At 62.2% G+C, this 57,671-nt stretch carries 58 protein-coding genes, 1 tRNA gene and 1 pseudogene (2 of these 60 cut by a window edge); 38 read left to right on the forward strand and 22 right to left on the reverse strand.

Annotated elements, in window-relative coordinates:
* Positions 1-707 carry the 3' portion of a hypothetical protein gene (locus tag KY459_04040; GenBank protein MBW3563877.1) on the forward strand. It extends 439 nt beyond the left edge of the window, so only the last 707 of its 1,146 coding nucleotides appear in the window; its start codon lies beyond the left edge, outside the window; the stop codon is at positions 705-707.
* The gene (locus tag KY459_04045) at positions 707-2,404 is read left to right on the forward strand and encodes a tetratricopeptide repeat protein (GenBank protein ID MBW3563878.1); all 1,698 of its coding nucleotides are present in this window, start codon (positions 707-709) and stop codon (positions 2,402-2,404) included. The genes KY459_04040 and KY459_04045 overlap by 1 nt, the downstream gene beginning before the upstream one ends.
* Before the next feature lie 60 nt (positions 2,405-2,464).
* On the opposite strand, the gene KY459_04050 is transcribed toward KY459_04045, so the two are convergent.
* A complete protein-coding gene (locus KY459_04050) occupies positions 2,465-3,496 on the reverse strand; it encodes a hypothetical protein (GenBank protein MBW3563879.1) in 1,032 nt (343 codons plus the stop codon).
* Positions 3,497-3,789: 293 nt separating this feature from the next.
* Between KY459_04050 and KY459_04055 the strand changes: the two genes are divergently transcribed.
* Together KY459_04055 and KY459_04060 are read left to right on the forward strand one after the other, a co-directional pair.
* The gene (locus KY459_04055) at positions 3,790-3,993 is read left to right on the forward strand and encodes a hypothetical protein (protein ID MBW3563880.1); all 204 of its coding nucleotides are present in this window, start codon (positions 3,790-3,792) and stop codon (positions 3,991-3,993) included.
* An 8-nt stretch (positions 3,994-4,001) separates the two neighbouring features.
* Positions 4,002-4,628 (forward strand): hypothetical protein, encoded by a 627-nt coding sequence (locus KY459_04060; protein MBW3563881.1) that lies wholly within the window; start codon positions 4,002-4,004, stop codon positions 4,626-4,628.
* Between the two features lie 304 nt (positions 4,629-4,932).
* Here KY459_04060 and KY459_04065 read toward each other — a convergent pair whose 3' ends face one another.
* From KY459_04065 to argF, 7 genes are all read right to left on the reverse strand, one after another.
* Positions 4,933-5,463 (reverse strand): hypothetical protein, encoded by a 531-nt coding sequence (locus KY459_04065; GenBank protein ID MBW3563882.1) that lies wholly within the window; start codon positions 5,461-5,463, stop codon positions 4,933-4,935.
* Between the two features lie 178 nt (positions 5,464-5,641).
* Complete coding sequence (gene malQ, locus KY459_04070; protein MBW3563883.1) at positions 5,642-7,126, reverse strand: 4-alpha-glucanotransferase; 1,485 nt, start codon at positions 7,124-7,126, stop codon at positions 5,642-5,644.
* 2 nt (positions 7,127-7,128) lie between these two features.
* Positions 7,129-7,503, reverse strand: coding sequence for a response regulator (locus KY459_04075; protein ID MBW3563884.1), 375 nt, complete (start codon positions 7,501-7,503; stop codon positions 7,129-7,131).
* 20 nt (positions 7,504-7,523) lie between these two features.
* On the reverse strand, positions 7,524-7,892 hold the full coding sequence (locus tag KY459_04080) for a MerR family transcriptional regulator (protein ID MBW3563885.1): 369 nt from the start codon (positions 7,890-7,892) through the stop codon (positions 7,524-7,526).
* Between the two features lie 30 nt (positions 7,893-7,922).
* Positions 7,923-10,460, reverse strand: coding sequence for a hypothetical protein (locus KY459_04085; protein MBW3563886.1), 2,538 nt, complete (start codon positions 10,458-10,460; stop codon positions 7,923-7,925).
* 30 nt (positions 10,461-10,490) lie between these two features.
* On the reverse strand, positions 10,491-11,561 hold the full coding sequence (locus KY459_04090) for a TonB family protein (protein MBW3563887.1): 1,071 nt from the start codon (positions 11,559-11,561) through the stop codon (positions 10,491-10,493).
* Complete coding sequence (argF, locus tag KY459_04095; protein ID MBW3563888.1) at positions 11,558-12,496, reverse strand: ornithine carbamoyltransferase; 939 nt, start codon at positions 12,494-12,496, stop codon at positions 11,558-11,560. The genes KY459_04090 and argF overlap by 4 nt, the downstream gene beginning before the upstream one ends.
* Positions 12,497-12,586: 90 nt before the next feature.
* Between argF and KY459_04100 the strand changes: the two genes are divergently transcribed.
* Both KY459_04100 and KY459_04105 read left to right on the forward strand, forming a co-directional pair.
* Positions 12,587-13,447 (forward strand): pirin family protein, encoded by an 861-nt coding sequence (locus KY459_04100; protein MBW3563889.1) that lies wholly within the window; start codon positions 12,587-12,589, stop codon positions 13,445-13,447.
* Between the two features lie 27 nt (positions 13,448-13,474).
* The gene (locus tag KY459_04105) at positions 13,475-14,836 is read left to right on the forward strand and encodes an NAD-dependent succinate-semialdehyde dehydrogenase (protein MBW3563890.1); all 1,362 of its coding nucleotides are present in this window, start codon (positions 13,475-13,477) and stop codon (positions 14,834-14,836) included.
* Positions 14,837-14,900: 64 nt separating this feature from the next.
* On the opposite strand, the gene KY459_04110 is transcribed toward KY459_04105, so the two are convergent.
* Positions 14,901-14,975: transfer RNA gene (locus tag KY459_04110), tRNA-Asn, on the reverse strand.
* 99 nt (positions 14,976-15,074) lie between these two features.
* Here KY459_04110 and KY459_04115 point away from each other — a divergent pair.
* Positions 15,075-16,568, forward strand: a complete 1,494-nt coding sequence (locus KY459_04115) for an Rne/Rng family ribonuclease (protein MBW3563891.1) — start codon at positions 15,075-15,077, stop codon at positions 16,566-16,568.
* A gap of 53 nt (positions 16,569-16,621) precedes the next feature.
* On the forward strand, positions 16,622-16,966 hold the full coding sequence (locus tag KY459_04120) for a hypothetical protein (GenBank protein MBW3563892.1): 345 nt from the start codon (positions 16,622-16,624) through the stop codon (positions 16,964-16,966).
* Here KY459_04120 and gyrA read toward each other — a convergent pair.
* From gyrA to dnaA, 5 genes are all read right to left on the reverse strand, one after another.
* Positions 16,963-19,482, reverse strand: a complete 2,520-nt coding sequence (gyrA, locus tag KY459_04125) for a DNA gyrase subunit A (GenBank protein MBW3563893.1) — start codon at positions 19,480-19,482, stop codon at positions 16,963-16,965. The two genes, KY459_04120 and gyrA, sit on opposite strands and share 4 nt — an antisense overlap.
* A gap of 5 nt (positions 19,483-19,487) precedes the next feature.
* Positions 19,488-21,881 (reverse strand): DNA topoisomerase (ATP-hydrolyzing) subunit B, encoded by a 2,394-nt coding sequence (gene gyrB, locus KY459_04130; protein MBW3563894.1) that lies wholly within the window; start codon positions 21,879-21,881, stop codon positions 19,488-19,490.
* A gap of 191 nt (positions 21,882-22,072) precedes the next feature.
* Complete coding sequence (gene recF, locus KY459_04135) at positions 22,073-23,179, reverse strand: DNA replication and repair protein RecF (protein MBW3563895.1); 1,107 nt, start codon at positions 23,177-23,179, stop codon at positions 22,073-22,075.
* Between the two features lie 2 nt (positions 23,180-23,181).
* Positions 23,182-24,306 carry a DNA polymerase III subunit beta gene (gene dnaN, locus KY459_04140; GenBank protein MBW3563896.1) on the reverse strand — a complete coding sequence of 375 codons (1,125 nt, stop codon included), beginning with the start codon at positions 24,304-24,306 and terminating at the stop codon, positions 23,182-23,184.
* A 285-nt stretch (positions 24,307-24,591) separates the two neighbouring features.
* Positions 24,592-25,917: a chromosomal replication initiator protein DnaA gene (gene dnaA / locus KY459_04145; protein ID MBW3563897.1), complete on the reverse strand. Its 1,326-nt coding sequence runs from the start codon at positions 25,915-25,917 to the stop codon at positions 24,592-24,594.
* 260 nt (positions 25,918-26,177) lie between these two features.
* Here dnaA and rpmH point away from each other — a divergent pair, with 260 nt between their 5' ends.
* From rpmH to KY459_04255, 22 genes are all read left to right on the forward strand, one after another.
* The gene (rpmH, locus tag KY459_04150; GenBank protein MBW3563898.1) at positions 26,178-26,312 is read left to right on the forward strand and encodes a 50S ribosomal protein L34; all 135 of its coding nucleotides are present in this window, start codon (positions 26,178-26,180) and stop codon (positions 26,310-26,312) included.
* Positions 26,309-26,710 (forward strand): ribonuclease P protein component, encoded by a 402-nt coding sequence (gene rnpA, locus KY459_04155; GenBank protein MBW3563899.1) that lies wholly within the window; start codon positions 26,309-26,311, stop codon positions 26,708-26,710. Before rpmH ends, rnpA begins: the two co-directional genes overlap by 4 nt.
* Entirely contained in the window at positions 26,710-26,949 is a 240-nt protein-coding gene (gene yidD / locus KY459_04160) for a membrane protein insertion efficiency factor YidD (protein MBW3563900.1), read from the forward strand. The genes rnpA and yidD overlap by 1 nt, the downstream gene beginning before the upstream one ends.
* Complete coding sequence (yidC, locus tag KY459_04165) at positions 26,931-28,634, forward strand: membrane protein insertase YidC (protein MBW3563901.1); 1,704 nt, start codon at positions 26,931-26,933, stop codon at positions 28,632-28,634. Before yidD ends, yidC begins: the two co-directional genes overlap by 19 nt.
* Positions 28,631-29,656 carry a Jag N-terminal domain-containing protein gene (locus KY459_04170; GenBank protein ID MBW3563902.1) on the forward strand — a complete coding sequence of 342 codons (1,026 nt, stop codon included), beginning with the start codon at positions 28,631-28,633 and terminating at the stop codon, positions 29,654-29,656. Before yidC ends, KY459_04170 begins: the two co-directional genes overlap by 4 nt.
* A complete protein-coding gene (gene mnmE / locus KY459_04175) occupies positions 29,653-30,972 on the forward strand; it encodes a tRNA uridine-5-carboxymethylaminomethyl(34) synthesis GTPase MnmE (GenBank protein ID MBW3563903.1) in 1,320 nt (439 codons plus the stop codon). Before KY459_04170 ends, mnmE begins: the two co-directional genes overlap by 4 nt.
* A 241-nt stretch (positions 30,973-31,213) precedes the next feature.
* A complete protein-coding gene (gene mnmG / locus KY459_04180) occupies positions 31,214-33,112 on the forward strand; it encodes a tRNA uridine-5-carboxymethylaminomethyl(34) synthesis enzyme MnmG (GenBank protein ID MBW3563904.1) in 1,899 nt (632 codons plus the stop codon).
* Positions 33,081-33,644, forward strand: a complete 564-nt coding sequence (locus KY459_04185; protein ID MBW3563905.1) for a class I SAM-dependent methyltransferase — start codon at positions 33,081-33,083, stop codon at positions 33,642-33,644. The genes mnmG and KY459_04185 overlap by 32 nt, the downstream gene beginning before the upstream one ends.
* Positions 33,641-34,405, forward strand: coding sequence for an AAA family ATPase (locus tag KY459_04190; protein ID MBW3563906.1), 765 nt, complete (start codon positions 33,641-33,643; stop codon positions 34,403-34,405). The genes KY459_04185 and KY459_04190 overlap by 4 nt, the downstream gene beginning before the upstream one ends.
* A complete protein-coding gene (locus KY459_04195; GenBank protein ID MBW3563907.1) occupies positions 34,402-35,346 on the forward strand; it encodes a ParB/RepB/Spo0J family partition protein in 945 nt (314 codons plus the stop codon). The genes KY459_04190 and KY459_04195 overlap by 4 nt, the downstream gene beginning before the upstream one ends.
* On the forward strand, positions 35,343-35,723 hold the full coding sequence (locus tag KY459_04200; GenBank protein MBW3563908.1) for a polymer-forming cytoskeletal protein: 381 nt from the start codon (positions 35,343-35,345) through the stop codon (positions 35,721-35,723). Before KY459_04195 ends, KY459_04200 begins: the two co-directional genes overlap by 4 nt.
* A gap of 141 nt (positions 35,724-35,864) precedes the next feature.
* Positions 35,865-36,293, forward strand: a complete 429-nt coding sequence (locus tag KY459_04205) for an ATP synthase F0 subunit B (protein MBW3563909.1) — start codon at positions 35,865-35,867, stop codon at positions 36,291-36,293.
* Positions 36,290-36,976, forward strand: coding sequence for an ATP synthase F0 subunit B (locus KY459_04210; protein ID MBW3563910.1), 687 nt, complete (start codon positions 36,290-36,292; stop codon positions 36,974-36,976). Before KY459_04205 ends, KY459_04210 begins: the two co-directional genes overlap by 4 nt.
* The gene (gene atpH, locus KY459_04215) at positions 36,973-37,506 is read left to right on the forward strand and encodes an ATP synthase F1 subunit delta (protein MBW3563911.1); all 534 of its coding nucleotides are present in this window, start codon (positions 36,973-36,975) and stop codon (positions 37,504-37,506) included. Before KY459_04210 ends, atpH begins: the two co-directional genes overlap by 4 nt.
* A 25-nt stretch (positions 37,507-37,531) precedes the next feature.
* A complete protein-coding gene (atpA, locus tag KY459_04220) occupies positions 37,532-39,076 on the forward strand; it encodes a F0F1 ATP synthase subunit alpha (GenBank protein ID MBW3563912.1) in 1,545 nt (514 codons plus the stop codon).
* On the forward strand, positions 39,069-39,920 hold the full coding sequence (gene atpG / locus KY459_04225) for an ATP synthase F1 subunit gamma (protein ID MBW3563913.1): 852 nt from the start codon (positions 39,069-39,071) through the stop codon (positions 39,918-39,920). Before atpA ends, atpG begins: the two co-directional genes overlap by 8 nt.
* Before the next feature lie 39 nt (positions 39,921-39,959).
* Complete coding sequence (atpD, locus tag KY459_04230; protein MBW3563914.1) at positions 39,960-41,435, forward strand: F0F1 ATP synthase subunit beta; 1,476 nt, start codon at positions 39,960-39,962, stop codon at positions 41,433-41,435.
* 4 nt (positions 41,436-41,439) lie between these two features.
* Positions 41,440-41,856: an ATP synthase F1 subunit epsilon gene (atpC, locus tag KY459_04235; GenBank protein MBW3563915.1), complete on the forward strand. Its 417-nt coding sequence runs from the start codon at positions 41,440-41,442 to the stop codon at positions 41,854-41,856.
* Positions 41,857-41,866: 10 nt separating this feature from the next.
* A complete protein-coding gene (locus tag KY459_04240) occupies positions 41,867-42,520 on the forward strand; it encodes a hypothetical protein (GenBank protein ID MBW3563916.1) in 654 nt (217 codons plus the stop codon).
* Positions 42,517-44,019 carry a sigma-54 dependent transcriptional regulator gene (locus KY459_04245; GenBank protein ID MBW3563917.1) on the forward strand — a complete coding sequence of 501 codons (1,503 nt, stop codon included), beginning with the start codon at positions 42,517-42,519 and terminating at the stop codon, positions 44,017-44,019. Before KY459_04240 ends, KY459_04245 begins: the two co-directional genes overlap by 4 nt.
* A gap of 139 nt (positions 44,020-44,158) precedes the next feature.
* Positions 44,159-46,585 (forward strand): type I DNA topoisomerase, encoded by a 2,427-nt coding sequence (gene topA, locus KY459_04250; protein MBW3563918.1) that lies wholly within the window; start codon positions 44,159-44,161, stop codon positions 46,583-46,585.
* Between the two features lie 70 nt (positions 46,586-46,655).
* Entirely contained in the window at positions 46,656-47,039 is a 384-nt protein-coding gene (locus tag KY459_04255; GenBank protein MBW3563919.1) for a hypothetical protein, read from the forward strand.
* A gap of 21 nt (positions 47,040-47,060) precedes the next feature.
* On the opposite strand, the gene KY459_04260 is transcribed toward KY459_04255, so the two are convergent.
* A complete protein-coding gene (locus tag KY459_04260) occupies positions 47,061-47,456 on the reverse strand; it encodes a PIN domain-containing protein (protein MBW3563920.1) in 396 nt (131 codons plus the stop codon).
* Entirely contained in the window at positions 47,453-47,677 is a 225-nt protein-coding gene (locus tag KY459_04265; GenBank protein MBW3563921.1) for a type II toxin-antitoxin system VapB family antitoxin, read from the reverse strand. Before KY459_04265 ends, KY459_04260 begins: the two co-directional genes overlap by 4 nt.
* 167 nt (positions 47,678-47,844) lie before the next feature.
* On the opposite strand from KY459_04265, the gene KY459_04270 reads away from it, so the two are divergent.
* Together KY459_04270 and KY459_04275 are read left to right on the forward strand one after the other, a co-directional pair.
* Entirely contained in the window at positions 47,845-48,009 is a 165-nt protein-coding gene (locus KY459_04270; protein ID MBW3563922.1) for a hypothetical protein, read from the forward strand.
* On the forward strand, positions 48,006-48,509 hold the full coding sequence (locus KY459_04275) for a hypothetical protein (protein MBW3563923.1): 504 nt from the start codon (positions 48,006-48,008) through the stop codon (positions 48,507-48,509). The genes KY459_04270 and KY459_04275 overlap by 4 nt, the downstream gene beginning before the upstream one ends.
* A 41-nt stretch (positions 48,510-48,550) precedes the next feature.
* On the opposite strand, the gene KY459_04280 is transcribed toward KY459_04275, so the two are convergent.
* Genes KY459_04280 through KY459_04295 form a run of 4 tightly spaced genes read right to left on the reverse strand, consistent with a single transcriptional unit; the run spans position 48,551 to position 50,681 of the window.
* Positions 48,551-49,306 carry an MBL fold metallo-hydrolase gene (locus tag KY459_04280; GenBank protein MBW3563924.1) on the reverse strand — a complete coding sequence of 252 codons (756 nt, stop codon included), beginning with the start codon at positions 49,304-49,306 and terminating at the stop codon, positions 48,551-48,553.
* On the reverse strand, positions 49,303-50,013 hold the full coding sequence (locus KY459_04285; protein MBW3563925.1) for an NUDIX hydrolase: 711 nt from the start codon (positions 50,011-50,013) through the stop codon (positions 49,303-49,305). Before KY459_04285 ends, KY459_04280 begins: the two co-directional genes overlap by 4 nt.
* Positions 50,006-50,437 carry a molybdenum cofactor biosynthesis protein MoaE gene (locus KY459_04290; protein ID MBW3563926.1) on the reverse strand — a complete coding sequence of 144 codons (432 nt, stop codon included), beginning with the start codon at positions 50,435-50,437 and terminating at the stop codon, positions 50,006-50,008. The genes KY459_04285 and KY459_04290 overlap by 8 nt, the downstream gene beginning before the upstream one ends.
* Before the next feature lies 1 nt (position 50,438).
* Complete coding sequence (locus KY459_04295; GenBank protein ID MBW3563927.1) at positions 50,439-50,681, reverse strand: MoaD/ThiS family protein; 243 nt, start codon at positions 50,679-50,681, stop codon at positions 50,439-50,441.
* A gap of 242 nt (positions 50,682-50,923) precedes the next feature.
* Between KY459_04295 and KY459_04300 the strand changes: the two are divergent.
* A pseudogene (locus tag KY459_04300) lies at positions 50,924-53,151 on the forward strand (MoaD/ThiS family protein).
* Between the two features lie 23 nt (positions 53,152-53,174).
* Here the strand turns inward: KY459_04300 and KY459_04305 are convergent.
* Positions 53,175-53,588 (reverse strand): copper-binding protein, encoded by a 414-nt coding sequence (locus tag KY459_04305; GenBank protein ID MBW3563928.1) that lies wholly within the window; start codon positions 53,586-53,588, stop codon positions 53,175-53,177.
* A 37-nt stretch (positions 53,589-53,625) separates the two neighbouring features.
* Between KY459_04305 and KY459_04310 the strand changes: the two genes are divergently transcribed.
* From KY459_04310 to KY459_04330, 5 genes are all read left to right on the forward strand, one after another.
* Positions 53,626-54,453, forward strand: coding sequence for an SDR family oxidoreductase (locus tag KY459_04310; protein MBW3563929.1), 828 nt, complete (start codon positions 53,626-53,628; stop codon positions 54,451-54,453).
* Positions 54,454-54,733: 280 nt separating this feature from the next.
* Positions 54,734-55,243: a peptidylprolyl isomerase gene (locus KY459_04315; protein ID MBW3563930.1), complete on the forward strand. Its 510-nt coding sequence runs from the start codon at positions 54,734-54,736 to the stop codon at positions 55,241-55,243.
* 92 nt (positions 55,244-55,335) lie between these two features.
* Positions 55,336-56,214: a phosphotransferase gene (locus tag KY459_04320; protein ID MBW3563931.1), complete on the forward strand. Its 879-nt coding sequence runs from the start codon at positions 55,336-55,338 to the stop codon at positions 56,212-56,214.
* Positions 56,215-56,247: 33 nt separating this feature from the next.
* Entirely contained in the window at positions 56,248-57,249 is a 1,002-nt protein-coding gene (locus tag KY459_04325) for an isocitrate/isopropylmalate dehydrogenase family protein (protein MBW3563932.1), read from the forward strand.
* Positions 57,246-57,596, forward strand: a complete 351-nt coding sequence (locus tag KY459_04330) for a DUF309 domain-containing protein (protein ID MBW3563933.1) — start codon at positions 57,246-57,248, stop codon at positions 57,594-57,596. Before KY459_04325 ends, KY459_04330 begins: the two co-directional genes overlap by 4 nt.
* Here the strand turns inward: KY459_04330 and KY459_04335 are convergent.
* A protein-coding gene (locus tag KY459_04335) for a hypothetical protein (protein ID MBW3563934.1) crosses the window boundary here: on the reverse strand, positions 57,577-57,671 show its 3' portion. Its footprint extends 226 nt past the window's final position; the window shows 95 of its 321 coding nt (coding positions 227-321); the start codon falls outside the window, past its right edge — the gene reads right to left on this strand; its stop codon occupies positions 57,577-57,579. The genes KY459_04330 and KY459_04335 overlap by 20 nt on opposite strands.

Genomic DNA, 57,671 nt, shown 5'->3' on the forward strand with positions numbered 1-57,671 from the left:
AGTTCCACGCGACTCGCCGCGACTCGCTTCCCTCCGGGGCGTGGCCGCTCGTGGTCGCCGTTCCCGAAGAGTCGGAGGAACGCCTGCTCAACCCGACGGCCACTCGTCTCAAGCCGACGTCCGTTCAGGTCACCGCGGCCACAGGGCCGGTTCTGGATCACCTGCAACTGGTGGAAGTCGACTTCGGAGATCTCGACCAGCCCTACACGATCGAAACGATCGACGGAACCGAACGAACATCCATCGCTTTCATCGAGCGACAGATCGAACGGGTTCAGTCGCTGCTTCCTCGGACTTTCGAGATCACCGACGAAGCCGTCCGGGACGAGCTGATCGAGGTGTTTCAGCAGCGGCTCCAGCTGCTCTCGAACCTCGATCGGATCATCGGATCCGCACCGTCTTCCAGCGCGCTCGTTCTCGAGGCGACCTCGGCAGCCTCCCCCGCGGACGACGAGGCTCTCATACGATCATTTTTCGGACCGGAAGTCAGCGAGCACTGGACTCCTCCGAATCTCGAAGATGCACTCGTCGAATTGCCGACGCGCGTTGCAGATGATCCGCTGGCGGTGCTCAGAAGCACCGATACGGTCGATCCGAGCATACGAGGTCTCGCCCTGTACGCCTATCTGATGCGAACTCCGTCGCTGACGGAGAACGAGGAGATCTGGATGGCATCGCTCCTCGACGCAACCGTGAGGGAAAACTGATGATTCGTCAGACCGCCTTCGCCCTTTCTTTTCTTCTCTTCTCCTTCGCCGCGGCCTCTCAGGAGGTGGAACCGGATCGCGCAGAGATCGCCGTCGAGCTCGAAGGGACGAATTTGCCAGCGGGAATCACGCCCGCGGTTCGTGAGGAGTTCGTGCGGGCCGCGCGCTTTGCGAGCCGCTACTACGATCTCGGCGACCTGAACTCCGCTTTTCAGCAGCTGCAACAGGCCAATGCCGCGTTTCCCGACCACCCTGCGATTCTCCACAATCTCGCCGTCGTTCTGACGCGCCTCGGTCGCTACGCGGAAGCGCAGGAGCAGGTCGACGCCTATCTCCGCCTCTATCCCAATGGCCCCGAAGCCGATCGGATCCGATCGCTCCAGATCGACCTCGATTTTCAGCGGGACCTTCAACAGCGAGCACAGCAAACGCAGAATTATGTCGAGCTTTTCAACCGGGCATCGTTCGCATTCGAACAGGGAAACTTCCAGGAAGCTCTCGAGCAATTTCGACAGGCCGAACAGCGAAACCCCACCGATGCAGCTGCCGTTTACAATCAGGCCATCGCGCTCGAGGCGCTCGGCGACTATGCCGGTGCGACCGAGAGGTTGCGGCGCTATCTCGCCCTGGAAAACGACCCGAACGTCAAGGCCGAGGCCGATCGGCGCATCTTCGATCTCGAACGGGAAATCACTGACCGTCGGACCGCGCTCGTCTGCGCTTTCTGCGGCTGGAAGCTCGGGGCCGGCCAGTACTGGTGCCCCCATTGCTGGCGCGGGCCCTACCTCGCGGATTCGCCGAGAATGAACACGCGGCCCTGCGGATCCGGCGCGAGCGCCACACGCTCGAGCTTTTATGCCGATGGCCGCGTTGCTCTCAACGAGGAGCTCTCCTGCCTGTTCGACGGCGCCAACTATCACGAAGCCCTCCGCTATTCACGCACGAAGCAGCTCGCGATCCAGAATGAACGGAAAAAAGAGGGGTGGACGTACGACGGCGACGTCATCGCATCGTATGAGAAACGCGGCGACACGATCGATCTCGTTCAGGGCGACTATCTCCGTGCGCTCCGCTCGCCGTCGACAGGCGCCGTGCTCCACTTCGATGCCGAGCGCGTCGATCAGGTGTGGCTTCTCAAAGAAGAAGACCTCCTGATCGAAGACGACATCTACCGAAAGCGCTACACCTACGATGACCGGGGAAGAATCGCGACCGAGAGCGTCTCATACCGCGCCACCGGAGAGTGCGGCCACATCATCCACGCGCAGGCGACCTATCAATACGAAGGGGATCTTCTGGTTTCCATCTCCTTTTCCGGCGGCAATGACGGGTTCAACTTCGAAGGGCTACCGAAAACCACCTGGACCGCAAGCCTCATCTTCAGGCGCGACGACAAGGGAAGAATAACGAGCGAAGTGTTCGACGTGGACAAATACGAAAAGGTCGTCACACAGAAGCCGGAGCGACAGATCGACATGGTGTTCGATCGGAGCTATCCCGGATGGCGACGGAACCGACCGATCGATCTCCGCTCACGCGGCGACTACTGCGGAATCATCGGCTCGAAACTCATCGGCAACCTGATCGATCTTCGGCCGTTCTACTCGGTGTCTCCTTCGATTGCCACCCAGCTCGGCTTCGGTGTGACCCGGATCGAAACGAGCTACACCTACCCCTCCAGCTTCGAGCTCCCGTAAAGAGGATCTTCGGCCGCGGCCCCGCCTTCGCTCCGCGCGCCCTCACCCTGCGCTCCAGGCTCAATCCCCGCCGCTCGTACCTCGCCGGCGCACGGCGCGCCGCCGCTTCGGCTCGGCTGCCGGTGCCTCCCAACCCAGCTCGATCACTTCGAAATCGGACGCGGTGAGCGACCGGAACGCCGGGTTGAGCAGATCGTTGTTCCATCGCGTGTCGTAGGTTCCGGTCACGAAGAGATCCGATCCATTGTCCGCAACGATGAGCCCGTAGGTCTTCATCGCCTGAAAGATCTTCCGCAGCGGCTCCGGATAGCCGGTGATATCGACGCCGGCCTTCAACCGAAGCCGGGCGCCCATCGGCAGCGCGCCTGAAGTCGAGCCGGCGGTGTGGGATGCCGGAAAGACGTGGCCGTTGGTCTGGCGGACGGTGACGCGAAAGGCGTGACGGAGCTCGTCCGGCCCGTAGACTTCGTCGTAGCGCACGAGACCGGGGAGGATCGCGAGTCCTGCAGCGTCGGCACTCGTCCACCCCTCGGGGCGCCGCGCGTTGCTGTCGAGCGGAAAGATCGCGCCCGAACCGGCGCTCCACCGCTGTGTCCCCCCATCCCAGTCGACGTCGAAGAGCTCGAAGAGAATCCGGTTGTCGCGATCGACGATCAGCATGTGCCGGTCGCCCCCGGCGGCGGGGTCGTTGCCGGGCCGGCCTCCCTCGATCCAACGCGTTCCCGTTCGGGCCTCCTCCGGAATGGGATAGCCGGAAGGCCGGCCCGGCGCCGCGAAGTCGCTTTCGCCGGCGTAGAAGAAGGTCACCTGTTCGAGCGGCTCGTCCCCGCCGACGACGATGTACGGGATCCCGTAGATCAGCGGATCGCTCTCGCCGGAGTCGCCGCCGAAGTCGGGGTGCATGCCGCGGTCGGGGCCGATGAACGCGATGAAGCTCGCGCTCGCCGGGTCCACCGGCGCATCCGAGATGTCGACGTTCCACCAGTTGTCGGACGGAAAGAGCGGCAGCGGTCCGGGCAGCTCTCCGTTACGGACCGGCTGCGCCGAGGCGGTTCCCGCGAGAATCGCGATGATCAATGTGAATAGACGCACCGGAAGAGAATACAGCGCTTCGTGCGAAACTCCTGCTCGCCGCACTCCAGGGTCGAGGCGGCCGCGGTTCCGGCCCCTTTGCGCCTCATTCCTGCCCATCTGATCGAAAACCTCTCGATCGACCGAAGCGACTTCGAGCGGATGGCGGTCTTCAGCCGATATAGTGGGTGGAGCGCCGCGGATCGCACATTCTGTAGCAAACCTGTAATCTCCTGTCCGATTTGAACAAGGCGGTCGCCGCCCTGAGGCAGGCGAATTGCAGCGAGCGGCCTGTTACACTGGAGAACGAGACGATGAGTAAGAAGGCGACCAAAACAACAGGAAAAGCCTCGAGCTCGCGCTCCGCGATGGCGGGTCGCTTCGTGGTTCAGAAAAAATCCTCCGGCGTCTTCATCAACGGGAACAAAGTCCTTGTTCCCGCTGGAAAGAGCTCAGTAAGCCGGAAGAAGATTGGTCAGGCCGTCGAGAAAGTCGTTTCCCGAAGGAAGTCGGCCTGAGGGCCGGAGTGGCTGGCTCGAAAACCGCCCACTACTCCCGTAACGTTTTCATCAACTGCCCTTTCGACGACGAGTACGTCCCGATCTTCGAGTCGATCGTCTTCACGGTGATGGCCTGTGGATTTCGTCCTCTCTCGGCCAGGCAGCGCCTTGACTCCGCCGAGGTGAGGATCGACAAGATCGTTTCCCTGATCGGCAATGCTCGTTACTCGATCCATGATCTCTCACGGACGGAGATCGATGCGACCACCAGCCTGCCGCGATTCAACATGCCGCTGGAGCTCGGGGTCGACATCGGATGTCGCCGGTTCAGCAAAAGGCATGGAGACAAGACAGCTCTCATCCTTATTGGTCGGCCCTTCCAGCACCAGAAGTTCATCTCTGACATCGCTGGTCAGGATCCTGTCGCACACCGAGATGATCCGCTGATGGCTATCCGTAAGGTACGGGACTGGCTCAGAGCAGAGTCGGCTCAAGGGAGCATGCCGGGCCCGAAGATGATCGAACGAAAATACGAGAAGTTTCGGCTCGATCTGCCTGCCATCTGTGATGAGCTCGGGCTCGAGGTGGCGGACATGACGTTCGTCGATCTCACGTTCACAATCGAGCGATGGTTCGAAGAGATCGGCACCTGATCGACGCCCGTCAAACTCCTCGACAATCTCCGATCAACATAGACATCCACTCCATCCCCGCGGCTTGCATCCCCCGGGGGAAATTGTTCGTCCATGTGGGGATACCGAAGACCTTCGGTCCGAGCCCGGCTATCGCGTGCGCCCACTCATACGATCGACTTGCCGTATCCGTCAAAGTGCTCGGTCCTTCGCGCGCTCGTGGAAGCACGCTTGACTAAGACTGTGACGAACCGCGGATCACCTGAACGGCTGCCGGATCCTCAGGGCTTCATAATTCAGGGAAACCTACGTTCTCTCCCGCCCCTCATTCCGCTGCAGAGACGTCGCTGAAGGAATTCAGCACGGCCTCGAAGTCGGCTACGTGCTCATCGAATCGCGACGGCAGGCTCCAGAGAAGCACCTGGTGAAAATGATCCCCGGAGTCGATCGAGACGTGCCAGTACTTTACTCGGATCCGGTCGATCGTTCCGTTCAGCACGTACCGAAGCGCCGGCTCGCCGTTCACGGTCATCCTCTCGGGTCCCTCCTCGGAACCGTTCTCGAGCGACTCCATCATCAGCTCGCGCGTCATGTCGCTGTACTCGGCGAGCGTCAGGTCCTCGGCGAAATCGCCCTTCGGCTCGCTCAGAACCATGCCGTACGCCTCGGTGCGCGGATTTCCCATTTCGAGATCAGCTTCCTCGTTGAGTCCGGGAATCAGCCTCCAGTCCGCGGGCTTCGTCACCGAGAATCGGCCATCGAGAAACTCGACGGTCTCAGAGGTTGCTTCCGTCGTACAGGAACCGAGGGCGAGCAGGAGAACCGGGACAGCGAGGCGAAGTGTCGAGTAATCCATGATGATCAAAATAGCGCTCCCCGAGAATGGCTACAAGCGAGAATTTTGATGTACGGAAGCTCGCCCCCGGGAACCCTCCCCCGACGAGAAAGCACGCGGCATCGGTGGGGACCTGGTCCGGTGTGACCATGAAATGTCGTTTTTTCCATATTAAATGGGTGGTTTTGCCGATAGATTGTCAAGCGCGCCTCGTGTTCTCTATGATCGAGCGGAGCTTGGCCGCCGCGGAAGGGCCCGCCCAGTTCGACGGCGCGCGCCAGCGCCAGTTGCCCTCGACCGTTCCCGGGGTGTTCAGCCGCGCCGAGGAACCGAGGCTCAGGACGTCCTGTATCGGGAAGATTGCGAGCCCCGCGCGGGAGCGGCACACCGCTTCGATCGCGCGCCACGACACCTCGACAGGATCGCGCGTACCGAGATACGACGTCGCGTGCTCCCGCTGGTCGGACGGCGCCGATTCGAACCAGCCGCGCGTCGTGTCGTTGTCGTGCGTCGCCGTGTACCCGATGACGTCCGCCGCATACATGTGCGGCAGATGTTCGTTGTCGGGTTCGCCGAAGCCGAACTGGATGACCTTCATTCCGGGGATTCCGAGCCTGCGGCGAAGCGCGTGGACGTCGGGCGTGATCAGGCCGAGATCCTCTGCGACGAGCGGCACGCGTCCGAGCTTCGCGAAGATAGCGTCGAAGAGCGCCATTCCGGGGCCATCCCGCCAGCGGCCGTTGACCGCGGTCGGTTCCGACGCCTGGATTTCCCAGTAGCCGGCGAACGCGCGAAAGTGATCGAGCCGGAGCACATCGACCATTCGGAGGTTCGCCGCGATCCGCTCGGCCCACCACCGGTATCCGCTCCGGTGATGCGCCGGCCAGTCGTAGAGGGGATTTCCCCAGCGCTGACCGTGCTTCGCGAAGTAGTCAGGGGGCACTCCCGAGACGACGACCGGGCGCCGCTCCGCGTTCAGCTGGAAGAGCTCGGGGTGCGCCCAGACGTCAGCGCTGTCGAGCGAGACATAGATCGGAGCGTCGCCGAGAATTCTGATCCCGCGGGCCGACGCCGCGTCTCTCACGCGCGACCACTGCCTGAAGAAGAGAAACTGTCCCCACCGATGCACCGCGCGTTCGTCAGCGAGCTCCGAGGAGAGCTTCTCGAGCGCATTCGTATCCCGCATCCGGATCGGGCGCTCCCACTCCTGCCAGGTCGCGTCGCCGAAGTGGTCCTTGAGTGCGCGGAAGAGAGTCCAGTCCTCGAGCCATGGGCGCTGCTCATCATCGCGCGACCACCGGGCCGCCTCCGCGACGAGCGTCGATTTGTCGCGGTTCGCTCGTCGCCACGATTCGGCGAGCATCGCCATGCGCTCCTCGCGCACCGCCGGGTAGTCGACTCTGCTGACCTCGACGGTCCGCCCGCGCCACTCGTCGCCAGCGAGCCCTTCTGCAACCAGCAGCGCCGGTGAGATCAGCAGTGGGTTTCCAGCGAACGCCGACCGCGCATCGTATGGCGATCCGCCGTCGCCCACCGGCCCGAGCGGCAGGATCTGCCAGTACCGAACGCCGGTCTCGCGGAGCCAGTCGAGCATCCGATCGACCCGCGGTCCCAGATCGCCGATCCCATACTCCGAAGGAAGAGAGGAGAGATGGAAAAGAAGACCGGCAGCCCGACGAGGCACGCTCACGCTTCGCTGAGATAACGACGGACGATTGCAGCGATGTTGGTCGGGTCGAATGGTTTCCGGATGATCGCGGTGACGACCGACTCGTCGAGTCGGGTATTTTCGTTTGCGACGGCGCTCAGAACGATCACCTTCGGCCGAGTGTCCGCATCAGTTTCGCGAAGGTGATCGATCACTGTCTGGCCGCTTCCACCCGGCATCCGAAGGTCGAGGAAGACGAGGTCGTACTCGTGCTCACTCAACCGGGCATTCGCGTCCATCCCGTTGACGGCGACCTCGACTTCCGCCTCCGGCTCAATGACCGTGCGAAGAAGATTCGTGATCATCTCGTCGTCATCGACGATCAGCACACGTCCTCTGGTTTGATCCGTCATTGTCCTGGCCTCCATACGGTTCAGCGGTCGAGAATTCTGAGCAGGGCCTTCAGTTCGTTTCGCGTTTCCCTGAGCAACTTGCTCGCCTCGTCGGACGGTGGTGCCGGCTCTGCTTCCTCGAGAAGTTTTCCACCCCGGACCTCGGCGGCGAGCTTCTTCTTGGCCCCGGGAATGGTGAAGCCCTCGCCGTAGAGGAGTTCCTTGATTCGAAGGATGATCGCGACCTCGTCCTGCGAGTAGAGCCGCTGGCCGCCGCCGGTTTTCTTCGGAGCGAGCTGCTCGAACTCCGATTCCCAGTGCCTCAGCACGTACGGCTGAACATCCGCAATCCTGCAGACCTCGCCGATCTTTACCCCTTTGGGTTCCCTGGCCACGCCGCGATTATAGATTCGACCAGCGGGTCGAGTCAGGCGATCCCGCTAGAGAAACGATGGTGTGTAGAGAACCGAGTTGAGGAACAGCGGCAGCGTTCCCTTCCAGAAGCCTCTGAAGTAGGGCTCGTCCGCGAACGTGATCATGCGGCCGCGGCCCACGCGTTCGGCGACCATCCAGGCGGCGCCGCGCACCTTCTCGCGCGATTCGTCGAACACGACACCCGCGACGACCGGATCCTCCTCGGCGATCGTCACGATATTCGCCGCGCCGTGCGGCTCGGGCTCGAGGGTGATGCTCCCCGTGACCATCACGAACGGAGCTTCCGTCATCCCCATCGTGTAGTGGCTCCGCATGTTGGCCTCGGTTCGGAACACCGCTCCCGGTATCTCGATCGGCACGTAGCGCTGCGGCTCCTCGGCCTCTTCGTCCTCGTCGGCATCCTCATCGGCGCCGCGCAGTCGAAGCTTCGACACCCCCGAAGGTTGGCGCAGAGCGGCGGCGGCCCCCCCGACGGCGACGAGCGTACCTCCTCCCCTCACCCAGGAGCCGAGCTTCTCCATCACCGGCTCGGTCAAGGCTGCCGCGTAGCCATAGCCATCGGGCAGAACGATCACGCGATACGCATCGAGATCGACCGCGGCGAGCGTATCGAGCCGGAGGACGGAATGAGGTATCCCGATTTCGGCATCGAGTCCCCACCAGAGACTTCCGAACGACGAGGGAAAGACTCCATTGCCGGAGACGAGCGCGATCTGCGGATTCCTCACCGGTACGACCCGGGTGGAGCCGAGGGGAAGACCACCAGTCCATCCGGAGTCGAACCCGATGAATGATGCTCCCGTTGCACGCCCCATCAGGTCGAGCAGCATCGCGACGTCGTCCGGGTTCTCGTGGCGCAGGATGACCAGTGAGCCACGAGCGAACTCGCGCTCGCCCAACCGCCCCCGCTCAGAGAGAACACCGAAGCGGATCTGACGGTCGAGCAGTCTTCCGGCGGCCTTGAAAACAGCCGGCTCCGCGCCGTCGAGGACCCATCCGTACCGCGCCGGCGGCGCGCCCCCCGCCGGCTGAGAAGGGCGGGCCGCGCTCGATACCGGAAGCGGTGCGGTCACTCTCCACGAATCGAGATTCAGTGCGAGGGGAAGCGACCAGCCGGTAATGTCGTAGAACTCGGTCGATTCGTCGAACTCGACCCTCTCCCGCTGTTTCTCGAGAAACTCAGGCGAAACTTCCGGCGAACGCTCGAACAATGTGTTGACGAGCCCCCCGGCAGGTTGCGCGACCGGGATGACGAGCGCCCCGGCGGGGAGCGACGTCGAGACGACACGCGCGGTCTCGACGGCCTGCGCGCGGACGGTCCTCGAATCCGCGAGAAACGAGTACTCGATCCCCTGGACGTCGAGAAGCCGGATGAGATCGCCGAAGAAACGAGAATCGGGATCGATGACGAACTGGGTCGGGTCGTCGAGCAACCTGGCGCGCGCGTTCCACGTATGCTCGAGAAGGCTCGCAGCGTTTGCCGAAGCCGTCCGGACCGTCGTGATCGCCGCAGTCGTGTGCTTCTGGATCCGGTCGCTCAACGTGACGAGCCGCTCGTCCTCGGTCTCGACGATTGTCCCGGCTGCTCCATGTCCCCCGACCTCGTAGGTCATACCGATGGAGCCTCGAAGGCTCGGCCATGAGTCGCCGTAGCCGGGATAAAACAGATCGAAAGCCTCGCCGACGAAGAACGGCCACCCATGCTCCGAGAAGGCCTCGGCATTCTCTCGTCCGAATCGGTCGAGCCACGCGGTGGTGTCGGGATGAATGTTGGTGTTGACGGGGCTCGTCGCCGGCGGGAAGAAATACGTGTCTTCGTAGTACATCTCGTGAAGGTCGACGACGACCTGAGGCTGCCAATCGCGATAGACGGCGATGCGACCGCGCGTTTCCGGCTGAGTTGCCCACGCCCAGTCTCGATTCATATCGAAGAGATAGTGGTTGTATCGCCCCCCGGGCCATTGCTCACGATGCTCGACCGCTTCCGGATTCGGATTCGGACGCACACCCTGCGTCTGGTGATACCAGCCGACATAGCGTTCGCGGCCATCGGGGTTCTGGACCGGATCGATCAGCAGGATCGTATTTCCGAGGATCTCTTCCCCCGCTTCGCTCACGGCCCACCAGGCGACGCGCATCGCCGCCTCGGACGATGACGACTCGTTGCCGTGAACACCGAACGCCAGCCAGACCACGACCGGCTCCTCTTCCGCGGTGCGGCGAAGCGCCGAGAAAGTCGTTTTGCGCGGGTTGAGGAGCTGACGGTGACGGAGGCGGATCTCGTCGATGCGCGCCTGGTTCGATTCGGTCGTGATGACCGCGAGGGTGAGCGGGCGCCCTTCCCACGTTTCGCCGTACTGCTCAATCGAGACCTTCCCCGACTCCGCGGCGAGATGATCGAAATAGTCGACGATCCGGTGGTGAGGCGTGAACCTCGTTCCGAGCTCGTAGCCGAGAAACTCCGAAGGGGCAGTCGGCTGTGCGAGAAGCGGAAGAGCGAAAAGGGAGAAAAGAAGAGCTCTGCTGCCGAGTGTACGCATCATCGCGGGCGATTCTATCGCGCCCCGCAGCGCTCAACGCGATCGGAGGCTGAAGTTCACCGTGACGGTGTAGTAGACATCGATCGGGCGGCCGCGGTATGTGGCGGGTCGGAATGTCCAGCGTTCCACGGCGCTTCGGGCAGCCTCTCCGAGACCCTGCGGCTGATCCTTGAGGATCTGTGCGCTCTCGACGCGGCCATCGCGCGTGACGATGGCGCGGATGACCACCGGACCCTCGACGCCGGCGCGGCGTGCTGCGCTCGGATAGCGGGGCGATGGCTTGCGGATCGGAATCGGCTCGGTTCCTCCCGGAGGAACGGTGGCGTAAACGCCGCCCGCCGGAGCAGCTTCGGGAGCCGGTGGGGCGGGAGCCGGCTCCGGCTCAGGCTCGCGCTCGTCCTCGCGTTCCCGCTCGCGCTGGATCTCTTCCCAACGGTCGGCAAAATCCTCGAATGGCCTCCGCTCGTCTTCGAGCGGCTCTTCCTCCTCGAGATCGATCGAGGATTCGTCGCCCGCGGCGACCGTCATTTCGGGCGAGCCGGCAACCGACAGCTCGACGCTCCCGACATCGACCCAGACGATCGACCCGCCGATCGAGACCGCGTAGAAATCCTGCTCCCGCGTTCGGACCTCGACCCGCTGACGCGCCGGAAGATCTCCGACGACCGGATAGAAATATCCCGGACCTGCGTAGAGAGGAGCTTTCTCAGTCATGTGACCAGCGATGGTCGGCAACTGCAGAATCTGCTCGTTTTTCGCGAGACGCGCCTCCCGCTCGGCATTCCGCTCGAGCGCGGTCCGCTCCACGAACCCTTCGACCGCGCGGGCAGTTCGAATACGGGCCCAGGTCCCCTCGGATCCCATCAGCGTCACCTGGTCTCCGGAGTGGATCGTCGCCGCGACGGCGGCCTCCGCATCCGGACGCGATCGCACCTTCAGCTCGAGAGGAATCACGTAGAGAGCGTCGGCTCCAACGTCATCAGCGGCTCGATCCTCACCGCGAGGCCAGTAGAGAAGAAGGAGCGCGAGAAGGACGAAAAAAACCGCGGCCAGCCCGAAAACGAGCAGCAATCCTCGCCGGCTCGAGTCGGTCCGTTCCTTCATTCAGCGTCCTTTTTCATCAGAAGGTACATCAGCGCTTTCTGCACGTGCAATCGGTTTTCCGCCTCGTCGAAGATCACCGACTGCGGTCCGTCCGCGACGGCTGCGGAAACCTCTTCTCCACGATGCGCCGGAAGACAATGCATGAAGATCGCCTGCTCATTCGCCATCGACATCACGCGCTCGTCTACGATCCATCCCTCGAACGCAGCCTTCCGCCGCGCATCCTCGTCCTCCTGCCCCATCGAGACCCAGACGTCGGTCTCGACGACATCGGCACCTCCGGCTGCCTCTTCAAGTGAATTGGTCAGCGTGATCGTGGTTCCTGCGGCTTTCGCATCCTCCATCGCTGATTTGACGACCGAAGGGTCCGGTTCGAAACCCTTCGGTGTCGCAACGGCGATGTTCATCCCCACTTTCGGCGCACCGTACATGAGCGAATGCGCCATGTTGTTCCCGTCACCGATCCATGCGAGCTTTTTTCCGCGAAGGTCGCCCAGCTTTTCCCGGGCCGTGAAGTAATCCGTCAGTCCCTGGCAGGGGTGGAGGAGATCCGTCAGCCCGTTGATGACCGGCACCGTCGCGTGTTTCGCGAGCTCGGTGACGGTTGCATGGGCGTAGGTTCTCGCCATGATTCCGTCGACGTAACGGGAAAGGACCTTAGCCGTGTCCTCGATCGTCTCACCGCGACCGAGTTGAATGTCACGAGAAGAGAGAAAGAGCGCGTGTCCGCCGAGCTGAAACATCCCGACCTCGAACGAGACACGCGTGCGGGTCGAGGACTTCTCGAAGATCATCCCGAGCGTCTTGCCGCGGAGAGATCCGCTGAACTCACGCGGGCTCTTTTTGATGTCCGTTGCGACCTGGAAGATGTGGTCGACCTCTTCAGCGGTGTAATCGTGGATCGAAACGAGGTCCTTGTTGGTCAAGTGATGGATTCCTTTCCTGAAACGTGTCGCGCACGATAACCGAGTCGCTCGCCGATCGCTATTCCGCCCGGCACCGAATCGGCACGCCGTCTCTGCTGCATGAGCGAGCTCGCAACGAAGATCCGGACGTTCCCCGTGCCGCCCCCGCACTGGGTCGGCGACGGTTTCCCGGTCCGCAGTCTGATCACGCCGCAGGACCCGGCCCGGATCAGCCCCTTCCTTCTCCTCGACTACGGGGGGCCTGTGGACTTTCCTCCGACCACCGAAAAGCGGGGCGTCGGGCCCCATCCACACAAGGGGTTCGAGACGGTGACGATCGTTTTTGACGGCGGCGTTGCGCACCGCGACTCGAGCGGAGCGAGCGGAGAGATCGGTCCGGGCGATGTGCAATGGATGACGGCAGGAGCCGGCCTGATCCACGAAGAGCTGCATTCGGAGTCATTCCGCAGCAGCGGCGGACCGTTCGAGATGGTCCAGCTCTGGGTGAACCTTCCGTCCGCGTCGAAGTCTCTGCCGCCGCGGTACCAGACGATTCTGTCGTCCATGATCCCTTCGATCGAGCGCGACGGAACGACCGTCCGGGTCATCTCGGGAGAGCTCGAGGGCCATCGCGGTCCGGCCGAAACGCAGACGCCGGTCAACGTGCTCGACGTCCGGCATCACGAGGCGGCGTCGCGCGACATCGAGCTTCCGGAAGGACACACGAAGCTCGTCGTCGCGCTGCAGGGATCGCTCGACGTTGAAGGCGTCCGCGTAGACGCGCCGATCACGGTCGAGCTCGGCCGTGCCACCACCAGCATCACGATCCGCTCCGAGGCCGCAGCGCACTACCTCGTGCTCACCGGAGAGCCGATCCGTGAGCCCGTTTTCGCATGGGGACCGTTCGTGATGAGCTCCCGCGCCGAGATCGCGGAAGCGGTCGAGATGTACGAGGCCGGACGGCTCGGATCGCTCAGCTGAGCGAAGACAACTGAAAGGATTCTGCCGATGATCGCCACCGTCAACCCGGCAACGGGGAAGCAGGAAAAGATGTTCGACGAGCTCACCGACCAGGAGCTCGAAGCCAGACTCGATCTTGCAGCGCGGACGTTCGAACGCTACCGGAGGACGTCATTCGCCGAGCGAAGCGGGTGGATGGCGCGCGCAGGAGACATTCTCGAGGAGCGCACAGACGAGCTCGCCCGGATGATGACCCTCGAGATGGGAAAGCCGATCGGACAGGCTCGTTCCGAGATCGAAAAGTGCGCCTGGGTCTGCCGGCACTACGCCGAGCACGCCGAGGATTTTCTCGCGGACAAGGTCGTCAAAACAGACGCGAAGAAGAGCTTCGTCGCCTATCAGCCCCTCGGCGTCGTCCTCGCGATCATGCCGTGGAACTTTCCGTTCTGGCAGGTCTTCCGGTTCATCGCGCCGTCGATCATGGCCGGCAACGTCGGCCTGCTGAAGCACGCCTCGAACGTGCCGCAGTGCGCGCTCGCGATCGAGAAAGTGATGCACGATGCGGGCTTCGAAAAAGGGGTGTTCCAGACCCTGTTGATCGGCTCGAAAAAGGTGAAGAAGATCATTGAGGACGACAGGATCGCGGCCGCGACGCTCACCGGCAGCGAGCCGGCCGGGCGCGACGTCGCGGCGACGGCCGGATCGAAGATCAAGCCGGTCGTGCTCGAGCTCGGCGGCAGCGATCCGTTCGTCGTCATGCCGAGCGCCGATCTCGACGAGGCCGTCAAAACGGCGGTCAAGGCACGGACAATAAACAGCGGCCAGTCGTGCATCGCAGCCAAGCGATTCATCGTGCACGAGGCGATCGCGGACGAGTTCACGAAGAAGTTCGTCGAGCGGATGAAGGGGCTGAAGGTCGGGGATCCGGCCGACGAGAGCGTCGATGTCGGCCCGCTCGCCGGCGAGGATCTGATGGACGATCTTCACGAGCAGGTACAGAAGACGGTCGACGCGGGTGCGAAGATTCTCACCGGGGGAAAGAAGCTCGACCGGGACGGCTGGTTCTACGAGCCGACGGTGCTGAGCGAGATCCCCGACGGCTCGCCCGCCGACGAGGAGGAGCTCTTCGGACCGGTGGCGTCGGTGTTCGTCGTGAAAGATCTCGAGGAAGCGATCGCCAAAGCCAACGACACGACCTTCGGTCTCGGAGCGTCCGCCTGGACCACCGACGAAAGTGAGACTGAGCGCTTCGTACGCGAGCTCGCCGCGGGACTCGTCTTCATCAACTCGATGGTCGCATCGAACCCGAACCTTCCATTCGGCGGGGTCAAGCGGTCCGGTCTCGGCCGTGAGCTCGGGGAACACGGCATCCACGAGTTCGTGAACATCAAAGCGGTCTGGCAGGACTAGGTTCTCCGGCCCGGAGACCTAAAGAAAAACGGCCACCCCTGAGGAGTGGCCGTGGCTCGTGATCTGGCTCCGGCAGCAGGATTTGAACCTGCGACAAACGGATTAACAGTCCGCTGCTCTACCGCTGAGCTATGCCGGAAAATGGCCGGATTACCCGGTTTTCGGGGTTTCTTAACTCACCTCATGCCGGTTTTATTCACCCTCCCCCGCTCACCGCTGCGATATCCTCTGGACCCGCATGCCGACCGACATCATCATCAACGCCGGACGCCACGAGTCGCGAATTGCCGTCCTCGACGAGGGGCGCGTGGTCGAGCTCTGGATCGAGCGGAAGCGCCACAACACCATCGTCGGAAACATCTACAAGGGTCGGGTCACGAAGGTTCTCCCGGGGATGCAGTCGGCGTTCGTCAACGTCGGACTCGACCGGGATGCGTTCCTCTACGTCTCCGACGTGCAGGAAGAAGTCGAGATCGACGACGAGGAGAGCGACGAGCTCGCGCTCGAGGAAGTCCATCAGCTGAAAGCCGAGACCTCCATCGCCGACCTCCTCCGGGAAGGCCAGGAGGTCATGGTCCAGGTCATCAAGGACTCGATCGCCGCCAAGGGCGCGCGCGTAACGACGCACATCACCCTCCCCGGCCGCTTCCTGGTCTACATGCCGACGATCCGACACGTCGGCGTCTCTCGGAGAATCGAGGAGGACGCCGAGCGGGACAGGCTCAAGGCGATCCTCGAGATTCTCGATTCAGGCGACGGCGGACTGATCGCCCGCACGGCGGGAGAAGGGCGTGAGGCCGAGGACTTTCAGGCTGACTTCGATTACCTCTCGGCGCTGTGGGACCGAATCCGTCACCGGGCGGAAAAGCAGAGCGCTCCGTCGGTGGTCCATCGCGATCTCGACCTCGTGCTGAGGACGATCCGGGACGTTCTGTCGGTCGACGTGAAGTCCGTCTGGATCGATTCGGTCGACGAATACGAGCGGGTCGTCGAGTTCCTCGATCAGATCCAGCCCAGGCTTACCGGTCGCGTCCGTCTTTACTCGCGGGAGAATCCGATCTTCGACGAGTTCGGCATCGAACCGGAGATCGAGAAGGCACTCCGTCCGAAAGTCTGGCTCAAATCCGGCGGCTACATCGTGATCAATCAGACCGAAGCGCTCGTGTCGATCGACGTCAACACGGGAAAGTTCGTCGGAAAGAGCAACCTCGAAGAGACGGTCTTCAAGGCGAACATCGAGGCCGCGAAAGAAATCGTCCGGCAGATCCGGCTGCGGGATCTCGGTGGAATCATCGTGGTCGACTTCATCGACATGGAGGATCCCGACAACCGCGACGCTCTGTTCAGGGAGTTCGAGAGCGAGATCCGGAAGGACCGGTCGAAGACGAGAATCCTGCAGATCTCGGAGTTCGGGCTGATCGAGATGACCCGCAAGCGCGTCCGGCAAAGCCTCGAGCGCTCGCTGACTCAACCGTGCCCGTATTGCGCCGGCACCGGCAGGATCTCGTCGAACCTGACGATCATGCTCGAGATCTGGCGGCAGCTGGTCAAGCTGCGCGACATCAGAGAAACCCAGGAGCTGGTCATCCGGGTAAACTCCGATATTTACGAAGCGGTCAAGTCGGACGAGGACCATATTTTCGACGAGATCGAGGGGTTGCTCGGGACACATATCGCCTTCACACCGGACCCCGCGTTGCACCGCGAACAGTTCGAGATCGTACGCTCATGATGTCGTCTCCGTGGCATGTGCTGTGCAGCCTCGGCCCTTGCCTCAGGTGACTCATGGCTCTCGAAGACGCCTTTCAAAATCTCAGTGAATTCTTCTCCAGCCTCGACGAGGAAGGGGAGCAGGAGCTCGAGCTTTCCCACAATCTCGTCATCGTCTGTCCGGACTGCGGAAAGAATGTGGCCTTCAGAAAGCGCTGCCCGAAATGCGGCGGCGACAGCTGGATTCCAGCAGGCCATGCCGGCGGCATCTTCGAGCGGATGAAGGTTTCCCGGATGCGCGAGCGAATCACCGAGGACGAAGAGATCGAAGAGCTCTCGGCGGACGCGGCCAGCCCGGATGAAGACGAGGACGAGGACGACACCGACGCGCCCACCTCCCGGGAATCCGGATCGATCTAGTTGACCGGTTCGGCCGGCGACTCTTCGCCAGCAGCTTCAGCCGTTTCTCCGGCATCCAACTGATCTTCCTCGCGCTCGACGAGCTTCACGGCGCCCACGATGCGGTCGCCCTCGTCGACGTCGAGAACTTTGACTCCCTGCGTAGCACGGCCGACCGATCGGATGCTCGACGAGTCGAAACGGATCAGTTTTCCCCACTCCGAGATCAGCAACACTTCGTCGCCTTCGCGGACGCAGGTGATCCCGGCGACCCGACCGTTCTTTTCAGTCGTCCGGACGTTGATCACACCCGATCCTCCTCGCGACTGGAGGCGATATGCCGAGATCGCGGTTCGCTTTCCGAACCCTCGATCGGTCACGCTGAGGATCTGCCCTTCCGATCCCGGCGCGAGTACATCGGCCTCCACGACATAGTCATCGTTGCGAAGCCGGATGCCGCGGACACCCGCCGCGGTCCTCCCCATCGGCCGGACATCGGTTTCGGGGAAGCGGATCGCCTTTCCATGGCGTGAGCCGATGAAAATTTCGGACTGACCGTCGGTGAGGAGAGCCGCGTGAAGATCGTCATCCTCGTTGAGCGTGATGGCATAGATACCGGCCGTCCTCGGATTCGAGAAGGCGTCGAGGGGGGTCTTCTTGATCCGCCCCTTTCGCGTAACTAGAACGACGTACTCCGCCTCGCCGAAGTCCCGAACGGTGAGGAGCGCGCGAACGTTCTCCTCCTTGCTCAGCTGCAGAAGATTGACGATCGCCTTTCCTCTGGCCGCGGGTCCGACCGATGGAAGCTGGTGGACCTTGATCCAGTAGACGCGTCCCTTGTCGGTGAAAACGAGCATGTAGGAGTGCGTCGATGCAACGAAAAGGTGCTCGACGATGTCTTCCTCTTTCGTCGTCATACCGGTGCGGCCCTTACCTCCCCGCCGCTGTGCCCTGTAGAGACTGAGAGGCGAGCGCTTGACGTATCCGCCGCGGGACACCGTGATCACCATGTCCTCCTCGGCGATCATGTCCTCGATTGTGATCTCGCGTGTCTGCTCGATGATCTTCGTCCGGCGCGGGTCGGCGAACTTCTCCTTCACCTCGCGAAGCTCGTCCGCGATGATCTCGAGAACGAGCGCTTCGGACCCGAGTACGCTTCGCAGCCGCTCGATCGTCGCGCGAACCTCCTGGTACTCGGAGATGATCTTCTCCCGCTCCAGCCCGGTCAGCCGCTGCAGCCGCATGTCGAGAATCGCCTGCGCCTGCAGGACCGAAAGGTCGAAGCTGTCGACCAGACCCTGGCGTGCTTCCTCCGGCGTCCCGCTCGCGCGGATCAGCTTGATGATCGCGTCGAGATGATCGAGCGCTTTGGTGAGACCTTCGAGGATGTGCGCCCGCTCTTCCGCCTTCTTCAGGTCGTATCGGGTCCGGCGGACGACGATCTCACGCCGGTGATCGAGGAAGTAGCGGAGCATCGATTGAACGTCGAGGACCCGCGGCTGATTGTCGACGATTGCAGTCATGTTGATGCCGAAGCTCGACTGCATCGCGGTGTTCTTGTAGAGGTAGTTGAGGATGACCTCGGGAACTTCACCCCTCTTCACTTCGATGACGATCCGGATGCCGTCGCGATCCGACTCGTCGCGGATGTCGGCGATCCCTTCGAGCCGCTTCTCCTTGACGAGCTCGGCGATCTTCTCGATCAGGCGCGCTTTGTTCGTCTGGTAGGGGATCTCGTTCACGACGATCTTCCACCGCTCCCCTTCCTTCTCCGGCTCTTCGATCGTGGCGCGGGCTCGCATCTGAACGGATCCTCGTCCGGTCATGTAGGCCTGGCGGATACCGTCCATTCCATGGATGAAGCCGGCTGTCGGAAAGTCCGGTCCCGGAAGCACCTCGAGAATCTCGTCGAGGCCAGCCCGGGGATTCTCGATCAGCAGCAGGCATGCATCGACGACCTCGCCTAGGTTGTGCGGCGGGATGTTGGTGGCCATGCCGACCGCGATTCCCGCAGAGCCGTTGACCAGAAGATTGGGGAACTTGGCGGGGAGCACGAGCGGCTCTTCGAGAGAGCCGTCGTAGTTGGGGACCCAGTCGATCGTTTCCTTGTCGATGTCGTCGCGCAGAAGCTCCTCGGCGAGCCTGGTGAGACGCACCTCGGTGTATCGCATCGCGGCCGGGTTGTCGCCGTCGATCGAGCCGAAGTTGCCCTGCCCGTCGACCAGCGTGTGCCGCATCGCGAACTCCTGCGCCATCCGCACGACGGTGTCGTAAATCGCGGAGTCGCCGTGCGGGTGATACTTACCCATGACGTCACCGACGATTCGCGCCGACTTCTTGTATGCCTTGCCGGCAGTGTTGCCCTGCTCGTACATCCCGTAAAGGATGCGGCGGTGCACCGGCTTGAGGCCGTCGCGGACATCGGGAAGCGCGCGGCCGATGATGACCGACATCGCGTAGTCGAGATACGACACGCGCATCTCTTCTTCGATGTTGATCCTGGTAGTTTTCTCGATCGGAGGTTCGTTTTCAGCCATAGTGATCAGATGTCGAGGTTCTTGACGTTGAGGGCGTTCTCCTCGATGAACGCACGGCGGGGCTCGACCTGGTCGCCCATCAGGACGGTGAAGAGCTCCTCTGCTTCGACGCTGTCGTCGATTCGCACCTGAAGCAGGTTTCGAGTTTCGGGATCCATCGTCGTTTCCCAAAGCTGCGCGGGGTTCATCTCACCGAGACCTTTGTAACGGGAGATGTTGAGCCCCTTCTTGGCGCGGGCATAAATCTCTTCGACGAGCTCGTCGGCCGAGCCGAGCTGCACCGCGTCGGCTGCGGACTTGTCGACCAGCGAGAGGTCGTACGGAGGGAGACCGAATGTCGCGATTGCCGACCAGTAGCGGAAGGCCTGGCGGTACTCGAACTGCCGGACGAGATCGATGTCGATGACGACGTTGCGACGCACGCCCGAACTGTTCTCGATCAGGCTGATCCGGCTCGTTCCGTGTTCTTCGTCGGTACCGACCTCGACGTCGGCGAACCCATGGTTCCGGAGCGACCCCGCGACAGCGTCGACGATCTCCGGATTCGAGAGCGCCGCCTCGTCGGCGAGCCCCTCTTCGAGAAGGATGTCGAGAGCCGCTCGAGGGAGTCCTCGTCGCTCGAGCCGGCGAACGTTCTGAAGCCAGCTCTCCATCGACTCGACTAGTCTCGAAAGGTCACGGCCGGCGACCCGGTTGCCCGCCTGCGGCGTCACCTCGATGTTCTCGGAGATGCGCCGCAGGAGAAATCGCGACAGCTCCGGTTCGTCCTTGATGTAGGTGTCCTTCTTCCCCTGTGTCACCTTGAAGAGCGGCGGCTGCGCGATGTAGAGATGACCGCGGTCGATCACCTCGCGCATGTACCGGAAGAAGAACGTCAGAATGAGCGTCCGGATGTGCGAGCCGTCGACGTCGGCGTCGGTCATGATGATGACCTTGTGATAGCGGAGCTTCGCCACATTGAAGTCATCGGCGCCGATTCCCGTCCCCAGGGCTGTGATCATCAGGCGGATCTCCTCGGAGGAGAGCATTTTGTCGAGACGCGCCTTCTCGACGTTGAGGATCTTCCCCTTGAGCGGCAGAATGGCCTGGAACCGACGGTCCCGTCCCTGCTTTGCCGATCCGCCCGCGGAATCCCCTTCGACGAGAAAGATCTCGGCCTTTGCCGGGTCGCGCTCCTGGCAGTCAGCCAGCTTGCCCGGAAGAGAGCCGCTGTCGAGCGCTCCTTTCCGGCGGGTCAGCTCACGCGCTTTTCGCGCGGCTTCCCGTGCGCGGGAGGCCTCGATGACCTTGTCGACGATCCGGCGCGCCTCCCTCGGATTTTCGCCGAGGTAATCCGCCAGCCGCTCGTTGACGACCTGCTCGACCCAGTTTCGTACGTGAGCCGAAACGAGCTTGTCCTTGGTCTGGGATGAGAATCTCGGTTCTCTGATTCTGACCGCAATGACCGCGGTGAGACCCTCGCGGACGTCGTCGCCCTCGAGAGAGAGGTTCTTCAGGAGATTCTGTTCGGTCACGTACTTGTTGACCGTTCGCGTCAGCGCAGCCTTGAATCCGCTGAGATGCGTTCCGCCGTCCGTGTTCTTGATCGTGTTGGTGAAAACGTAGAGATTCTCGTTGTATCCCTCGTTCCACTGCAGCGCGATCTCGACCTTTTCGCCGTCGCGCTCGTCGACGATATAGATCGGCGGCGTATGAATGGGGGTCTTCGAGCGGTTGAGATGCTCCACGAATGAAACGATTCCGCCGTCGTAAAGGAACTCGTGCTTCTTCTCGGTTCGCTCGTCGATGATCTCGATCCGGACCCCGGAGTTGAGAAAGGAGAGCTCCCTCAGCCGCTCGGAGAGCGCCTGGAAGTTCATGTCGAGAACGCTGAAGACGGCACTGTCGGGCTTGAACGACACCCGGGTGCCCGAGTCTTCGGTGCGGCCGACCTGTTTGATCGGTGCGGTCGGCAGCCCCTGTCGGTAGCTCTGCTGCCAGACGCCTCCGTCGCGGTGAATCTCGAGCTCGAGCCATTCCGAGAGGAAGTTGACCACCGAAACGCCGACACCATGAAGCCCGCCCGAAACCTTGTACGAGTTCGAGTCGAACTTTCCACCCGCGTGGAGCTCGGTCATGATGACCTCGGCTGCCGATCTCCCCTCCGCTTTGTGCAGATCGACGGGAATGCCTCGGCCGTTGTCCTCGACGGTCACCGATCCGTCGGCGTGGATCGTGACGCGAACGAAGGTCGCGTACCCCGCCATCGCTTCATCGATCGCGTTGTCGACGACTTCGTAGACCATATGGTGCAGACCCGAGATGTCATCGGTGTCACCGATGTACATGCCCGGCCGTTTTCTCACTGCATCGAGGCCTTTGAGGACCTTGATGTCTTCAGCCGTATACTTGCCGTTCATAGATTTTTTGATTCCGAGGTGCGTCTCAAATAAGAGGTTCGAGCGTAGCCGTTCGGATCACGGCCAAACCGTCGAAACGTGCGCAGACATCCCAAAGGAAAAATGGCGGGATGCGCTGCCCGGAAGAACGTCTCATTTTACCAGAAAATTCTTCAACCTGAACGGTTTACGCCTCTGTAAAGCCCGGTTTTTCAGGCGATGTCACGCATTCGGGAGACCCGCCCCCCGGAGATTGTGAGAATCCGGTGGGAACCGAGGTTCAGGGCTTCCAAAACCGTGTGTTTTGCGGAGGAGGTCAGGATCTGGCCTCCATTCCGGAATCGCAGGAAGAGCCGTTCGATCACCCCGAGGTCGAGCTCGGCGTCGACATCGTCGAGAATGAAGATGGGAGGCGAGCCGAATCGCTCGATCTGCAGCTCGATCTTTGCCATTTTGAGAAACAGCACGAGCATCTTGATCTGCCCGCTCGAGAGCAGCTCCGCAGCGATTTCGCCGCCGGTCCCGAACCAAAGCTCGTCCCGATGGGCTCCCCGCAGGGTGTGGCCCACACGGAGCTCCCTCGATCGGATATCGCGGAGGCCGGACAGGTCGCCGGACTCCCCTTCCGGAACCGAGGGGCGGTACTCGATCTCGATTTCCGGCATGCTCCCACCGTGGTCGCGGATCAGCCGGCGGACGACTTCCGCGAGCCGCGAGACGAACTCGGCACGGGACTTCCGGATTTGCGCGGAATTGCGGATGAGCTCGAGGTCCCAGGGGTCGAGAGCGCTGGCTCGCTCGCGTGATTCGGCAATGGCCTGGATCATTGCGTTCCGCTGCCGGACGGTGCGCTGGAATCTCCCGAGCTCCTCCAGATATGCGGGATCGAGATGGGCGATGCCTCGATCGAGGAATCGCCTCCGTTCGATCGGACCGCCACGAAGAATGGCGAGCCGGTCCGCTGAGTAGGCGATCACCGGGACCTGCCGGAGGTATTCGTGAAGCGTCACGGCGTCGCCGTTGACTTCGAGCCGGCGGCGCCGTGGCGGGCCGAGCTCGATTCCCACGGAGATGGAACGGTTCAGCTTGCCTTCAACGACGTCGCCCGACGCGTAGATCAGCCCGCTGCCGGTTCTCGAAAGGCTGGCGATGCGCGAGGTCCGGAACGAGCGCGTGGTGGCGAGGAAGTAGACGGCCTCGAGGAGGTTCGTCTTTCCTTCTCCGTTGTCGCCGGCTACGAGATTGACCCCTTCGATGAGCTCGACGGTTCCGGGCTCCAGGTTTCTGAAGTTCCGGGTCGTGAACGAGCCGAGAAACACGTTCAGCTTATTTTCATCGGCATGATGACGTAGAGGTACTCGTAAGCGAGCTCATCCTCTCCCATCGGCCGGGCGATGCACTGCGACTCTTCGTCGCGCAGATCGAGCACGACCTTTTCGGTATCGGTCGCCGCGAGGAAATCGGAAACGTAGGTCGCATTGAGGCCGATCCTGAAGTCGGGTCCGGAGTACTCGATCGGTACGGTTTCATGGGCATCGCCGAGATCGGAGCTCATCGACGAAACGGTGAGCTGACCCTTCTCGAACTCGAGCTTCAGCGCGCGCATTCGCTCGGTCGATACGAGCGAGATCCGGCGTATCGTGCCGAGCAGCCGCTCGCGATCCACCGTCACGCGCTTGTCGTTGTCGCGGGAGATCACGTCGTTGTAATTCGGAAAGTTCACATCGATCAGCCGGGCGAGAATTCTTCGCGATCCGGTCTCGAAAAAAATGTGGCTTTCGGCGAGACCCACCTTCACCATCTCCTCGCCCGTTGATTCGATCTTCGCAATCTCCTGCAAGGCCTTTCTCGGGATCAGGATCTTCAGCGGCGAATCCGATGCTGCCTCGAGTCCCTCCTGCGGGTAGGTGATCAGCGCCATCCGGTGCCCGTCGGTCGCAACCATTTCCATGTCGGAGCCGTTGAGCTTGAGGAGCGCTCCGTTGAGCTGAAAGCGAGTTTCCTCGTGTGTGATCGCGAAGATCACCTTCTCGATCATGGTCTTGAGGTCGTCGAACCTCACCTCGAACGTTCGCGACGCGTCGACCTCCGGTATGGCGGGAAAGTCTTCTGCCGCCCGGCCGAGCAGACGGAAGACCGCGGACCCGCTCTGGAGCTGAATCGAATCGTTGTCGCCGAGCTTGATCCGCACCTCATCGTCGGGCAGCGCGCGAACGATGTCGAAAAGACGTTTTGCCTCGATCGTGATCGCGCCGTCTTCCTTGATCTTCGCAGGACACGAAGCCTCGATGGTGACATCGAGATCCGTGGCGGTCAGATCGATGCGATCGCCATTCGCCCGAAGGAGAACATTCGACAGCACCGGTATGGTCGATCGCCTCTCGACGACCGCCTGGCACAACTGCAACTCTCTCTGAAGATCGGTTCGGTTGACGACCAACTCCATTGCTCGCGAAGCTCCTTTGCTACGGTCTGGAAAGACTTTTATTTCTCTTTAGTAGTAGTAGTAACAGGCCCTGTGGAAACCGCGGAGGGCCGCCGTAAGTGACGGCGAGTATAGCAGTAGAAGACGATCCCGCCTGTGAGGAAGCGGCGGATAACCCGGCGGTGTACGAGCCGACATTTCCACATGCGAACCCCTTCTCCGAAGCTCCCGTTCGCTTTTCCGCGAACCGTCCGCAGAGCTTTCCGGTCGTATTCCGAAGCCGTTGCGGAAAAAGGCTCGTTCCACTCATCGGAAGTGCCTCGTGAGCATGTCGACAGTCGATTCAACGGAGGGATCCTCGGACTTGAGCCGCTCGATTTTTTCGACCGAGTAGATGACGGTCGAATGGTGCTTGTTTCCGAAGAGCTTTCCGACCTCCGGGTAGGAAAGATCGGTCAGTTGCTTGCACAGATACATCGCAACCTGGCGGGGATAGGCGATCGGCCTCGCATTCGATTTGGACTTGAGATCCGAGACTTTCAGGCCGTAATGAGAGGCGACGACCTTGATGATCTCAGCCGGGGTGATCGGCTTGTTTTCCTTGGCGAGAATGTCCCGTAGCGCTTCTTTGGTGAGGTCGAGGTCGATCGGATGCCCGGTGAGAGAGGCGAAGGCGGCGATTCTGTTCAGATGACCCTCGAGCTCGCGCACGTTGGACCGGACGCGCTCGGCCACGAAGAGGGCGACCTGCTGTGGCATCGGGATTCCCCGCTCCTCCGCCTTTTTCCTCAGAATGGCGACTTTGGTCTCCAGGTCGGGCGGCTGGATGTCGGCGATCAGTCCCCATTCGAATCGTGAGCGGAGGCGGTCCTCGAGGTTCGGCATCTCCCGGGGTGGGGCATCGGAGGTGAAGACGATCTGCTTCTGGTTCTCGTACAGAGCGTTGAAGGTGTGGAAGAACTCCTGCTGCGTCCGCTCCTTTCCAGCGAGAAACTGGATGTCGTCGAGGAGGAGTGCGTCGACCGAGCGGTAACGTTCCCGGAACGAGGCCATTCGGTCGTAGCGGATCGAGCTGATCAGATCGGTCACGAAGTTGTCGGCCGACATGTAGACGACGCGGTTGTCCGGCCTGTCGGCGAGGATACGATGACCGATGGCCTGGATCAGATGAGTTTTTCCGAGCCCCGCTCCCCCGTAAATGAAGAGGGGGTTGAACGATCCGCTCGGATTCTCTGCGATCGAAACGGATGCCGCGTAGGCGAGCTGGTTCGACCCGCCGACCACGAACTTGTCGAATGTATATCGCGGATTGAAAACCGGCTGGGGCGGAGCGGCTTTGGACGATCGCGGAGACGACTCCAAGTCGCCGGTTGCCGATTTGAACCGATCGGAAGGGGCGGCGTCGGCGACGAAATGGACGCGGGTCGTTTCGGAATTGAGATCGAGGAGTATCTCGCGGATCTGGGGGCCCCAACGCTGGGAAATCTGATCGACGAAGCGGGTGTCTGGAACTCTGACGTCGACGGTATCCGCGTGCTCGCCAAGGAATTCAGTCGGCTCGAACCACTTGTCGAAGTCGTCTTCAGTCAGTTCTTCGCGAAGGCGCTCGAGAACTTGACTCCATACGTTCATTTTCCAGAATCGATCAGATCCGGGATCCCGGAGGGGGTATTCCACAGTTTTTCCACATTTGTGGAAAAGTCCTCGGTCCGAAAGGGGTCGGAGTCTAGCACACGCTCCCGGCTTCCGGCAACAACCTCAAAATATCGCCCCGATCGGGGATTCGGCAGGGGTGGAATGCACGCTGTGCGGAGCTGCGTTAGGGGGCCTTGGCGAGCACGTGTCGCGCGCGACGGAGCCGTGCAAACCGGAGAAAGCAGAGGGAGCTCACGATGAAACGGACGTTTCAGCCAAACAGAAGACGGCGTGCGAAGACGCACGGTTTTCGTATCCGCATGAGAACGCGAGCGGGCCGGGCTGTAATCTCGCGACGCCGGCGGAAGGGCCGCAAACGCCTGGCCGGTTGAACGGTCCGGCCGGTGAGTCGAACGACTCGGAACCGGCACCCGAGACCTTCTCGAAGGATCAGCGGATCCGGAGGCGGTCGGATTACAATCGCATCTATGAAGAGGGCAGGAAGCTGCACGGCAGATATGTCGTCATCTTCGTAATACCCGGTGGGACCAGCCGGAGCCGTCTCGGAATCACCGTAACGAAAAAGGCTGGCCGGGCCCATGATCGCAACCAACTCAAGCGTCGGGTTCGAGAGATTTTCAGACGAGCCCCGGCGCGGAAAGAGCTCGACGAGAGCCCCATCGATATCGTCGTCAACGTCAAGCCGGCAGCGAAGGTCGCCACTTTCGAGGATCTGGAAAGAGACCTGATCGGTGCCATCCGAAGGGCAAAGCGACATGGAGAAAGCTGATGATCGGACGGATGCTCGTCGCACTGCTCGTCGCTTACAAGCGATTTCTCTCTCCCCTCCTCCCTCCCGCCTGCCGATTCGAGCCCACCTGCTCCGTCTATGCTCGCATCGCCATCCAGCACCATGGGGCGTTGCGCGGAACCGGGCTCGCCATACGGCGCCTTCTCCGATGCCAGCCTTTCAGCTCGGGTGGCTGGGATCCGGTGCCAGGAACTGAAGAATGGAACGACGCTTACTGATCGCGGTACTCGTCTCGATCGCCTTCCTGGTCCTCTGGAGCGCGATCGCACCGAGAATCTTTCCGGCGCTGTCGCCTCCGCCACCCGCGGATCTTCCTCTCTCCGGGGCCGCGGAACCTTCCGACGAGCCTTCCGAGCTCGGGACCACTCCCGGCGCGCCGACTCCCGCGCAGACGCCGCCGCTCCAGACGGAAGCGGAAACCGCGATCGAGGAATCGGCAACAGCGGAACCGGTCAGCGCGGCCAGGGAAGAGATTTTCACCATGCGGGGGGAAGGGTACCGCGCGCGAGTCACGAATCGCGGCGCTCGGATCGTCTCCTTCCGGTTGCTCGACGAGCCCGATGTCGAGACGGGCGAACCGTGGGAGCTGGTGAACCAGGCGGCGGAGGGCGAAGGACCCCTCTCGATTTACTCGGAGGACGGATCGTTTCGGGACGAGGTGAACCAGGCGCTCTATGTGGTCGAACGGACCGGTTCCGGTTCGGTGGAGCTTTCGTACCGATCGGCCGATGGCCGGAGTGTCGTCAAGAAGCTGGAGTTCGAGCCCGACCGCCCGGTGGTCAATTATGAGGTCCGGGTCGCCGGCACCTCCTCCCCCTGGGGTATTCTGGTCGGCCCGGGGATCGGCGCGGCCGGAAGCACCGCGGACGACAGATTTGCGCTGAGTGGAACGGTCGTGGTGGAAGAGGGCGGCGACGCGGATTCGGTCGCCCGGAAGAAGGTCGATGAGACCCACCGCTGGAGCGGCGCCCGCTACGTCGGTCTGGTCGACCACTATTTCGTCTCGGTTCTCCTCCCCTCCCGCCCCGCCGAAGCGCGCGCATGGCCGGTCGATACTCCCGGCGATGGCCCGGAGTTCGAGCCGATGGTCGCGATGATGGCCGAAGGGAGCGTGGCTTCCGGGCGCGCGCTCTTCGCGCCCAAGCGCCGGTCGCTTCTCGACGAGTACCAGCTCAGCGCTCTGCTCGACACCGGATTCTTCGGCCCGATTGCAAACATGCTTCTCGATGCGCTCATCCTGATCTACGGCTGGGTGGGCAACTACGGGTGGGCCATCGTACTCCTGACGATCGTGATCAAGATCGTCTTCTTTCCGCTTCAGCACAAGAGCATGGTGTCGATGAAGCGGATGCAGAAGGTTCAGCCGAAGATGAATGCGATCCGGGACAAGTACAAAAAGTCGAAGGCGGATCCGGCCCAACGACAGAAGATGAATCTCGAAATGATGCAGCTTTACAAGGACGAGAAAATCAGTCCGGCCAGCGGCTGCGTTCCGATGCTTCTTCAGCTGCCGATTCTCTGGGCGTTCTACGTCGCGCTTTCTCATGCGATCGAGCTGCGCGGCGAACCGTGGGTGCTCTGGATCACCGACCTCTCAGCCAAAGACCCGCACTACATTCTCCCGATCGTGATGACTGGTACGATGTTCATTCAGCAGCTCGTGACGCCGATGGCCGGCGATCCGATGCAGCGGAAGATCATGCTCGCGATGCCCATCGTGTTCGGGTTCATATTCAAGGAGTTCCCTGCCGGGCTCGTTCTCTACTGGCTCGTGCAGAATGTTCTGACGATTATTCAGCAGGGCCTGCTCAATCGATGGTGGAAGCTCCATCCCGAATCGCTCGAGGTCGGAAAGGGCCAGCTCGCCACAGTCCCTGCGAGACAAGGACGAGGAAAACGATGAAGCGCTTTGAAGGGAAGAATCTGGAAGAGGCTCTCGACGCAGCAGCAGCGGCGCTCGGTGTCGAACGATTCCGCATCAAGTACAACGTGGTGAGCGAGAAGCGAGGCTTTCTCGGCGGCGTCAAGCGCGTCGTGATTGAAGCTTCGGTGCGGAGCGAAAGCGATCCGGCTCCGGTCGAGCCGGAGAGTCCCCCGAGCGAGAAGGCGAAAGCGGCGAGTCCGGCCAGAGCCACCCCTGGAGCCGACCGACCACAGAGGCCGAAGCCGTCCGGGCGACGACCGAAAGCGGCAAAGAAGGAACCGAGGGTCGTTGAGTCTGTCGCCGGCGATGACGGCGAGGATGAGTGGGTGACGATCGGTGAGCGAGGCGAACAGGAAGCGCCGAGGCCCGCGCGGGGAGAAAAGAAGCAGGGAGAGAAAAAGGAGGGGGGCGGCCGGCGTTCGCGCGGTCGACGGAAGAAGGGGTCTCCCAGGAGCGAAGAGCCGCAGCCAGCGCAGACCGAAGTCGTCGTACCGGAGCAGGCAACGCGAGGCGAGGCCGAGGAGCGGGTGGCCGCCTGGTTCACGCGCGTTTTCGAGCTTGCGGGATTCGATCTCGTCGTTCGCACCTCGGAGTCGGACGAGAATCTCGACGTAACCCTGTACGGAAGGGATATCGGCCTTTTGCAGCAGAGTGGGGGAGAGCTCCTCGACTCATTGCAAGTGCTTGCAAACAAAGCACTTGCAGGTCGGGAGATGGAGAAGAGGATCGAGCTCGACGTCGAGGCGTTCAAGAAGGAGCGGGAAGAGCGAATCTCCCGTAAGGCACTCGAGCTCGCCGACGAGGTACGGCGTGAGGGGAAAGTCCGGACGATGCGCTCGATGACTCCGATCGAGCGGAGGATCGTTCATGTGACGCTTCGTGACGAAGAGGGCGTGACGACCGAGTCTCGAGGCCGAGGCTTCCACAAGCGCGTGGCGATCCTCCCCGATGACGGCTCCTCGGAGATTGAACCGGAGGAGCTGGCAACTCACTCTTCGTGATTCCTACGATCGTAGCATCGGCGACCCCGAGGGGGCGATCGTCGGCGCTGGCGATCGTCCGGATTTCCGGCCCGAAGGCGTTCGAGATCGCGCTCGGGCTCTGCTCACTCGAGCGATTCGAGCCGAGAAGGGCGACTGTGGTTCGACTGAGGGACGCGCTCGGACCGATCGACCAGGCCGTGGTGACAGCATTCGAGGGACCGGAGACGTACACGGGGGAGGATCTCGTCGAGTTTTCGACCCATGGATCGGAGTGGGTAGTGGAGCGGTTGATCGATGCGGTTGTGCGGCGGGGGGCGCGAATCGCGCAGCCGGGCGAGTTCACTGAACGGGCGGTCGCGAATGGCCGGATCGATCTGGTTCAGGCGGAGGCGGTGGGAGATCTGATCGCGTCGCGGACGGAGATGCAGGCGCGGTTGTCGATGGCGAATCTCGAGGGGAGAATCGGTGAGCTCAGCCGGTCGATCCGGCAGGATCTCGTCGAGCTCGAGTCGCGGCTGGAGGCGGAGCTGGACTTCGCGGACGAAGGGGTCGAGTTCATCGCCGCGGCGGAGGGGATCGAGCGGTTGTCACGGCTCGAGGCGAAGCTGGAGGATCTGGCGGGGACACACGATCGGGGGAGGGCGATCCGCCGCGGGGTAACGGTGGCGATTCTCGGGAGGCCGAACAGCGGGAAGTCGACTCTGATGAACGTGATCTGTGGTGAGGCGCGGTCGATCGTGACCGAGATTCCGGGAACGACGCGGGACGTGGTATCGGAGACGGTCGAGATCGGCGGTTTCGCGGTGAGACTTCTCGATACGGCGGGTTTGCGGGATTCGGAGGACGTGGTCGAGCGGATCGGGGTCGAGCGGGCGCGGGCAGCGGGGGTGGGTGCCGATGTGGTCCTTTACCTGATCGATTCGACGGTCGGGAAGGCCGGGGTGGACGAGGAGGAGCTTTCTGCGCTCCGGATGCCCGCGATGGTGGTCTACTCGAAAGCGGATCTCGGTCAGCCACCGGCGGGTGCGCTGGCGGTTTCCGCGCTGGAGGCTGGGGGGTTGAGCGGGGTGATCGAGGCTCTGGAGGTAGAGCTTCGGGAGCGGTTCGGAGGGGAGGATGAGGGGGCGCTGGTGAACGAGCGGCAGCGGGAGGCGGTCGTTCGGGGGGCGGAGGCGGTGGGTCGGGCGATCGCGGCGTGGAAGGGGGGGGATTCGGTGGAGTATGTGGCGTCCGAGGTGCGGGAGGCGAGCGAGGCACTTGGGGAGTTGACGGGGGAGATCACGAGGGCGGAGGTGATTCGCTCGATTTTTGCGTCGTTCTGCATAGGAAAGTGAAGCAGGGATCAGGAGCCAGGATTCAGGATCCAGGATGGACAGACGGGAGACATTCTTTACCCGAGAGGAAGGGCTCCAGAGCCTGATTTTAGGTTGATGTTCCACGTGAAACATGACCCGGCGTAGCGCCGCCCCTGGCTCCTGAATCCTGGCTCCTGCTTTTCCGCTAATCCCTAATCCCTGATCCATGACCCCTGACCCCACCGAATAGAACCAATCCCCTTCGTGTTCCACGTGGAACGTGTACGACCTGATCGTCATCGGGGGTGGCCACGCCGGCGCTGAAGCCGCCTGGTTCGCCTCCCGCGCCGGCCTCCGCGTGGCCCTCCTCACCCTGTCGAAAGAGTCGATCGGCCGGATGTCCTGCAACCCCGCCATCGGCGGTCTCGCCAAAGGCCACCTCGTCAGGGAGATCGACGCCATGGGGGGGCTGATGAGCCTCGCCGCCGACGCCGCCGGGATCCAGTTCAAAACCCTCAACCGATCCAAAGGTCCCGCCGTCCAAGGCCCCCGCGCCCAATGCGACCGAACCCTCTATGCCGCGTTCGTCCGTACCACCCTCGAGCGACTCGAAAACCTCGCTCTCTTCGATGCACGCGTCTCCCGAATCCTCGTCAGGCGCGACCGCGTCGAGGGCGTCGCGCTCGACGGCGGTCAGACACTCCATGCTCCCGCCATCATCGTGACCACCGGCACCTTCCTCCGGGGCCTCATGCATACTGGCGAAACCCGCACAGAGGGGGGACGCTACGGCGAACCCCGCTCCGAGGGACTCTCCGACTCCCTCCGCACACTCGGGTTGCGACTCGGCCGGCTCAAGACCGGTACTCCACCCCGCATCGAAGCATCGTCGGTCGATTTCACCCTCCTCGCACCCGATCACGGCGACCCGGATCCCCGGCCCTTCTCCATCGAATCGAAGACCCCCCCCATCAATCAGGCCCTCTGCTGGATCACCCATACCAACGAGCAGACACACCAGGTAATCGTCTCGAACCTCCACCGATCCCCGATGTTCTCCGGACAGATCGAGGGAACAGGACCTCGGTATTGTCCCTCGATCGAAGACAAGGTCGTCCGCTTTCGAGACAAAACCAGCCACCATGTCTTCGTCGAGCCCGAAGGCCTCCACGAGCCGTGGCTCTATCTCAACGGCATCTCGACGTCACTTCCCGCCGACGTGCAGGACACCGTCGTCCGATCCCTCCCGGGCTTCGGGAACGCCGCCATCGCGCGGTACGGCTACGCCGTCGAATACGATTTCGTCAACCCGAATCAGCTCGCCCCGACGCTCGAAGTGCACGGAATTCGAGGGCTCTTCCTCGCCGGTCAGATCAATGGAACCTCCGGCTACGAGGAGGCTGCCGCCCAGGGTATGATCGCAGGCATCAACGCCGTCCTTCAGCATCACGACCGCGACCCCCTCATCCTCTCCCGCGATCTCGCCTACACCGGCGTTCTCGTCGACGATCTCATCACCCTCGGAACCGAAGAACCCTACAGGATGCTCACCTCCCGCGCCGAATACCGCCTCCTGCTCGGATGCGACACCGTCTACCAGCGCCTCTCCCCTCTGGCGATGTCGCTCGGAATCCTCTCCGGACGACGCGCCGGGCTCATCCGGGATCGCCTCGAGCGGGAAGCCGCCGGCAGCAGGGCCGTCGCCGAAACCAGCTTTCGACCCGACCAGGAGACGAGCGCCTGGCTCGAAAGCCTCGAGCTCCCCATCAGCTCCGAAACGACCCTTTCTGCGCTTCTGCAGCGCCGAAATGCATCGCTGGACCGCCTGATCGAGTCCGCCCGCTCCACCGGGCGCCTCGAGGAACTGCGTAAAGCCCTCGAGCCTCTCTCCCGCGAAGAGCTCGACGGCGTCGTCAATCAGGCGAGATACAGCGGATATATCGAGCGCCAGAAAAAGGATGCCGAACGCGTCCGACGGGATCATGACCTACCGATTTCGGAACCATTCGAGTTCAATCGCCCCGGCCTTTCCGCCGAAGTCGTCGAGAAACTGAATGCCTTCAGACCTCGCACTCTGGGACAAGCTGCCAGAATCCCCGGAGTCACTCCTGCTGCCGTCTCCATCCTTCGGATGCATCTCGCAAGAAATGAACAGAGCCGCGCAGCAAGCCAGGTTTGAGGAGCTCCTCCGCGAGTGGGCCGCTCGCGTGAGCCTCATCGGCCCTGCTGCGCTCCGACAGCTCGACCTCCACATCGAGGAAGCGAGGCTCGCTGGTTCTCTCCTCCAGCCGAGCGGTGAGGTGCTCGACTTCGGCAGCGGAAACGGACTCCCCGGAATCCCGATGGCGATCGATCATCCGGAAGCGCGCTTCCACCTGGTGGAATCGGATCAGAAGAAATGGGCGTTCCTCAAACACGTCGTCCGGGAGTGCGGGATCAACGCCGAGGTGCACGGAGTGCGGCTCGAGCGGATGATCGAAAAAGGCGAGCTCGAATCGCGGATCGACCTGATCGTTTCGCGTGCGGTCGGAAGACCGCGCGACTGGATGCCCGCGGCGCGATCCCTGCTTCGACCCGGCGCGCGCGTGGCACTGCTCGCAACCTCGGCGACCGCGCCACAGGTCGACGGCTATGAGATCGTTCGGCGTGAACCGCTGCCGAGGGGAGACAAACAGGAGCTCGTAATCTACGAGCTCGACGGGAAGCGATGACGAGAATCATTTCGATCACGAATCAGAAGGGTGGCGTGGGAAAGACGACCACCGCCATCAATCTCGCCGCCTCGCTCGCGGTCCTCGAACGGAAGGTGCTACTGGTCGATCTCGACCCCCAGGCGAACGCGACATCCGGACTCGGATTTCCAAAGGACGAGGCCGACTCGATCTACCCCGTTCTCCTCGGTGAGATCGATGCGGATCAGGTGCTCCTCCATACTGATCTCGAGTTTCTGATGCTCCTTCCGTCGTCGACGGGGCTGGTCGGGGCCGAGCTCGATCTGGCCCGGATGGAGAATCCCCAGTTCCGGTTGCAGAAGGCGCTGAGGTCTGTCGCAGCAGCGTTCGAATTTGTGATCATCGATTCGCCTCCATCGCTTAACCTACTGACTATAAATGGTTTATGTGCTGCCGATGGGGTGATGGTACCGATTCAAAGCGAGTACTTCGCGCTCGAAGGAGTCTCCCAGCTGGTCCAGACAGTGGAGCGGGTCAGGGAGGTTCTGAACCCGGAGCTCGAGATCGAGGGGGTTCTCATCACCATGGAAGACGACCGGATGAATCTGTCACGGCAGGTGGGCATCGAGATCCGTGAGTTCTTCGGGGAGAAAGTGTACGAGACCGTAGTGCCGCGGAACGTCAAGCTCGCCGAGGCTCCGAGCTTCGGTAAACCGGTGGCGCTGTACGACATCAGGTCGCGCGGCGCCGAGGCGTATCTGGGCCTGGCGCGGGAAGTGATCGCGGGGGTTCGCGGATGAAGGAGAGAAAAGGCGTGACGAAGAAAACGAGAACGGCGAAGAAAGAGGCGAAGGGCGGGTCGGGATCAGCGCGGGGACGGAAGGCGCTCGGAAGAGGCCTGAGCAATCTCATCCCATCGGCGGGCTCGAGTGCCGGTTCGGCCAGAATCGGATCGCCGACGACCGTGCGGATCGACCAGGTGGAGACGAACCCGCTGCAGCCGCGAACGCAGTTCGACGAATCCTCGCTCGAGGAGCTCACGGCCAGCATCGCCGAGCACGGCGTCATCCAGCCGGTGGTCGTCACGAAGGTCGGCGCCGGCCGGTACCGGTTGATCGCCGGTGAGAGGCGGCTGCGGGCCGCTGCCCGCGCGGGGCTGAAGGAAGTTCCGGTCGTGGAGCGGCCGGACAAAGGCGAGGCGGAAAATCTCGCCGTGGCCTTGATCGAGAACGTTCAGCGCGAAGGGCTGAACGCGATCGACGAAGCGCGGGCGTACGAGCGGCTGCACGACCAGTTCGGGCTGACCCAGGAACAGATCTCCGCGCGGGTTGGCAAGAACCGTTCGACAGTCGCCAATCTCGTCCGGCTCCTCAAGCTTCCGGTCGGTGTGCAGCAGATGGTGGAGTCGGGCGAACTTTCGAGCGGGCATGCACGCGCACTTCTGGCGATCGATTCGGCCTCGAAGCAGCAGGATCTGGCCCGGCAGATCGTGAGGCGGGGACTCAACGTCCGACAAACCGAAGCGCTCGTTGCCGAGTCCGGTTCCTCACCTCGCAAAGCCACAGCCCCGGAAAAGGATGTCCATACGCGCGATGCCGAGGAGCGGCTGACGCGAGCCCTCCAGACGAAGGTCGAGATCGATCGTCGCCGAAAAGGGGGTACGATAAAGGTCCGTTTCGGCAGCGAGGAAGAGCTGATCCGGCTCTTCGAAAAACTGACGGGTCAACGGAGGAACCGATGAAAGGCAAAACAGGGGAGCTCAACGGATTTCTCGATCGGGGCTCAGCCTTCAGGGGCGAGCTCGAGTTCGAGGACACGATGCGTATCGACGGGAAGTTCAACGGCAAGATCGTTTCGAAGAACGAGCTCATCGTTGGCGAGAGCGCATCGATCGAAGGGGAAGTGCATGTAGGCCGCATCGCGATCGGCGGCACTGTGAACGGGAAGATCATCGCGGCGGACCGGATCGAGATCCACCGATCGGGAAAAGTATACGGCGACATCCGCACGCCCAAGCTGATCATCGAAGAGGGAGCGATCTTCGAGGGGAGCTGCAGCATGGGCAAGCAATCGCTCGAAGCCGTTCCGAGGGTCGAAAACCGACACGCAGCGAACTGATTCGGCTAGAGGAATTTGTCCGCAGAACGGGAGATTTAGGAAGTGCGCTCGGGGGGAGCCGCGGCCGGCTGCTCACCCTCGAAATCACCATCGTCCGGCGCTCAGCCCCGACAAAACCGAGCAACAACCTTTTCGTCAATAATGGACCTGAAACCTGACCTCACGCTGCTCGTGATCGCCGCGATCTTCATCGCGACGTACTTCATCGTGAAGCGTTTTCTGGTGGAGCCCATCACCGAAGTCCTCGACTGGCGCGCCTCCAGAGTTCACGAAGCGGATGAGATGTACGAGGATGCGATCGCGCGTCTCCACGAGTCCACCGAGGAAGCATCGAAGAAGTTGGGGGAAGCGAGACGCGAAGCAGCCGAGGTTCGCGACCGGCATCGCAGCGAAGCCGGCGCGCTCCGGGACTCTCGACTGGGAGAAGTTCGGGAGGACGCGACTCGAATGATCGATCAGGCCGACAGCGAGCTCTCCCAGGAAGTCTCGTCGATTCGTTCCTCTCTCGAGAGCGAGTCCGAGAACCTCGCCGCCGAAATGGTGCAGCGCATCCTCGGGAGGAAGTCTTGACCCGGCGGCTGATCGTCTCCATCGCTCTTGTCGCCTGTCCCGCCTATGCCGTCATGGCGCAGGAGACCGTCGAGCAGGACGTCGAGCTCGTCGCTCCCGAATCCGAGCAGACAGGCAGTATTGCTCATGGCTCCGAGCAGGAAGCTCGCGAGGAGTTTCTCGGCGAGGAACATGCTGACGAGGCGCATGGATCGGAGACATTTCTCGGCATTCCGGTCTGGATCTGGAAGCTCGCCAACATGATTCTGTTCATCTGGGTGCTCTGGCGGCTGCTCAGGAAGCCGTTCTGGACCTTTTTTGCCAACAGGAAGAAGGACATCGCAGAATCGCTGGAGACCGCCGCCGAGCGGAAGGAACGCGCCGAGCGGATGGAGAGTGAGATCCGGGAGCGACTCGACAAGCTGGAAGAGGAGATCGAGGGGATTCGTCAGCGCGCGGCCGAGGATGGCGAGCGGATCTCGCGCGAGATCGCGGCCAACGCGGAACGCGACACCGAAAAGGTCCGGCGGGCTGCACAGGCGGAGATCGAACAGCGGCTTCGAAACGCCCGGCAGGAGCTGCGCTCCGAGGCGGCGAGGCTCGCCGCTGAGCGCGCCAGCCAGATCGTCGAAAGCACAATTACCGAATCGGATCGCCGGAAAGCCTTCGAAGCCGGAATCGAGCAGCTCGAGGTGAAGGGATGATCCGCTCTTTCGCGCGACCGTATGCGAAGGCGGTTCTCGACGTCGCCGGTTCGACCGACGCCGCCGCTTCACTGTCGGCGGAGATAGCGACCTTCCGGGATTCGCTCGAGCGATCCGAAGATCTTCGCGGTGTGTTTGCGACTCCCGGGATCGACATCGAGCGGAAGGAATCGCTCGTCCGAGAGATCGCATCGCGTCTCGGCCTGTCGGACCTCGCGCAGCGCACGCTGATCGTTCTGACGCGAAACCGCCGGATCAACGACGTTGGAGCGATTCTCGATGCGCTGACCGCACTGATCAACGAAAAACGTGGAATCGTCATCGCCGACGTCGTCGCTGCGGAAGAGTTGGACGAGGCGGGGAAATCCCGCCTCGCGAAAGCGCTGTCGAAGCGCTTCGGGCGGGAGGTCGAGTTGCGCCTCTCGACCGATCCGACGCTGCTGGGCGGTTTCGTGGCGAAGCTCGAAAGCGAAGTTTACGATGCCTCGGTCAGAGGGCGAATGACCCGCATGCGCGAGAGCGTGAGCTGAGGAGCTCAAGGAGAGTCAGATGGCAGTGGACCTGAAAGCAGAAGAGATCACCGAGATCATCCGCCGGCAGATCGCCGGGTTCGACGAAGGTGTCGATGTCGCGGAGGTCGGCACGGTGCTGTCGGTCGGCGACGGCATCGCACGCATCTATGGACTCGATCGCGTGATGGCGAACGAGATGCTCGAGTTCCCTCACGGCGTTTTCGGCCTCGCGTTGAACCTCGAGGAGGACAACGTGGGAGCCGTGCTCATGGGCGAAACCAGCCACGTTCGAGAAGGCGATCAGGTCCGCCGCACGGGCAAGATTATCTCGGTTCCGGCAGGCCCCGCGATGGTGGGACGGGTCGTCGACCCGCTCGGGCAGCCGATCGACGGCAAGGGGCCCATCGAAGCCACCGAGCAGTATCCGATCGAGCGGATCGCGCCGGGCGTCATCGACCGGCAGCCCGTCAAGGAACCGATGCAGACCGGGCTCAAAGCGATCGACGCGATGATTCCGATCGGACGAGGCCAGCGTGAGCTGATCATCGGAGACCGCCAGACCGGGAAAACCGCCATCGCAATCGACACCATCATCAATCAGAAGGGACAGGGACTCATCTGCGTCTACGTCGCGATCGGCCAGAAGAAGTCGACCGTCGCGCAGGTGGTCCGCACCCTCGAAGAGTTCGGCGCGATGGAGCACACGATCGTCGTCAGCGCCTCGGCCTCCGAGCCCGCCCCTCTGCAGTTCCTCGCACCCTACGCCGGATGCGCGCTCGGCGAGTACTTCATGTACAACGGCCAGCACGCCCTCTGCATCTACGACGATCTTTCCAAGCACGCACAGGCATATCGCGAGATTTCGCTGCTGCTTCGTCGTCCCCCCGGCCGTGAGGCCTACCCAGGCGACGTTTTCTATCTTCACTCGAGACTGCTCGAGCGCGCTGCCAAGCTCAGCGATGCCAATGGAGGGGGATCGCTCACCGCTCTGCCGTTCATCGAGACCCAGGCGGGCGACGTGTCGGCGTATATTCCGACCAACGTCATCTCGATTACCGACGGCCAGATCTATCTCGAGACCGACCTCTTTCACTCCGGAGTGCGGCCGGCGGTCAACGTCGGCCTGTCGGTCTCCCGGGTCGGCGGGGCCGCGCAGATTCGAGCGATGCGCCAGATCTCGGGCACGCTCCGTCTCGATCTGGCGCAGTACCGCGAGCTGGCTGCATTCGCCCAGTTCGGGTCGGACCTCGACAAGGCGACCCAGTCGCAGCTGAATCGTGGTAAGCGACTCGTCGAGATTCTCAAGCAGAAGCAATACTCGCCACTCCCCGTCGAGCTCCAGGTCATGTCCGTTTTCGCAGGCACCCAGGGATTTCTCGATGACCTCGAGGTCGAGAAGGTCCTTCCGTTCGAAGCCGACCTGCACCGCCACCTTCAGGATGAGAGGAGCGATCTTCTCGAGCGCGTCCGCACCGCGAAGAAGGTCGACGACGACATGGTCGCCGAGATGAAGGACACGATCAGCGACTTCAAGCAGACATGGGTTGCGGACAACGCGGATCAGGAGGCGGTCGCCGCGAGTGCCTAGTACGATCGACATCAGACGCCGGATCCGCAGCGTCAAGAACACGCAGCAGATCACGAAGGCCATGAAGATGGTCGCAGCGGCGAAGTTGCGTCGCGCCCAGGAAAGAATCACGTCGGCGCGTCCTTATGCCGCCGCGCTGCACGAAGTGCTCAGCTCCGTGACCGCGCGGGCCGATCTCGATGAACATCCGCTTCTGAAGGTCCGACCGGAGCAGAACGTCCTGCTCATCATCGTGAGCGGAGACAAAGGTCTCGCAGGCGCATTCAACGCGAACGTCATCAAGCAGGCGCAGAAGGCGATCACCCAGCGTGGCTGGGAGACGGTCGAGCTGATGCCGATCGGCCGAAAAGGGGCGGACTTCTTTCGTCGCCGCACCATCCCGATCCGACATCAGGAGACGAATCTCTTTCAGGCGTTCTCGATCGAGAATGCGCGGGAGCTCGCCCAGATCGCGATCGACGACTACGCCGAAAGCAAGTACGACGCAGTCTACGTTGCATACAACGAATTCCAGTCGGTGATCGCGCAGGTCGTGCGGATCGAGAAGCTCCTTCCGGTCGAGCGCGTCGAATCCGAAACCCCCGAAGTCGACTATCTCTATGAGCCCTCGCCCAGGGAAATCCTCGAGCAATTGCTCCCCAAACATATCGAGTTTCAGATCTACAAGGTCCTGCTCGAGTCGGCGGCCGCGGAACAGGGCGCGCGGATGACCGCGATGGACTCGGCGTCGAAGAACGCCGGCGAGATGATCGAAAGCCTGACGCTGCAATACAACAGAATCCGGCAGGCGTCGATCACGAATGAAATCATTGAAATCGTGTCCGGGGCCTCGGCTCTCGGATAGCAACGGATCCTCACGACTTTTATCAGGAGAGGCTACGAAATGACGGAAGTTAACGACAAAACGAAGGCGAGCGGCGGCGCAAAGGCCGGTCGGGTCGTCCAGGTCATCGGACCAGCGGTCGATGTTCAGTTCGAAGAAGGTCATCTGCCGGCGATCAACAACGCAATCCGGATCTTCGACGACGGTGAGCTCGGCAGCATCCCGATCGACGTCGTGGCGGAGGTCGCCCAGCACATCGGCGAAGGTCAGGTGCGCTGCATCGCGATGAAGCCGACCGAGGGAATGGTCCGTGGGATGAAGGCGATCGATCAGGGCGATCCGATCTCGGTTCCCGTGGGAAAACCGACTCTCGGGCGGATCATGAATGTCCTCGGCGAGCCGATCGACGAGCGCGGCCCGATCGATTCCGACGTCCACTGGGAGATCCATCGCGCGGCGCCTCCGTTCGATGAGCAGTCGACCGAGGTCGAGATGTTCGAGACTGGAATCAAGGTCGTCGATCTGCTCGAGCCGTACTCCAAGGGTGGTAAGACGGGACTGTTCGGTGGCGCCGGCGTCGGAAAGACGGTTCTCATTCAGGAGCTCATCAACAACGTCGCCCTGCAGCACGGCGGGTTCTCGGTCTTCACCGGTGTCGGCGAGCGAACGCGCGAAGGGAACGACCTCTATCTCGAGATGACCGAGTCGAAGGTCATCGATCCCGACGATCAGTCGAAGAGCAAGGTTTCTCTTGTTTACGGCCAGATGACCGAGCCGCCGGGCGCTCGTCTTCGCGTGGGTTTGACCGGTCTCACGGTTGCCGAGTACTTCCGCGACGTCGAGAAACAGGACGTCCTCCTTTTCGTCGACAACATTTTCCGGTTCACCCAGGCAGGATCCGAGGTCTCGGCGCTGCTCGGTCGAATGCCTTCCGCCGTCGGATATCAGCCGAACCTCGCGACGGAAATGGGTGAGCTTCAGGAGCGGATCACTTCGACCCGCAACGGTTCGATCACCTCGGTCCAGGCGATCTACGTCCCGGCCGACGACCTCACCGACCCCGCACCGGCCACTGCGTTTGCCCATCTCGACGCGACCACGGTTCTCTCCCGGCAGATTGCCGAGCTCGGCATCTACCCCGCGGTTGACCCACTCGCGTCGACTTCGAGAATTCTCGACCCCAGGATCCTCGGCGAGGAGCACTACCAGACGGCGCGCTCGGTCCAGGCCGTTCTCCAGAAGTACAAGGACCTTCAGGACATCATCGCGATCCTCGGAATCGACGAGCTCTCCGAAGAGGACAAGATCATCGTGGCGCGCGCGAGGAAGCTCCAGCGATTCCTCTCCCAGCCGTTCCACGTCGCCGAACAGTTCACCGGACTCAAGGGGAGATATGTGAAGATCGAGGACACGATCAAGAGCTTCCAGGAGATCGTGGCCGGCAAGCACGACGACATTCCGGAACAGGCATTCTTCCTCAAGGGGACGATCGACGAGGTTCTGGAGCACGCTGAGCGAATGAGAAGCGCAGCCTGAGACGATGGCCGACGGAAATCAGAGTCTCTCCCTGACGGTGGTGACGAGGGAGCGCCAGGTCCTCGAGGCCGAGGTCGAGGAGGTCGTCCTCCCGGCATACCACGGCTATCTCGGAGTATTGCCGGGTCATACTCCGCTGCTCGCGGCGCTGCGCGTCGGCACGATGACCTACCGGCAGGGAGGTAAAGAGGAGCACCTGGTGATTCGCTGGGGGTTCGCCGAGATCCTTCCGAATAGAGTGATCGTTCTCGCCGAGGGAGCGACCCGTCCCTCGGAGATCGACGTCACCACCGCGGAACGGATGAAAGCGGAGGCGGAAACGGAGCTCGCCGATCTCGCCTCGCATGATGAGGGATTCAACGCAGCTCAGGCCAAGCTCGAGGAATCGGTCAGCATGATCTCGCTGGCGCGGCGCGGCTGACCGGAGCCGAATGTCTCGCCCCCCTCAAAGCTGGGACACGACCATCCGAAGGCGGAGCAAAGACGTCGCTCACGACATCAAGACTCCGATCAACATTGCCGTGCTCAATCTGGAGCTCCTCCGGATGTCGCTGCTTCGCGAGCCAGATCCCGATCAGAAGCGTCTCGAACATTGCGCTTCGGCGGAACGCGAGCTCCGGCGCATTGCGCAGATCATGGACGCTCTGTTCTCGCTCCTCGGAGTCGAGCACGATGAATCCGAGTCGCGTGTCTCGCCGATTATTTCGGAGGTTGCCCGGGAGCTGGGCATCTCACTGAAGGTCAGTCGTGAATCCAGTAATGAATTCAAGGCGCGGGTCCCCGAGGCGGTTCTGAGGAAGCTGGCTGAGAATGTTCTCTCGGGGGGAGGAGATGCGCTCGAGGGCGCGGAGGCCACCTTCGAGGCTGAACAGGAGCAATTTCGGCTGACGATCCGTGGAGCTCCGCGCGATTCAGCGGAAATAGGAAAGATTTTCAAGTTCTACTACACTGACGCTTCGCAGAAGCCCCGGCTCGAGCTTGCAACGGCGCGCTTGATGGCGGAGGCGTTTGGTGGTTCCTTGCAAATGGAACATGCCGAGGACGAAACGGCTTTTATTCTCGAGATGCCGGGAAGGGCGGAATGAAACGAGTTCTGATCGTTGATGATGATCGCGCGACGACCGCCGGCATGGCAGACGTCGTCGAGGAGTGGGGATACGAGGCAGAAGTCGCGTATGACGTCAACACTGCGCGGAAGGCGATCGATCATCTGGTACCCGACGTCGTGCTGCTCGACCTGGTTCTTCCCGACGGGGACGGGCTCGATCTGCTGCGGGACGTCCAGTCTCGGTATCCAGACCTGCCGATGATCATCCTGACGGGGCATGCGAGCGTCGACACGGCGGTCGATGCGCTCAAGGAAGGCGCGGAGGATTACCTCACCAAGCCGGTCGATCTGCAGAGGCTTGAGGTGATGCTTCGAGGCATTACCGACCGCCAGGACCTGAAACAGGAAGTGCTCGAGCTCCGACGCCAGCTTCAGAAGATGGGAACTCTCGGGCATCTGGTCGGCCGCTCGTCCGCGATGCAGCGGCTTTTCGAAGAGATCGAGATGGTCGCCGATACCGATGCGAACGTCTTCATCGTCGGCGAATCGGGGTCGGGGAAGGAGGTCGTGTCGAACACGATTCACTCGCTCTCCCGCAGGAAGAACAAGCCGTTCATCGCCTTCAACTGCGGAGCCATCTCGCCGACTCTGATCGAATCGGAGATTTTCGGTCACGAGAAAGGGGCGTTCACCAACGCGATCAAGCGACGTGAAGGCTACTTCGAGACCGCGAAGGGAGGAACGGTCTTTCTCGACGAGATCACCGAGATGCCGCTCGACCTTCAGGTCAAGCTTCTGCGGGTACTCGAAGAGGGGAAGTTCCGTAGGGTCGGTGGAAACGAGGAGATCGCGATCGACGCGAGAATCATCGCGGCCTCGAACCGCGATCCTCTCAAGGCGATCGAAGAAGGAAGGCTCCGCGAAGATCTCTACTACCGGCTGAACGTTTTTCCGATCGAGGTCCCTCCACTCCGCGAGCGGAAGGAAGACATCCCGACATTCGTCTGGTACTTCATTGAGAAGCTGAGCGAAGATGAAGAGAAGAAGGTCGAGAGAATGGACCCCGACTTTCTCGAGGCGCTCGAGCGCTACGACTGGCCCGGTAACGTTCGCGAGCTCCGGAACGTGGTCAATCGAGCCTACATCCTTGCTCGCAACGAATCGCTGACGGTCGACTCGCTCCCTGCGAAGATGGTGACCGGCGAGATGAGACGCCGGCGCAGCACGAGCATCTCCGTTCCGATGGGCCGTCCGCTCGCCGAGATCGAAAAGATGGTCATCGACGAAGTCCTCGCGGTTCACGGTGGCGATACCGATGCCGCCGCCGAGGCGCTCGGCATCAGCAGGCAGGAGCTCGAGGAGAAAGCGGAAGTGGAGCGCGAGCCGGTCGAGAAGCCCGAACCGCCGAAGGTCGCCGCTTCCGCGGCGAAGGCTTCTCGGAAAACTGCCAAGAAGGCGGCGAAACGGAAGAGCGGCAGGAAAAAGGCGGCATCCAAGCGGTCGACGGGCCGCAAAACGAAGAAAAAGAAAGCCTGATCCGCTGTTCTCTCTCGCGCCCGCAAAATATTCGCAGCCTTCGGCTGCGGCGGTCGCTTCCAAAGATTGCCCGGAATAACCCGATGGACCGGTCCCGTTCGTCTCGAACGTTTCGACTCAGGAGAAAGGAGCCGACTTTTTGGCCAGGAATCTCGTCATCGTCGAGTCGCCCGCCAAGGCGAAGACCATTGGCAAGTACATAGGGAAGGACTACACGGTCAAAGCGTCCGTCGGCCACATCCGCGACCTGCCCAAGAACGAGCTGGGCGTGGACGAAGAGACGTACATACCCAAATACGTCACCCTCAAGGGGAAGGAGAACGTCGTGCGGGATCTTCGCAAGGCGGCGAAGGCAGCCGACGCCATCTACATCGCTTCCGACCCGGACCGCGAGGGAGAAGCCATCGGGTGGCACGTCCAGAACATCCTCGGCAAGGACGCCGGCAAAGTTCGACGCGTCCGCTTTCACGAGATCACGAAGTCCGCTGTGCAGAAGGCTCTGGAGGCTCCGACCGAGCTCGACATGAACAAGGTCAATGCGCAGCAGGCGAGACGCGTCCTCGACCGGCTCGTCGGATACAAGCTCTCTCCGCTGCTGTGGGACAAGGTGAAGCGCGGCCTTTCCGCCGGTCGCGTTCAGTCGGTCGCGCTCAAGATGATCGTCGACAGGGAGCGGGAAATTGAGGCGTTCGTCGCGGAGGAGTACTGGACGATCGCCGCAACTCTCGCCGCCCAGGAGCCCCCGAAGTTCATCGCTAAACTGGCAAAGGTCGACGGAAAGAAAGCCGTCATCGAGAACGAGGCGTCCGCGAGGGCAATCGAGAGCGACCTCGAGCAGGGATCCTTCTCGGTTTCCGAGATCAGGAAGAAGGAGAAGACGAGGAGGCCCCAGCCTCCCTTCACGACCTCGAAGCTTCAGCAGGAAGCGGCCCGGCGCTATCGCTATCCGGTCCGGAAGACGATGTCCGTAGCACAGTCGCTCTATGAGGGCGTCGAGCTCGGATCACGCGGTCTGACCGGCCTCATCACCTACATGCGTACCGATTCGATGCGCGTCTCCGACGAGGCGATCGGCGAGGTTCGCGATACGATCGGCGCGAAGTTCGGCCCGGATCATCTTCCCGAGAAACCGAACGTTTACAAATCGAAAAAGGCGGCGCAGGAAGCCCACGAAGCGATCCGCCCGTCATCGATGGAGCTCGACCCCGAATCGATCAGGCAGTACCTTTCGAAGGACGAGTACAACCTCTACCGCCTGATCTACGAGCGGTTCCTCGCCTCGCAGATGAAACCCGCGCTGTTCGACGTCACGGACGTCTCCGTACAGAACGGCAACTACATCTTCAAGTCCTCCGGCGAGGTGCTTCGGTTCGAAGGATTTCTCCTGGCCACGGGAGAGGCGCAACAGCTGAAGGAAGCGACCGACGAGAGCGGGTCGGACGATTCACCGGCATCGCTGCCGAATCTCACCGAAGGTCAGGCTCTCGAGCGCGTCGGTCCTCTCGACACCCGGCAGAATTTCACACAGCCTCCGCCACGATTCACCGAGGCGACGCTGGTGAAGGCTCTGGAAGAGAATGGAATCGGCAGACCTTCCACCTACGCCTCGATTCTGCAGACGATCCAGTCGCGCGATTACACGACCAAAGATCAGGGGAAGTTCACGCCGACGAACCTCGGAATCGTCGTGACGGACCTGCTGCAGGAGTCGTTCAGCGATCTCATCAACGAAAGTTACACGGCGAAGCTCGAAGACGAGCTCGACGAGATCGAAGAGGGAAAGGCGGACTGGCAGAAAGCTCTCTCGGTGTTCGGCGCGAAGTTCGGAAAGGACCTCGATACCGCCGAAAAGAAAATGCCGATGGTCAAGACCGGCATCGCCACCGAGGAGAAGTGCGAAACCTGCGGCTCCGACATGGTCATCAAGTTCGGTAGATACGGCGAGTTTCTCGCCTGTTCCGCCTATCCGGAGTGCAAGACCACACGGGAGATCGGCGAAGAACCCGGAGATAGCGAACAGGAAGAAGAGATCGAGTGCGACAAGTGCGGCAAGCCGATGACCTTGAAGCGATCCCGCTTCGGTAAGTTTTACGCCTGCACCGGCTACCCCGATTGTAGGAACACGAAAGACCCGCAGCTTCTGAAGGCCGGCATCGATGAAACGCCCCAGCCCCCCTGCGAGAAGTGTGGAAGCGACATGACGCTCAAGAGCGGCCGATACGGCCCCTTCTACAGCTGCTCGGCCTATCCTGAATGCCGGAACATCCGCAAGATCGGTGGAGAAGCGTCGAAGTCCGCCTCGGAGCCGACCGGCGTTAAGTGCCCCGAATGCGGCGAGGGCGACATCGTCAGCCGGCAGTCTCGCCGAGGAGTGTTCTACGCGTGCAACCGCTATCCGAAATGCAAGTTCTCGCTTTCGGCCAAGCCGGTGCCGCGCCCCTGCCCGCAATGCGACAAGAAGTTTCTCGTCGAGAAGCATCTCAAGCGCGAAGGCCACATCGAGCAGTGCTCCGACAAGGAGTGCGGCTATCGGGCGCAGGTCTCGGAAGAAGTCGCCACGAGCTGACGAGCGCCTTCGCAGCTCGGCGCGGCCCGGGCGGTGGGCCGGAAGAAGCAGTGCCTTACGATGCGCCATAATGAGATCGATCCCAGTTGCGCATGAACAGAGCAGCGAGTGGGTCGCGGAGTTCGAGGCAGCCGCTTCGCGCCCTCTTCGGCAGAGGATGAAGTATGCATTCATCCGGACGTACAAGCCGGTCATGGACGATGCCGAGTTCCGATCGTTCGACTCAATGGCGGATTATCGGGAATGGTGCGAAACCAACCTTCCCGACTGGCTGGGTTACGGAAGAGGCATGCCGCGCGCCTTCGAATACCGCCAGGCGGAAGAAATTCGCGAACGGTTCGCGGCTCAAGGTGTCCGCTACCTCTTCATCGGAAAATCCGGCGCGATTCTTCTCGGTTTTCCGGATACGATGCGGAAAGGCGACGGTAAGTCATGCGTGACGAGCTCACGCTGAAGGCGCCGGATGCGACTGACGCTACGCGTGAAGACGTCTCGCGCGGAGACCCGATACCCGCGCCAGGCCGTCGAAGTCGCGATCGGAGTGTAGTACCTCGAGTCCGTTACGCAGTGCGCACGCCGCGATGAGGCAGTCCACGCTCGACCGCACCGAGATACCCAGCCGCCTTGCGCTCCGATAGAGGCTGATCGCGTCGTCGAAGACCTGCGACGACAGCGGATTCTCGACGATCGGCAACGCAACCACGGCGCTCTCGGCACGACGGAAGGCGCGCTCGTCGTCGATTCCCTGAAGGACTTCCTGAATGACCGGGAGGCAGGTCACGATCTCGTCGAACGAAACGACGGATTCCAGATCGAGCGGCGCGGTGGATCGAAACATCTCGATCCAGACACTGGTGTCGACGAGGATCACTCCCCTGAGCGCTCCGAGCCGGGGGTGGAGTCACCGCGCATCGCGGCGAGATCGCCCCGCCATGCACCGCTGCCCCGCAGTTCCAGAATCGTGCGGGCGTGCGCCCGCCGGACGAAGTCCCGGAGAGCCCGATCGACGGTGGCCGAGTACGTTCGCTCTTCACTGAGGCGCACAGCCTCGGCAAGCAGCTCCTCATCAACCATAAGAGTCGTACGTTTCATATGGTTGACAACGCGTTGGGTACGGGCGTCCATTCCCGGAGATCGCACTCCGTCGTCCGCAGACAAAACCTGAGCGATGGGTGGGATGTAAGGCGGTCGGATACTGAAGAGACTGAATGAGTGCCCCTCGAGATTTTCAGGGGCCTCCCTGGCGTTAGAATCGTCAGATGCCAGCCAGCAGGAAAGAGGGACCGGGGCCCCCTGAAAAGGGAACGGGTGTCGATCGGACGCTGATCCGTCAGCGCCTTGCGCTCACGCCGGCGCAGCGGGTCCGTCTGGCAGTCAGGGAAGCCCGCAACCTGCAGGCGTTCCGAGAGCGGCTGCCAAAGTGACCGCGCCCTTCGATCCTCTGGGCCTGCTCTCGACCCTGAGGCGCTTCGACGTGAGATTCATCATCGTCGGCGGCTTTGCCGGAAACATCCTGGGATCGCCAACCATCACGAACGATCTCGATATCTGCCATGACCGGAGCGACGCGAACGCACGCGAATCGCTGGCTGGAGCGCTGAAGGCGCTCGACGCTCGACCACGCGAATGGCCTGCCGAGCTGCCGTTTCAGCTGGACGAGCGAACGATCAGGCTCGGCGACAGCTTCACATTCGAGACGAGTTGCGGAAACCTCGACTGCCTCGCGACACCAAGCGGTACGACGGGCTACGCCGACCTGCGGACGAATGCGGAGGAGATCGACCTCGGCGAAGGGCTGGTCATTCTTGTCTGTTCCCTGGACGATCTCATGCGGATGAAAGGAGCCGCGGCGCGCCCGAAGGATTTGATCGAGCTGGAAATTCTCCATGCGCTGCATCAGGAGCGTTCAGATCCGAAGGAGTAAGCGAGTGTTGCCGTGCCGATACTCGACGATGTTCTGAGCCTTCAGCGTGGGTCGAGCTCGAACTCGGCGTTCGAACGCCTCACCAGGCCCCGCCGCTCGAGGTCTTCGAGATGCGCGCCGATCTGGGTTTCCGCCGCGCCGTGCAGGCGCGGGTCGAGGTCGAGATAGACGGCTTCGCGCAGAGCGCGTACACCGGCTGGTCCGCTCTTCAGCGCATCGAGGATCTCCCTCGATCGCATCTCGCGATGTTCGATGTACTCCCGAATCAGCTCGATCGCATCGTGACGCGCCGGACCATGACCGGGATAGATGACTGCCGGTTCTCGCGAAAGCAGCAGCGCGAGACTCTCGAGATAGTCGGTCATGTTTCCGTCGGGTGGAAAAATCGTTGTCGTCCCCGCTCCGAGGATCGTGTCGCCCGTGAACAGCTCTCCTCGTGAGGTCAGATAGCAAACGTGCTCGCCGGTATGGCCGGGAGTCGCCACGACCTCGATCGTGATTCCGGCCAGCTCGAGAAACTCTCCGCCACGAACCACGCGCGCATCCGCAACGGCACCCTCGGGCGCATGGACCGGTGCGCTCACCCTGGAACGGAGCAGCGGGATCGCGCCGGCATGGTCGGCGTGACGGTGCGTCACGAGAATCGCTTCGGGATCGGGGACCGCTTCGAGCAGCGCATCGACGTGGCGATGGTCGGCAGGACCCGGATCGACGATTACCGCATCGCCGATGATCCAGGTTCGGGTGCCGTCGAGAGTGAACGGCCCCGGATTGTCGGCACGAATATCCCGGATCACGGTTCTCCCGGGAGCTCGATGCGGGTGCGGCCGTTCTCCACGACGAGAACGGGCCGAACCGGTCGAATGACGAAATCTTTTCGTGACTGCAGGAGCTCGCGCGGCGAGCTGAACCCGGCGATGGCCTCGAGATTCCGCAGCGTCGGAAAGAGCATCGGCATCTCTCGCGAGCTCGCTTTCTCGAGTGCGTCGGAGGGTGTGATCCACCGATGGTCGACGCCTTCGATCTCGTCATGAACCGCATCGGTACCAGGGGGAACCTCGAAGAGATAGAACCACGTATCGAATCGCTTCGGTACGCCGACCGGCGTAATCCATCGCGACGTCGGCACGAGTCGGTCGAGCAACTCCCTGGTGAGGTCGGGAAAGCGGGTCGCGAGAAATGCGTCCCGGCGTTCGACGGGGATCGCCCCGTCCGGACCGATCGAGACCTCCTCGATCAGCTCGCGCAGAGCGCAAACCCTGTGCGCCATCGTCTCGTCTCCACCGAGCCGTGCGGCGATGTCGCGGTCCGAGGGCTCGACGGCGCCGCCGGGGAAGATCCAGGCGTTCGGGACGAAGGTGCTCTGCGGAGTTCTGCGCATCATGAGAACCTCGAACGGGTCGTCGCGCAGGACGATCACGCTGGAGGCCGGGCGGGCCGGGACCTCCTCGTCGAAGCTCTCACCGGAGCGGGGAGGGAGCTGCTCGCGGTCGACTTCAGGCATTCGTTTTACCGGCCTCCTCCCCCTGCCAGCCAACCCACCGCTCGCCGTCCGGACCGTACTCCTTCTTCCAGATCGGAACCGTCTCCTTGACCCGATCGATGACTTCCCGGCAGACGGCGAAAGCCTCGGCGCGGTGGGAAGCGACCGCAACGATCGCGACCGCAATCTCTCCGATGCGAAGCGAGCCGGTGCGATGCCTGATCTCCACAGCGACGCCGGGGTACTTTGTGTGGATCGACTCGAGAATCGTCTCGATCTCGCGCTCGGCCATCGAACCGTAGGCCTCGTACTCGAGATGGGATACGGCCCGGCCTTCATGATGATCCCTGACGATTCCCTCGAACACTACGACGGCTCCGTCGGTCGTTCTCACGAGAGCTGAACGGAGCGCGGCCGTATCGATCGGGTGGGACGTGAGTCTCACGTCATCCTCCCGAGACCGGGGGAATGAAGGCGAGCTCGTCGCCGTCGCTGAGCTTCACATTCTCTCGCTCATATTGTTCGTTGACGGCGGCGGGTGGCTGAGGAACTGCGCGCAGAGCGGGGTTCCGTTCGGCGAGCAGCTCCCAGACGTCGGTGACGGTCGAGCCCGCGGGGATCTCGAAGGGAAGCTCGCGGGCGCCCAGAACGTCCTGGAGCCCCGCGAAGGCGAGGAGTCGGATGCGCATCGGTCCCGAGTTTACACCCGAGCAGGATGGCGGTTCGATCCGCCCGAATCAGTTACACTCGGCATGGCCGCAGGCGCACTTCCCTCCATCGGTCTTGCCCTGCTGACAGGACTCGCTGCAGTAACCGTCGAGCTTCGTGTTGTGACAGCTGCATCCTTCGTGTTTGCACATGGCGAATCTCCTTTCGGTTTCTGGTTGAATTGCAGCGCCCGCGCCAACTGTTGTTAGATAGAGAACGAGACATGTCTATCCACGAAAAGATCGAAAAGCTGACCAGACGGCTCGCGAGCGGCCAGCAGTATCCGACGCAGGGAGCAACGCTGTTCATCGACCTGGCTGCCCGGACGGTCACCCGGGCGTGGATTCCACTTTCGATCGCCGAGCGGTTTCTCGGAGGACGAGGCGTCAACATGTTCCTCCTCTACAATCTCCTCGACGAAACCCTCGAGCCGATGAGCGAGGAGACTCCGCTGATCTTCGGATCCGGGATCCTGACCTCTCTCCTTCCGTCTGCATCGCGCGGCAACGTCACGTCCTGGTCGCCCGAGAGCGGTGTCATCCTCGATTCGAACGCAGGCGATTACTTCCCCAGCTTCATGAAGCTCGGCGGAATCGATCACATCGTCCTGTACGGAAGAGCTCGGTCGCTGACGATGCTGAAGATCGAGCGAGGCGAAGTCGAGTTTCAGGATGCGTCACGCTGGGCCGGCCTCGACAACATCGACTTCCGCCAGCGGATCTCGGAGGAGCACGGCAAGGAGGGGCGCGACTTCGGCCTCGCCTCGATTACCAAAGCCGGCGAGAACCTCGTTCTCTGCTCGGGGATCATGGCGGGCCCGAAGTCGATCTGGGCGCGCGGCGGACCCGGCGCCAAAATGGGCTCGCTCAACCTCAAGGCGATTCTGCTGAAGGGGCGCGGCCACGATCTCACTCCCCGGGTTCCGCACAAGGGAACGAATCGCGACATTGCGATGAAGCTCCTCGGAACCTCCGTCGTGAAGAATGCATTGAAGACGCGCGGTACACCGTTCCTCTACAAGCCATCGCGAATGATGTCGGCGATGGGGACCAAGAACAACATGGAAACGACCTGGACCGACGCGCTCGACGCGGAGAACATCGACGACTACCGGCCCGGAATGGTCGGATGCTTCGCGTGTCCGGTCAATTGCCGCCCGTTGAACGATCTCACCGGCGTCTCGGGCATCAAACAGGACCGTTACGTTAAGGGTGATGGGCCGGAGTACGTGACGCTCGGAAAGTTCGGCCCGAATGTCGGGATCTCCGAGGTGACCGACGTCCTGCGCCTCAACAACATCTGCAACGATCTCGGGCTCGACACATCTTCGACCGGATCGGCGATCGCATGGGCGATGGAGTTGTGGGAGAAGGGACTCATCGACGCGGAGAAGGTTGGCGATCTCGATCTCAGCTGGGGTAACGCGGAGAGCATCGAACGACTTCTCTTCATGACCGCGGCGAGACAAGGCTTCGGCAATGTCATCGCGGACTCGACGCGCGCGGTCGAGAAGGGCCACTATCCCGAGGAGGCGCTCGATTCGCTGATGGCCGTCAAGGGGCTCGCCCAGAGCGATCCGCACGACGCGAGAATTTTGAAGGCATTCGCGCTGGGTCTCGCCGTGGCGACACGCGGCATGGACCATCTCCGGAACCGCGTCACTCTCGAGATCAACGCGAAGATCAACGACGATGCCGAGTTCAAGCGGAAGCTCTACTGGGGCGAGGTGAGCTCCGAGCCCAACAGCTATGACGGCAAGGAGATCGGCGTCCGCCGCTGCGAGAACATTTACGGGGTGGGCGATTCCGTCGGTATGTGCAGGTTCACGACGAAGCTTTTCAACTCTCCCTCGCTCCCGGGGTACGAGGAGTTCTCGGCGCAGCTGTCGAACGTTGCGGGGATCGAGAAGTCAGTCGAAGATCTCGACCATATCGGTCTGGAGATCAATGCCGTCGAACGACTGATCAATGCCCGGCTCGGCGTGCGGCGGGCCGCCGATACTTTGCCGCGGCGCTGGTTCGAGGAGCCGATCGAGACAGGACCCTTCGCCGGCGAGCTGATCGACCGCGCGGAGTTCGACGCGATGCTCGATCGCTACTACGAAGTGTCGGGCTACACGAACGAAGGGCTGCCGGTTCCCGAATGGCGCAGCGAGCTCGAACAGGTTCTCGGAGCGTGAGCAGCACTGCCGCAGGCGTACGTTCGATTCGGCTGCGACTTCCGGAGACGCTGGCGCCCCGTGCGGACGAGCGCGTGAGAACCGTTAGGACCGATGCGGGCACACTCGGGGAGCTGATCGACTTTCTCTCCCGGGAGATAGACGGCTTCGATCCGAATGACGAGCTCTACAACTTCGCCGTGAATGGAGCGATGATTCTGCACGGCGAACGCGCAAAGACGATCGCCGACGGCGACGAGATCGAGATGCTCGTCGCTTTCAGCGGCGGCTGAGCCGGGCCGACGCCGGCGGGCGATCATTCATCCGGCGTCGCGTCGTCTGTCTCGCCGGGAGTCATCCCCGTCATTGTTCCCGGCGGCATCGGAGCGCCGATCGAGATGTCGGTCAGCCAGTACTCGGTGCCGCTGACGTTGACCGTCCCGGTGATCGTCTCACCATCGGCCGGCAGGTCACCGACGTCGGCTCCCCGTACGGGAAAGCTCATCGTCATCGCTCCCATCCAGTCACCGATGGCCTCGTGATCGACGGTCACGGTATTCGCCTGCTCGTCCCGACTGACGATCGTTCCGCGAAGCTCGTAGGTTCGCTGCGCCTCCTGCGTCGCGTCGGGAACGTCCTCGTCCATGACCGGCCGCTCTTCGCACGAGATCACGATCAGAGCGGAAATTGCGACTACGACTGCTGGCAAAATCTGGTTTCTTCTCTTCACTGAGTGCCTCCACATGTTCGCCATATACTCTACGCGCATGTTACCTGAGAAGACCTTCGAAAATCGCATCGCGGTCGTCACCGGTGGCGGCACCGGACTCGGGTTGGCCATAGCCTCGGAGCTGGCGCGTCTCGGAGCGCGGGTAGTCCTTGCCAGCCGGAGCCGCGAGCACCTCGAGCCCGCCGTTGAATCGATCAGGGAGGCAACGGGCCGTGCGGACGCAGCGGATTTTCGTGAGCTCGACGTGAGAGATCCGCAAGTGGTCGACGATGCGATCGCGAGCGTTTTCTCCGACATCGGACCGGTCGACGTTCTCGTGAACAACGCCGCCGGCAACTTCATCGCGCGTTCCTCCGAGCTCACGCCCAACGGGTGGCTCGCGGTCATCGGGATCGTTCTCAACGGAACGTTTTTCTGTACCTCGAGCGTCGGCCGTCGCTTGATCGAGGCCGAGCGCGGCGGCAGCATCCTCAACATCATCGCCAACTACGCCTGGACGGGCGCGCCGGGAGTCGTGCATTCGGCTTCTGCGAAAGCCGGAGTGCTCGCGATGACCAGAACGCTGGCCGTCGAATGGGCACGCTTCGGCATCCGGGTCAACGCGATGGCTCCGGGCCCCGCTCAAACGGAGGGCGCCTCGAAGAAACTGTTTCCGGACGAGAGAGTGGCCGAGGGGATCCGGCAGACGATTCCCCTGCGGCGGTTCGCGGACCCCGGAGAGATCGCCACGACCGCGAGCTGGCTCCTCTCGGACCACGCGTCGTATGTCACCGGTGAAAATCTCGTGATCGACGGGGGACAGTGGCTCTCGGGTGCTGATTACTGGGGAAGGATCCGGCAAATGGCCCCGGGAAACGCCAGATGAAAAGCAGAAGCAGCCGTTCGCGATGCCGCTGACCGGCGTCCCGGCGTGAACATTGCGATGGTTGGAGGCCGTCGGAGTGCCCTTTGCTTTCGACGCTCGCTGGAGGAGGAGAATGATGAAACAAATTTCGATGGCGGTGATTCTGACCCTGGGCCTGTTCGCCTGTACGGAAGGCACGGATGTCGGCTACACGGAAGAGTATGAGCCCGCCGACGCCACAGTCACCGATTCCGATACTCAGAACCAGATTACCGCAGCCGCGGAGGAAGAGCAGGTCCAAATGACCGTAGAAGAACTCGAGAACACAATCGTCGATCTGGAAACCGGGGCCGGAACGATCTCGATCCGGTTCTTTCCCGACAAAGCACCGAACCACGTCCGGAACTTCATCGAGCTGGCAGAGAGTGGCTTTTACGACGGAACGAAGTTCCATCGCGTGATTCCCGGATTCATGATTCAGGGGGGGGACCCGAACACGAAGTCTGGTGCTCCCCATACCTGGGGGACGGGAGGAGCGGAGGACAATGTGGCGGCAGAGTTCAACGACGTCTCCCACAAGAGAGGGATCGTCTCGATGGCTCGCTCGCAGCATCCCGACAGCGCCTCCTCGCAGTTCTTCATCGTGGTGAGCGACTCGCCGTTTCTCGACCGTCAATACTCCGCTTTCGGGGAAGTGGTCTCCGGAATGGATGTCGCGGACAAAATCGTCAATGCACCACGCGGTGCGCAGGACCGGCCGGATCAGCCGGTCAGCATCGTCAGTGCAACCGTGCGGAAGGCCGACGCCTGAACAGGCCCGGGCCGACCGAAGAAAACTCGACACCCTCCGAGCTGAGGGACTTTCTGGACGCATGGCTGGGAAACGACTGGAGTGCGACGCCGGTGCGAGGTGATGCGTCGACGAGGACGTACTATCGCGTTGAATCCGAATCCGGACCGTGGATCGTGGCGTTTTATCCCGAACAGATCCGGGACCAGGTGGGATCGTTCATCACCGCCTTCGAGGCGGTGCGGCAAACGGGGAGCGTTCCCGAGATCGTCCGCCACTGCGAATTTGCAATCGGGCAGCGGGACGCCGGCGACGAAACGCTGTCGAGCATTCTCCGGGAGGACCCGGTTCGCGGGCGGCGCCTCTACCTCGAGGCGATCGAGACTCTCGTCGAGTTCCAGAAGGCTGCCGGAGACGCGAGCGATCTCAACCCCCCTTTCAATCAGGAAAAGTTCCTCTCCGAGCTCAGGCTCACCGATGAGTACTACTTCCAGAAGCTCCTCGGAGGCTCGGACGATCAGCTTCACCGGGAGCTCCGGCGATGGTTCGAGAGCCTCGCCGAGCGCCTCGTCGCGCACCCCTACGTTCTCTGTCATCGCGATTATCACGGCGAGAACATTCATGCTCACGACGGCCGTATCTACATCATCGATTATCAGGATCTTCGGATGGGTCCCGATACTTACGATCTCGCTTCGCTGCTGCGCGACCGTGGGATGGTCGAGATCCTCGGGCGAGAATTCGAGCAGGAAGCGCTCGCGAAATACGGTGAGCTCACCTCACTCGACTCCGGGGGCCGCGGCCGATATTACGAAGCGCTGCTGCAGCGGACGATCAAGACGCTCGGGACATTCGCCATGCAGGCCGTCACACGAGACAGGAAGCACTACCTCGACTACGTCGGTCCTGCCCTTCGGACGATTCGGGAATGTGCCGACGAGCTTCCGGAATACGAGGACCTCGCACGCCTCTTTCCGAAGGCCGACGAGTGAGCGCGGGGGAGCCGTGACGGAGGGGAGTGGACATTGAAACATGAAATCACGCTGATCAAGGGGGACGGAATCGGACCGGAGGTCGCGGACGCGGTCCTGCGAATCCTCGATTGTGCGGGCCTCGAGGTCGACTGGGACGTCCAGATCGCGGGCGAAACAGCGGTCCAGCAGGGCCTGCACCCCCTCCCCGAGGCGACGCTCGACTCGATCAGGCGGACAAAGGTCGCCCTGAAGGGTCCGGTCACAACGCCGATCGGCAAGGGTTTCACGTCGGTGAACGTCGGGCTGCGAAAGGCGCTCAATCTGTACGCCAACCTCAGGCCCGCGCGGTCTCTCGAGGGGATCGAGAGCCGCTACCAGGACGTCGACCTCGTGGTGGTGCGCGAGAACACCGAGAGTCTCTACAGCGGCCTCGAGCACGAGGTCGTGCCCGGCGTCATCACATCGCTCAAGGTCATCACGGAGGTCGCCTCGACCAGAGTGGCGCGGTTCGCATTCGAGTACGCCGTCGCGCACGGGCGTAAGCGTGTGACCGCCGTTCACAAGGCCAACATCATGAAGCTTTCGGACGGGCTGTTTCTCAGCTGCTTTCAGAAAGTCGCCGAGGAGTATCCCGACATTCAGGCGGACGACCGCATCATCGACGCGCTCTGCATGCATCTCGTGAAGGATCCTAAGCAGTTCGACGTGCTGCTGCTCGAAAATCTCTATGGCGACATCGTTTCGGATCTCACGGCTGGACTCGTCGGCGGGCTCGGAATCGTCGCGGGAGCGAACATCGGCATCGGTCTCTCCGTCTTCGAAGCGGTGCACGGAAGCGCGCCCGATATCGCCGGACAGAACGTTGCGAATCCGACTGCGCTGCTTCAGTCAGCGGTCCTGATGCTGAGGCACATCGGCGAGAACGAGATGGCCGGACGAGTCGAGAGCGCGATGATCGACGCGATTGCGAAGCGCGACCGAACCACAAGAGACATTGGCGGAGACGGCTCGACCAGCGCGTTCGCCGATGCGGTCTGCGAACGCCTCGGATGAACGACGATCTCGTCCGCACGAACATCGAAACGGGCCGGGCTCTGTTCAACGACGGGCAATACTGGGAGGCCCACGAGGCGTGGGAAGCGGTCTGGCTCGAGTCGGAAGGGGAGACGAAGCTCGCGCTCCAGGCCTTGATCCAGCTGGCGGCAGCGCACTATCACTTCGAGCGGGACAACGAGGCGGGGGCGCTGCGACTGATCGAGGCGGCTCGCGAGAAGCTCGCTGGGTACGGCCTCGACTCCATCCACGGCATCGAGCTCTCGAACGTCCGCCGCGCGGTGGACGAAACGCCTTACCGCCGCGAGGCCCCGACGCTGTCGATCCTCAAAGATGGTTCTGCATGAACGTCCAGTGACCGATTCGGTGGCCGGCGTGCAGATGACGGGTCTGCAGGTATCCGTCCGCGGCGGTCAGGACGA

Source organism: Acidobacteriota bacterium, assembly GCA_019347945.1.
Lineage (GTDB): Bacteria > Acidobacteriota > Thermoanaerobaculia > Gp7-AA8 > JAHWKK01 > JAHWKK01.

Bases quoted from the DNA above. Each gene is read 5' to 3' on its own strand.
- KY459_04115 (MBW3563891.1), top strand. From the start codon at position 15,075: ATGCCGACCGACATCATCATCAACGCCGGACGCCACGAGTCGCGAATT.
- KY459_04265 (MBW3563921.1), bottom strand. From the start codon at position 47,677: ATGAAACGTACGACTCTTATGGTTGATGAGGAGCTGCTTGCCGAGGCT.
- KY459_04285 (MBW3563925.1), bottom strand. From the start codon at position 50,013: ATGCCTGAAGTCGACCGCGAGCAGCTCCCTCCCCGCTCCGGTGAGAGC.
- KY459_04200 (MBW3563908.1), top strand. From the start codon at position 35,343: ATGAAAGGCAAAACAGGGGAGCTCAACGGATTTCTCGATCGGGGCTCA.
- KY459_04085 (MBW3563886.1), bottom strand. From the start codon at position 10,460: ATGATGCGTACACTCGGCAGCAGAGCTCTTCTTTTCTCCCTTTTCGCT.
- KY459_04330 (MBW3563933.1), top strand. From the start codon at position 57,246: ATGAACGACGATCTCGTCCGCACGAACATCGAAACGGGCCGGGCTCTG.
- KY459_04190 (MBW3563906.1), top strand. From the start codon at position 33,641: ATGACGAGAATCATTTCGATCACGAATCAGAAGGGTGGCGTGGGAAAG.
- dnaA (MBW3563897.1), bottom strand. From the start codon at position 25,917: ATGAACGTATGGAGTCAAGTTCTCGAGCGCCTTCGCGAAGAACTGACT.
- KY459_04075 (MBW3563884.1), bottom strand. From the start codon at position 7,503: ATGACGGATCAAACCAGAGGACGTGTGCTGATCGTCGATGACGACGAG.
- yidD (MBW3563900.1), top strand. From the start codon at position 26,710: ATGATCGGACGGATGCTCGTCGCACTGCTCGTCGCTTACAAGCGATTT.
- KY459_04045 (MBW3563878.1), top strand. From the start codon at position 707: ATGATTCGTCAGACCGCCTTCGCCCTTTCTTTTCTTCTCTTCTCCTTC.
- KY459_04105 (MBW3563890.1), top strand. From the start codon at position 13,475: ATGATCGCCACCGTCAACCCGGCAACGGGGAAGCAGGAAAAGATGTTC.
- KY459_04090 (MBW3563887.1), bottom strand. From the start codon at position 11,561: ATGAAGGAACGGACCGACTCGAGCCGGCGAGGATTGCTGCTCGTTTTC.
- gyrB (MBW3563894.1), bottom strand. From the start codon at position 21,881: ATGAACGGCAAGTATACGGCTGAAGACATCAAGGTCCTCAAAGGCCTC.
- KY459_04065 (MBW3563882.1), bottom strand. From the start codon at position 5,463: ATGGATTACTCGACACTTCGCCTCGCTGTCCCGGTTCTCCTGCTCGCC.
- atpD (MBW3563914.1), top strand. From the start codon at position 39,960: ATGACGGAAGTTAACGACAAAACGAAGGCGAGCGGCGGCGCAAAGGCC.
- KY459_04195 (MBW3563907.1), top strand. From the start codon at position 34,402: ATGAAGGAGAGAAAAGGCGTGACGAAGAAAACGAGAACGGCGAAGAAA.
- yidC (MBW3563901.1), top strand. From the start codon at position 26,931: ATGGAACGACGCTTACTGATCGCGGTACTCGTCTCGATCGCCTTCCTG.
- KY459_04310 (MBW3563929.1), top strand. From the start codon at position 53,626: ATGTTACCTGAGAAGACCTTCGAAAATCGCATCGCGGTCGTCACCGGT.
- KY459_04240 (MBW3563916.1), top strand. From the start codon at position 41,867: ATGTCTCGCCCCCCTCAAAGCTGGGACACGACCATCCGAAGGCGGAGC.
- KY459_04255 (MBW3563919.1), top strand. From the start codon at position 46,656: ATGAGATCGATCCCAGTTGCGCATGAACAGAGCAGCGAGTGGGTCGCG.
- atpH (MBW3563911.1), top strand. From the start codon at position 36,973: ATGATCCGCTCTTTCGCGCGACCGTATGCGAAGGCGGTTCTCGACGTC.
- KY459_04205 (MBW3563909.1), top strand. From the start codon at position 35,865: ATGGACCTGAAACCTGACCTCACGCTGCTCGTGATCGCCGCGATCTTC.
- KY459_04100 (MBW3563889.1), top strand. From the start codon at position 12,587: ATGAGCGAGCTCGCAACGAAGATCCGGACGTTCCCCGTGCCGCCCCCG.
- KY459_04295 (MBW3563927.1), bottom strand. From the start codon at position 50,681: ATGCGCATCCGACTCCTCGCCTTCGCGGGGCTCCAGGACGTTCTGGGC.
- KY459_04245 (MBW3563917.1), top strand. From the start codon at position 42,517: ATGAAACGAGTTCTGATCGTTGATGATGATCGCGCGACGACCGCCGGC.
- atpC (MBW3563915.1), top strand. From the start codon at position 41,440: ATGGCCGACGGAAATCAGAGTCTCTCCCTGACGGTGGTGACGAGGGAG.
- KY459_04170 (MBW3563902.1), top strand. From the start codon at position 28,631: ATGAAGCGCTTTGAAGGGAAGAATCTGGAAGAGGCTCTCGACGCAGCA.
- dnaN (MBW3563896.1), bottom strand. From the start codon at position 24,306: ATGGAGTTGGTCGTCAACCGAACCGATCTTCAGAGAGAGTTGCAGTTG.
- gyrA (MBW3563893.1), bottom strand. From the start codon at position 19,482: ATGGCTGAAAACGAACCTCCGATCGAGAAAACTACCAGGATCAACATC.
- KY459_04315 (MBW3563930.1), top strand. From the start codon at position 54,734: ATGACCGTAGAAGAACTCGAGAACACAATCGTCGATCTGGAAACCGGG.
- KY459_04270 (MBW3563922.1), top strand. From the start codon at position 47,845: ATGCCAGCCAGCAGGAAAGAGGGACCGGGGCCCCCTGAAAAGGGAACG.
- rpmH (MBW3563898.1), top strand. From the start codon at position 26,178: ATGAAACGGACGTTTCAGCCAAACAGAAGACGGCGTGCGAAGACGCAC.
- KY459_04185 (MBW3563905.1), top strand. From the start codon at position 33,081: ATGAACAGAGCCGCGCAGCAAGCCAGGTTTGAGGAGCTCCTCCGCGAG.
- KY459_04055 (MBW3563880.1), top strand. From the start codon at position 3,790: ATGAGTAAGAAGGCGACCAAAACAACAGGAAAAGCCTCGAGCTCGCGC.
- KY459_04120 (MBW3563892.1), top strand. From the start codon at position 16,622: ATGGCTCTCGAAGACGCCTTTCAAAATCTCAGTGAATTCTTCTCCAGC.